55 protein-coding genes (2 of these 55 cut by a window edge) are annotated in these 55,185 nt (G+C 66.8%); 25 read left to right on the forward strand and 30 right to left on the reverse strand.

Annotated features, from left to right (window positions below; translation table 11 throughout):
* On the forward strand, window positions 1-1,837 hold the 3' portion of the coding sequence (gene ppc / locus GJV26_RS04665; RefSeq protein WP_155707810.1) for a phosphoenolpyruvate carboxylase. Its footprint begins 1,010 nt before the window's first position; 1,837 of the gene's 2,847 nt are visible here — the last part of the coding sequence; its start codon lies off the left edge, out of view; it ends in the stop codon at window positions 1,835-1,837.
* Between the two features lie 101 nt (window positions 1,838-1,938).
* Here ppc and GJV26_RS04670 read toward each other — a convergent pair whose 3' ends face one another.
* Window positions 1,939-2,484 (reverse strand): DUF4256 domain-containing protein, encoded by a 546-nt coding sequence (locus tag GJV26_RS04670; protein ID WP_155707811.1) that lies wholly within the window; start codon window positions 2,482-2,484, stop codon window positions 1,939-1,941.
* A gap of 276 nt (window positions 2,485-2,760) precedes the next feature.
* Here GJV26_RS04670 and GJV26_RS04675 point away from each other — a divergent pair, with 276 nt between their 5' ends.
* The 3 genes from GJV26_RS04675 (at window position 2,761) to GJV26_RS04685 (ending at window position 5,550) form a co-directional block, all read left to right on the forward strand.
* Complete coding sequence (locus tag GJV26_RS04675) at window positions 2,761-4,089, forward strand: alpha/beta fold hydrolase (RefSeq protein WP_155707812.1); 1,329 nt, start codon at window positions 2,761-2,763, stop codon at window positions 4,087-4,089.
* 111 nt (window positions 4,090-4,200) lie between these two features.
* Window positions 4,201-4,758 carry a sugar O-acetyltransferase gene (locus tag GJV26_RS04680; protein WP_155707813.1) on the forward strand — a complete coding sequence of 186 codons (558 nt, stop codon included), beginning with the start codon at window positions 4,201-4,203 and terminating at the stop codon, window positions 4,756-4,758.
* A 147-nt stretch (window positions 4,759-4,905) separates the two neighbouring features.
* The gene (locus GJV26_RS04685; protein WP_155707814.1) at window positions 4,906-5,550 is read left to right on the forward strand and encodes a GIN domain-containing protein; all 645 of its coding nucleotides are present in this window, start codon (window positions 4,906-4,908) and stop codon (window positions 5,548-5,550) included.
* 47 nt (window positions 5,551-5,597) lie between these two features.
* Here GJV26_RS04685 and GJV26_RS04690 read toward each other — a convergent pair whose 3' ends face one another.
* Complete coding sequence (locus GJV26_RS04690) at window positions 5,598-6,275, reverse strand: GNAT family N-acetyltransferase (RefSeq protein ID WP_155707815.1); 678 nt, start codon at window positions 6,273-6,275, stop codon at window positions 5,598-5,600.
* Window positions 6,276-6,338: 63 nt separating this feature from the next.
* On the opposite strand from GJV26_RS04690, the gene GJV26_RS04695 reads away from it, so the two are divergent.
* The 4 genes from GJV26_RS04695 to GJV26_RS04710 all read left to right on the forward strand — a co-directional run bounded on the left by GJV26_RS04695 (window position 6,339) and on the right by GJV26_RS04710 (window position 9,848).
* Window positions 6,339-6,677, forward strand: a complete 339-nt coding sequence (locus GJV26_RS04695; RefSeq protein ID WP_155707816.1) for a zinc ribbon domain-containing protein YjdM — start codon at window positions 6,339-6,341, stop codon at window positions 6,675-6,677.
* A gap of 82 nt (window positions 6,678-6,759) precedes the next feature.
* Window positions 6,760-7,770 carry an SMP-30/gluconolactonase/LRE family protein gene (locus GJV26_RS04700; RefSeq protein ID WP_155707817.1) on the forward strand — a complete coding sequence of 337 codons (1,011 nt, stop codon included), beginning with the start codon at window positions 6,760-6,762 and terminating at the stop codon, window positions 7,768-7,770.
* A gap of 61 nt (window positions 7,771-7,831) precedes the next feature.
* Window positions 7,832-8,923: an HAF repeat-containing protein gene (locus tag GJV26_RS04705; RefSeq protein WP_155707818.1), complete on the forward strand. Its 1,092-nt coding sequence runs from the start codon at window positions 7,832-7,834 to the stop codon at window positions 8,921-8,923.
* A 13-nt stretch (window positions 8,924-8,936) separates the two neighbouring features.
* Window positions 8,937-9,848: a prolipoprotein diacylglyceryl transferase gene (locus GJV26_RS04710; protein ID WP_155707819.1), complete on the forward strand. Its 912-nt coding sequence runs from the start codon at window positions 8,937-8,939 to the stop codon at window positions 9,846-9,848.
* A 60-nt stretch (window positions 9,849-9,908) separates the two neighbouring features.
* On the opposite strand, the gene GJV26_RS04715 is transcribed toward GJV26_RS04710, so the two are convergent.
* The 4 genes from GJV26_RS04715 to rpoD form a co-directional block, all read right to left on the reverse strand.
* The gene (locus GJV26_RS04715) at window positions 9,909-12,041 is read right to left on the reverse strand and encodes a TonB-dependent siderophore receptor (protein ID WP_155707820.1); all 2,133 of its coding nucleotides are present in this window, start codon (window positions 12,039-12,041) and stop codon (window positions 9,909-9,911) included.
* 94 nt (window positions 12,042-12,135) lie between these two features.
* Window positions 12,136-12,870, reverse strand: coding sequence for a YjjG family noncanonical pyrimidine nucleotidase (locus tag GJV26_RS04720; RefSeq protein ID WP_229419171.1), 735 nt, complete (start codon window positions 12,868-12,870; stop codon window positions 12,136-12,138).
* Window positions 12,871-12,929: 59 nt separating this feature from the next.
* Window positions 12,930-13,244: a hypothetical protein gene (locus GJV26_RS04725; protein WP_155707821.1), complete on the reverse strand. Its 315-nt coding sequence runs from the start codon at window positions 13,242-13,244 to the stop codon at window positions 12,930-12,932.
* Window positions 13,245-13,501: 257 nt separating this feature from the next.
* Complete coding sequence (gene rpoD, locus GJV26_RS04730; RefSeq protein ID WP_155707822.1) at window positions 13,502-15,958, reverse strand: RNA polymerase sigma factor RpoD; 2,457 nt, start codon at window positions 15,956-15,958, stop codon at window positions 13,502-13,504.
* Between the two features lie 718 nt (window positions 15,959-16,676).
* On the opposite strand from rpoD, the gene GJV26_RS04735 reads away from it, so the two are divergent.
* From GJV26_RS04735 to GJV26_RS04755, 5 genes are all read left to right on the forward strand, one after another.
* On the forward strand, window positions 16,677-17,072 hold the full coding sequence (locus GJV26_RS04735; protein WP_229419543.1) for a ProQ/FINO family protein: 396 nt from the start codon (window positions 16,677-16,679) through the stop codon (window positions 17,070-17,072).
* 10 nt (window positions 17,073-17,082) lie between these two features.
* Window positions 17,083-17,754 carry a 3'-5' exonuclease gene (locus tag GJV26_RS04740; RefSeq protein ID WP_155707824.1) on the forward strand — a complete coding sequence of 224 codons (672 nt, stop codon included), beginning with the start codon at window positions 17,083-17,085 and terminating at the stop codon, window positions 17,752-17,754.
* A 70-nt stretch (window positions 17,755-17,824) separates the two neighbouring features.
* Complete coding sequence (locus GJV26_RS04745) at window positions 17,825-18,595, forward strand: c-type cytochrome (protein WP_155707825.1); 771 nt, start codon at window positions 17,825-17,827, stop codon at window positions 18,593-18,595.
* Window positions 18,592-19,875, forward strand: a complete 1,284-nt coding sequence (locus GJV26_RS04750; RefSeq protein WP_155707826.1) for a cytochrome c — start codon at window positions 18,592-18,594, stop codon at window positions 19,873-19,875. The genes GJV26_RS04745 and GJV26_RS04750 overlap by 4 nt, the downstream gene beginning before the upstream one ends.
* Before the next feature lie 109 nt (window positions 19,876-19,984).
* The gene (locus tag GJV26_RS04755; protein ID WP_173346151.1) at window positions 19,985-20,764 is read left to right on the forward strand and encodes a head GIN domain-containing protein; all 780 of its coding nucleotides are present in this window, start codon (window positions 19,985-19,987) and stop codon (window positions 20,762-20,764) included.
* Window positions 20,765-20,840: 76 nt separating this feature from the next.
* Here the strand turns inward: GJV26_RS04755 and GJV26_RS04760 are convergent, their stop codons facing one another.
* From GJV26_RS04760 to GJV26_RS04770, 3 genes are read right to left on the reverse strand one after another with little or no spacing between them, the layout of a single operon-like run.
* Complete coding sequence (locus GJV26_RS04760; RefSeq protein WP_229419172.1) at window positions 20,841-23,135, reverse strand: TonB-dependent receptor; 2,295 nt, start codon at window positions 23,133-23,135, stop codon at window positions 20,841-20,843.
* A gap of 8 nt (window positions 23,136-23,143) precedes the next feature.
* Window positions 23,144-23,614 (reverse strand): copper chaperone PCu(A)C, encoded by a 471-nt coding sequence (locus GJV26_RS04765; RefSeq protein ID WP_155707828.1) that lies wholly within the window; start codon window positions 23,612-23,614, stop codon window positions 23,144-23,146.
* Window positions 23,615-23,654: 40 nt separating this feature from the next.
* Window positions 23,655-24,104: a DUF2946 domain-containing protein gene (locus tag GJV26_RS04770; protein ID WP_155707829.1), complete on the reverse strand. Its 450-nt coding sequence runs from the start codon at window positions 24,102-24,104 to the stop codon at window positions 23,655-23,657.
* 77 nt (window positions 24,105-24,181) lie between these two features.
* Between GJV26_RS04770 and GJV26_RS04775 the strand changes: the two genes are divergently transcribed.
* Window positions 24,182-25,315, forward strand: a complete 1,134-nt coding sequence (locus GJV26_RS04775; RefSeq protein ID WP_155707830.1) for a serine hydrolase domain-containing protein — start codon at window positions 24,182-24,184, stop codon at window positions 25,313-25,315.
* Between the two features lie 79 nt (window positions 25,316-25,394).
* On the opposite strand, the gene GJV26_RS04780 is transcribed toward GJV26_RS04775, so the two are convergent.
* Both GJV26_RS04780 and purU read right to left on the reverse strand, forming a co-directional pair.
* Complete coding sequence (locus GJV26_RS04780) at window positions 25,395-25,946, reverse strand: YaeQ family protein (protein ID WP_155707831.1); 552 nt, start codon at window positions 25,944-25,946, stop codon at window positions 25,395-25,397.
* A gap of 29 nt (window positions 25,947-25,975) precedes the next feature.
* Window positions 25,976-26,854, reverse strand: a complete 879-nt coding sequence (gene purU, locus GJV26_RS04785; protein ID WP_155707832.1) for a formyltetrahydrofolate deformylase — start codon at window positions 26,852-26,854, stop codon at window positions 25,976-25,978.
* Between the two features lie 308 nt (window positions 26,855-27,162).
* Here purU and GJV26_RS04790 point away from each other — a divergent pair, with 308 nt between their 5' ends.
* Window positions 27,163-27,780 (forward strand): hemerythrin domain-containing protein, encoded by a 618-nt coding sequence (locus GJV26_RS04790; RefSeq protein WP_229419173.1) that lies wholly within the window; start codon window positions 27,163-27,165, stop codon window positions 27,778-27,780.
* 158 nt (window positions 27,781-27,938) lie between these two features.
* Entirely contained in the window at window positions 27,939-28,313 is a 375-nt protein-coding gene (locus GJV26_RS29870; protein WP_216643108.1) for a KGG domain-containing protein, read from the forward strand.
* Between the two features lie 31 nt (window positions 28,314-28,344).
* Here the strand turns inward: GJV26_RS29870 and GJV26_RS04800 are convergent, their stop codons facing one another.
* The gene (locus GJV26_RS04800; protein WP_155707833.1) at window positions 28,345-28,650 is read right to left on the reverse strand and encodes a hypothetical protein; all 306 of its coding nucleotides are present in this window, start codon (window positions 28,648-28,650) and stop codon (window positions 28,345-28,347) included.
* A gap of 117 nt (window positions 28,651-28,767) precedes the next feature.
* Here GJV26_RS04800 and GJV26_RS04805 point away from each other — a divergent pair, with 117 nt between their 5' ends.
* A complete protein-coding gene (locus tag GJV26_RS04805; RefSeq protein WP_155707834.1) occupies window positions 28,768-29,271 on the forward strand; it encodes a Dps family protein in 504 nt (167 codons plus the stop codon).
* A 123-nt stretch (window positions 29,272-29,394) separates the two neighbouring features.
* Here the strand turns inward: GJV26_RS04805 and GJV26_RS04810 are convergent, their stop codons facing one another.
* The 5 genes from GJV26_RS04810 to GJV26_RS04830 all read right to left on the reverse strand — a co-directional run bounded on the left by GJV26_RS04810 (window position 29,395) and on the right by GJV26_RS04830 (window position 33,238).
* Window positions 29,395-30,216: a TOBE domain-containing protein gene (locus GJV26_RS04810; RefSeq protein ID WP_155707835.1), complete on the reverse strand. Its 822-nt coding sequence runs from the start codon at window positions 30,214-30,216 to the stop codon at window positions 29,395-29,397.
* Complete coding sequence (locus tag GJV26_RS04815) at window positions 30,213-30,884, reverse strand: ATP-binding cassette domain-containing protein (RefSeq protein ID WP_155707836.1); 672 nt, start codon at window positions 30,882-30,884, stop codon at window positions 30,213-30,215. Before GJV26_RS04815 ends, GJV26_RS04810 begins: the two co-directional genes overlap by 4 nt.
* Window positions 30,881-31,552 (reverse strand): molybdate ABC transporter permease subunit, encoded by a 672-nt coding sequence (gene modB, locus GJV26_RS04820; protein ID WP_155707837.1) that lies wholly within the window; start codon window positions 31,550-31,552, stop codon window positions 30,881-30,883. The genes GJV26_RS04815 and modB overlap by 4 nt, the downstream gene beginning before the upstream one ends.
* Window positions 31,552-32,298, reverse strand: a complete 747-nt coding sequence (gene modA, locus GJV26_RS04825) for a molybdate ABC transporter substrate-binding protein (protein ID WP_155707838.1) — start codon at window positions 32,296-32,298, stop codon at window positions 31,552-31,554. The genes modB and modA overlap by 1 nt, the downstream gene beginning before the upstream one ends.
* 88 nt (window positions 32,299-32,386) lie before the next feature.
* The gene (locus GJV26_RS04830) at window positions 32,387-33,238 is read right to left on the reverse strand and encodes an endonuclease (protein ID WP_155707839.1); all 852 of its coding nucleotides are present in this window, start codon (window positions 33,236-33,238) and stop codon (window positions 32,387-32,389) included.
* Between the two features lie 46 nt (window positions 33,239-33,284).
* On the opposite strand from GJV26_RS04830, the gene GJV26_RS04835 reads away from it, so the two are divergent.
* Complete coding sequence (locus GJV26_RS04835; RefSeq protein ID WP_155707840.1) at window positions 33,285-33,794, forward strand: YgjP-like metallopeptidase domain-containing protein; 510 nt, start codon at window positions 33,285-33,287, stop codon at window positions 33,792-33,794.
* A gap of 111 nt (window positions 33,795-33,905) precedes the next feature.
* On the forward strand, window positions 33,906-35,867 hold the full coding sequence (locus GJV26_RS04840; RefSeq protein ID WP_155707841.1) for a phosphatase PAP2 family protein: 1,962 nt from the start codon (window positions 33,906-33,908) through the stop codon (window positions 35,865-35,867).
* 87 nt (window positions 35,868-35,954) lie between these two features.
* Here the strand turns inward: GJV26_RS04840 and GJV26_RS04845 are convergent, their stop codons facing one another.
* On the reverse strand, window positions 35,955-36,845 hold the full coding sequence (locus tag GJV26_RS04845) for an alpha/beta fold hydrolase (protein ID WP_155707842.1): 891 nt from the start codon (window positions 36,843-36,845) through the stop codon (window positions 35,955-35,957).
* Window positions 36,846-37,044: 199 nt separating this feature from the next.
* On the opposite strand from GJV26_RS04845, the gene GJV26_RS04850 reads away from it, so the two are divergent.
* The 4 genes from GJV26_RS04850 to GJV26_RS04865 are packed head-to-tail and all read left to right on the forward strand — an operon-like array spanning window position 37,045 to window position 41,945.
* On the forward strand, window positions 37,045-37,812 hold the full coding sequence (locus GJV26_RS04850) for a gluconate 2-dehydrogenase subunit 3 family protein (protein WP_155707843.1): 768 nt from the start codon (window positions 37,045-37,047) through the stop codon (window positions 37,810-37,812).
* Window positions 37,809-39,593 carry a GMC family oxidoreductase gene (locus GJV26_RS04855; protein ID WP_155707844.1) on the forward strand — a complete coding sequence of 595 codons (1,785 nt, stop codon included), beginning with the start codon at window positions 37,809-37,811 and terminating at the stop codon, window positions 39,591-39,593. The genes GJV26_RS04850 and GJV26_RS04855 overlap by 4 nt, the downstream gene beginning before the upstream one ends.
* Window positions 39,590-40,915 (forward strand): cytochrome c, encoded by a 1,326-nt coding sequence (locus GJV26_RS04860; protein ID WP_155707845.1) that lies wholly within the window; start codon window positions 39,590-39,592, stop codon window positions 40,913-40,915. Before GJV26_RS04855 ends, GJV26_RS04860 begins: the two co-directional genes overlap by 4 nt.
* A gap of 46 nt (window positions 40,916-40,961) precedes the next feature.
* Window positions 40,962-41,945 (forward strand): alpha/beta fold hydrolase, encoded by a 984-nt coding sequence (locus GJV26_RS04865; protein WP_155707846.1) that lies wholly within the window; start codon window positions 40,962-40,964, stop codon window positions 41,943-41,945.
* 3 nt (window positions 41,946-41,948) lie between these two features.
* Here GJV26_RS04865 and GJV26_RS04870 read toward each other — a convergent pair whose 3' ends face one another.
* Window positions 41,949-43,754 carry a serine hydrolase domain-containing protein gene (locus GJV26_RS04870; RefSeq protein ID WP_173346152.1) on the reverse strand — a complete coding sequence of 602 codons (1,806 nt, stop codon included), beginning with the start codon at window positions 43,752-43,754 and terminating at the stop codon, window positions 41,949-41,951.
* Window positions 43,755-43,972: 218 nt separating this feature from the next.
* Between GJV26_RS04870 and zwf the strand changes: the two genes are divergently transcribed.
* Window positions 43,973-45,436: a glucose-6-phosphate dehydrogenase gene (gene zwf / locus GJV26_RS04875; protein ID WP_155707848.1), complete on the forward strand. Its 1,464-nt coding sequence runs from the start codon at window positions 43,973-43,975 to the stop codon at window positions 45,434-45,436.
* A gap of 106 nt (window positions 45,437-45,542) precedes the next feature.
* Here the strand turns inward: zwf and GJV26_RS04880 are convergent, their stop codons facing one another.
* From GJV26_RS04880 to GJV26_RS04895, 4 genes are all read right to left on the reverse strand, one after another.
* Window positions 45,543-46,202, reverse strand: coding sequence for a beta/gamma crystallin-related protein (locus GJV26_RS04880; RefSeq protein WP_229419174.1), 660 nt, complete (start codon window positions 46,200-46,202; stop codon window positions 45,543-45,545).
* A gap of 214 nt (window positions 46,203-46,416) precedes the next feature.
* Window positions 46,417-47,244: an amidohydrolase family protein gene (locus GJV26_RS04885; protein ID WP_216643109.1), complete on the reverse strand. Its 828-nt coding sequence runs from the start codon at window positions 47,242-47,244 to the stop codon at window positions 46,417-46,419.
* Window positions 47,245-47,272: 28 nt separating this feature from the next.
* The gene (locus tag GJV26_RS04890) at window positions 47,273-48,187 is read right to left on the reverse strand and encodes a GntR family transcriptional regulator (RefSeq protein WP_155707849.1); all 915 of its coding nucleotides are present in this window, start codon (window positions 48,185-48,187) and stop codon (window positions 47,273-47,275) included.
* A 326-nt stretch (window positions 48,188-48,513) separates the two neighbouring features.
* Window positions 48,514-49,875, reverse strand: coding sequence for a glycoside hydrolase family 27 protein (locus tag GJV26_RS04895; protein ID WP_155707850.1), 1,362 nt, complete (start codon window positions 49,873-49,875; stop codon window positions 48,514-48,516).
* Window positions 49,876-50,378: 503 nt separating this feature from the next.
* On the opposite strand from GJV26_RS04895, the gene GJV26_RS30530 reads away from it, so the two are divergent.
* Window positions 50,379-50,936, forward strand: coding sequence for a prepilin-type N-terminal cleavage/methylation domain-containing protein (locus GJV26_RS30530; RefSeq protein WP_155707851.1), 558 nt, complete (start codon window positions 50,379-50,381; stop codon window positions 50,934-50,936).
* A gap of 92 nt (window positions 50,937-51,028) precedes the next feature.
* Here GJV26_RS30530 and GJV26_RS04905 read toward each other — a convergent pair whose 3' ends face one another.
* From GJV26_RS04905 to GJV26_RS04935, 7 genes are all read right to left on the reverse strand, one after another.
* Complete coding sequence (locus GJV26_RS04905) at window positions 51,029-51,322, reverse strand: hypothetical protein (RefSeq protein WP_155707852.1); 294 nt, start codon at window positions 51,320-51,322, stop codon at window positions 51,029-51,031.
* Window positions 51,323-51,343: 21 nt separating this feature from the next.
* Window positions 51,344-51,766, reverse strand: a complete 423-nt coding sequence (locus GJV26_RS04910; RefSeq protein WP_155707853.1) for a hypothetical protein — start codon at window positions 51,764-51,766, stop codon at window positions 51,344-51,346.
* 83 nt (window positions 51,767-51,849) lie between these two features.
* Window positions 51,850-52,473, reverse strand: coding sequence for an exopolysaccharide biosynthesis protein (locus tag GJV26_RS04915; protein ID WP_155707854.1), 624 nt, complete (start codon window positions 52,471-52,473; stop codon window positions 51,850-51,852).
* A 270-nt stretch (window positions 52,474-52,743) separates the two neighbouring features.
* Window positions 52,744-53,292 carry an LOG family protein gene (locus GJV26_RS04920; protein WP_189442361.1) on the reverse strand — a complete coding sequence of 183 codons (549 nt, stop codon included), beginning with the start codon at window positions 53,290-53,292 and terminating at the stop codon, window positions 52,744-52,746.
* Window positions 53,289-53,957, reverse strand: coding sequence for a TetR/AcrR family transcriptional regulator (locus tag GJV26_RS04925; RefSeq protein ID WP_130185439.1), 669 nt, complete (start codon window positions 53,955-53,957; stop codon window positions 53,289-53,291). Before GJV26_RS04925 ends, GJV26_RS04920 begins: the two co-directional genes overlap by 4 nt.
* 145 nt (window positions 53,958-54,102) lie before the next feature.
* Window positions 54,103-54,369: a hypothetical protein gene (locus GJV26_RS04930; RefSeq protein ID WP_155707855.1), complete on the reverse strand. Its 267-nt coding sequence runs from the start codon at window positions 54,367-54,369 to the stop codon at window positions 54,103-54,105.
* A 28-nt stretch (window positions 54,370-54,397) separates the two neighbouring features.
* Window positions 54,398-55,185 carry the 3' portion of an EAL domain-containing protein gene (locus tag GJV26_RS04935; RefSeq protein WP_189442363.1) on the reverse strand. 2,842 nt of this gene lie beyond the right edge of the window, so 788 of the gene's 3,630 nt are visible here — the last part of the coding sequence; the start codon falls outside the window, past its right edge — the gene reads right to left on this strand; the stop codon is at window positions 54,398-54,400.

A 55,185-nucleotide genomic window follows, 5' to 3' on the forward strand; every position in this document is an offset into this window, starting at 1 on the left:
GCCGGACCAGTCCGACCACCGCGCCGACGAGCCATACCGCCGCGCGCTGATCGGCATCTATGCGCGCCTGGCCAGCACGGCGCGCACGCTCGGCGCCACCAACATCCTGCGCAAGGAAGTCGGCCACGGCGAGCCGTACGCCGAGGCGACCGAATTCTCGGCCGACCTGCAGGTGCTGATCGATTCGCTGGAAGCGAACCACGGCGGCATGCTGGCGCGCCCGCGCCTGACCACGCTGAAACGCGCGGCCGACATCTTCGGCTTCCACCTGGCATCGCTGGACATGCGCCAGAGCTCGGACGTGCACGAGCGCGTGCTGACCGAACTGTTCGCCCGCGCCGGTGCCCAGCCGGACTACTCCGCGCTGGACGAGGATGCGAAAGTGGCGCTGCTGCTGGCCGAGCTGGCCCAGCCGCGCCTGCTATATTCGCCCTACATCGACTACACGGACGAAACGCAGACCGAACTGTCGATCTTCCGCGCCGCCTGCGAGATCCGCCGCCGCTACGGCGAGCGGGCCATCAGCAACTACATCATCTCGCACACGGAAACCGTGTCCGACCTGCTGGAAGTGCTGGTGCTGCAACAGGAAACCGGTTTGCTGCGCACCAATGCCGCCGGCGAGACCACGGCGGACCTGATGGTGATCCCGCTGTTCGAAACGATTCCCGACCTGCAGCGCGCCGCCGGCATCATGGACGCGGTGATGGCCCTGCCGCTGGTGAAGCAGCTGATCGCCCAGCGCGGCCAGATCCAGGAAGTGATGCTGGGTTACTCGGATTCGAACAAGGATGGCGGCTTCCTCACGTCGAACTGGGAACTGTACAAGGCCGAGATCGCGCTGATCGACGTGTTCGGCAAGGCCGGCGTGAAGCTGCGCCTGTTCCATGGCCGCGGCGGCACCGTGGGCCGCGGCGGCGGCCCGAGCTACGAGGCGATCCTGGCGCAGCCGAAAGGCACCGTCAACGGCCAGATCCGCCTGACGGAACAGGGCGAGATCATCGCATCGAAATTCTCGAACGCCGAGATCGGCCGCCGCAACCTGGAGCGCCTGGTGGCCGCCACGCTGGAGGCCAGCCTGATGCCGCCGGCAGCGCACCCGGAGCACGGCGAACAGCTGGCCGGCTTCGAGGCAGTGATGTCGGACCTGTCCGAACGGGCCTACAAGGCCTACCGCAACCTCGTGTACGAAACGCCGGGCTTCACCGACTACTTCTTTGCCGCCACGCCGATCGCCGAGATCGCGGAGCTGAACATCGGTTCGCGCCCCGCCTCGCGCAAGTCGACCAAGCGCATCGAAGACCTGCGGGCCATTCCATGGGGCTTCTCGTGGGGCCAGTGCCGGCTGCTGCTGCCGGGCTGGTACGGCTTCGGCAGCGCCGTCGCCGGCTGGGTTGCCGACGGCGACCGCGACGAGCGCATCGGGCAACTGCGCGACATGGCCGCGCACTGGCCGTTCTTCGCCACGCTGCTGTCGAACATGGACATGGTGTTCGCCAAGACCGACCTGGCGATCGCTTCGCGCTATGCCGAGCTGGTGGCGGACAAGGAACTGCGCGAGCGCATCTTCAAGCGCATCGGCGACGAGTACCGGCAAACGCTCGAGGTGCTGGAAACCATCACCGGCGTGACCGAACGCCTGGCCGGCAATCCGCTGCTGGCGCGCTCGATCCAGAACCGCTTCCCCTACCTCGATCCGCTGAACCACCTGCAGGTGGAGCTGATCAAGCGGCGCCGCGCGCTGGCTGCCGATGCGGACAACACCGATCCCCGCGTGAACCGGGGGATTCACCTGTCGATCAACGGCGTGGCCGCGGGGCTGCGCAACACGGGCTGATTTTTACCCGGCCTGCAAGAGCGGACCTGCGGGTCCGCTTTTTTTTCGCGCCTGCGGGTTCAGCCGACATAGCAGCCGATATTGCAGCCGGTATCAGATACTCAGATTCTCACCGAACCGCGGAATCCCCGTGCGGCGTAATAGGACTCGGCGCCATTGTGGTAGACGAACACTCGGCCATAGCGCCTGTCGCAGAACAGGGCGCCGCCGAGTTCCCTGATGCCGGGCGGTGTCGCTATCCAGCTCGACGTCTTCGCATCGAACTCGCCGAACTGCTGCAATGCACGGTAATCCTCCTCCGTCAGCAACGCGATGCCCATCGCCGCGGCCATGTCGACGGCGCTGTCCTGCGGCTTGTTCAATTTGCGGGACGCCAGCGCCTGCGCGTCGTAGCACAGGCTCCTGCGCCCTGTCGGGCTTTCGGCGGCGCAATCGTAGAAACGGCAGGCGCCATCGTCGTCCGCGCTCCCGACGACATCGGGCTCGCCGCCGGTCCTTTCCATTTCATGCAGGGCTTTCAGACTGTCCGGTCTGGCGAGCAGGCGTCCGTGGACGTCCCTCCAGTCGACGCCCGGGTGCCTGCGCATGTTCTGCGTGAAGCGCTTTTCCAAGGTGGCGACGAGGGCTTGGCATTGTGCCGTGTTCATGTCGCATGCTCCTTTCGGCCGAATCGGATTCTTTCAGCCCATATTAGCCCGAATTGGAGCACGCTGGAACTGCGCGCCTGGACATGACCCGGACTGCGCGCGGCAGCGAAGCATCCCTGGCACGGCCGGCGCCCGGCCGCGCATGGTGCGGTTGCATCATTTCCTTTTTTCCCCGTCGTGCTATCGCGTCGTGCTGTCCGGTCGTGCTATCTTTATCCGGCGTTATCCTGCTACGGGAGCGGCACCCTGATAGCTACTAAACGAACGGGGAACAACATGTTGCTGACCAGGCGCGTCATTCCACTGTTTTTGCTGACTCTCACGATCGGTCTTGCAGGCTGCGGCGGCACCGGCGACCGGGGCCCACAGGGCGTGGCCGGCGCCCCCGGCGTCAACGCCGACGCCATCGCCACCATCGGCGAGGGCGCCATCATCATCGACGGCGCGGCCGCCGGCGATCCGAAGGAAAGCATTTATGTCCGCAAGGCCGGCCATGGCCCGAAGACCATCGTCCTCATACCCGGCAATAACACTTCGGGCGCCGCATTCGACGGCATGATGGGCTTTTTCCGTTCAGTCGATGCGCTCAATGACGCCTATACCGTCTATGCCTTCGACTACCGCGGCAGCGGCAAGTCGAGCTACAACAGGAAGATCACGTCGCTCAGGGATTTCGCCGTCGATTTCGAAAAGGTGATGAACAGGATCGACGGCTTCCCGACCTCCGGCGTCACGCTGGTCGGCTACTCGATGGGTTTCGGCGCCGCGCTGGAGATGGTCATTGCAAATCCCGGGCGGTACGCCAATGTCGTCAGCCTGGCGGGGATCGGCACGCGCGGCGTCCGTGTCGGCTTCAATGCGGGCCAGGCCGGCACCGATACGGCCGGCCATTCATGGGCCGATGGCGACTGGGTCACCGTCGCAAACGATGCCGCCGGCCTCGCGGGCACCGGGTTCCAGCAGCGTTCGTGGCAGGGCGACCAGCGCACCTACGCCAACGTGCAGGCCACGTGGGACGCGGTGGTCTACAACGATATCCTGAAATACGACATCGGCAAGGCCTTCACCCCCGCAGCCGTCACCGACCCCACGTTCCGCGCTTCGCCGAACTACAGCGGTTCGCTGCTCGACGGCTTCACTATCCAGTACATGCCGGAATCGCTGTACTACTCGCATAAATTCAATGTCTCTCCCGTCAACGTGGTCAAGCCCGCACCGAATGCCGACGGCAGCGTGGTCACCATCCCGGGCGACGGCCGCCTGGGCGCGCTGTTCAATGGCAAGCGTGCGATGCTGGTGAAGGCCACCACCGATTTTGCCGCATGGCGCGGCGACCAGGTCATCTACGACAACTACACGGCCACCTCGAAATACGACCTCAAGCGCGCAGGCGCCAACGTGACCGCCGTGATGATCAATCCGAACCAGGGATTCGACCACGGCTTTCCGGTTGCGCAGCCTTTGGCAACGGTACGGCTGATCGACACCTTCATCAAGGGCGATATTTCGGCGCCCGGCGCGGCCAGCGCGCTGGGCGGCGTCGGCATCGCCCTGTATCCCAATGCGGAAACGGCCTGGGAAAGCGACATCTTCACCGGCTTCTGACGCATATTCGCCGCGCAGCGCCGACGGGCGGCAACGACGCTACACTTCACGGTCACGCTGCCGGGGCAATCCCGGCAGTTTCCACAACCCCGGATACCGAAAGAAAACCCGATGCCCACCACCCAAAAACAGAAAATGCTCGCCGGCGAGCTGTACACCGCGGCCGATGCCGAACTGCAGGCCGACCTGGCCGCGGCGCGCGACTGGATGGATGAATACAACTTCACGCGCGGGCTCGGCCCGGCCGAACTGAACGCGTTGCTGAAAAAGCGCCTCGGCGCCGTCGGCGAAGAGTCGTTCATCCGCCCGCCGTTCCACGTCGATTACGGCTTCAACATCCGCCTGGGCCGCGGCGTATTCCTGAACTTCAACTGCGTGATCCTGGACGTCGTGCAGGTCGATATCGGCGACGGCACACAGATCGGCCCCGGCGTGCAGATCCTCACGGCGGACCATCCCCGCGACCCGGAAGTGCGCGCGCAAGGCCTCGAATTCGGCCGCCCGATCAGCATCGGCAAGAACGTGTGGATCGGTGCCGGCGCGCTGATCATGCCAGGAGTGACGATCGGCGACGGTGCGCTGGTCGGCGCCGGCAGCGTGGTCACCCGCGACGTGCCGGCCGGCATGACGGTAGTGGGCAATCCGGCGCGGCCGCGGCCCGCGAAGTAAGCGCAAGGAGCCGGCGCCAGCGCCGCTCATTGCCGGGTTTCGTGCAACCTGGAACCGTAAAACGACGTTTCGTCGCAATTGCCGGCGACGCCGCCGGTGGCGCATCTAGAATCGCATCACCACATAACACTAAAAAAGGTTCCTGCCATGTCACGCGCTCTTCCGCTCTGCACCCTGCTGTACTCGCTGCTCTGCTCCACGTTTGCCGTGACGTCGGCATACGGCGCCGAAGATGCGCGGCAACTGGCCGCTTTCCGCGCCATCAACGTGCATGGGCCGATCAACATCGAAGTGCGTGCCGGCCAGGCCCAGTCGGTGAAGGTGATCGGCCGGCCGGAGTTCATCGGCAAGGTGATCACCAGCGTGAAGGCCGACGAGCTGCGCATCGATTACGCGGAGAAAAACAATGTGTCGCTGAAGGATGGCGACAGGATCGTGGTCACCGTGCCGTCGCTGGTCAAGTGCATCGTCGAGGGCGCCGGGCAGGTGGTCATCGACAACGTGAAGGAAGAGCGGCTCGACCTGCAGTTCGAGGGCGCCGGCCGGCTCGAAGCCAAGGGCAGCGCGAAATGGCTGCGGCTGAAGGCGCGCGGTGTCGGCGAAGTCACCACGCAATACCTGAAGGCCGAGCGGGCCGACGTCAACTTCGAAGGCATCGGCGACGTGAAGGTGCATGCCAGCCAGACGCTGAACGCCGTGGTGCGCGGCATGGGCAGCCTGACCTACTTCGGGCGGCCGAAGACACTGAACAAATCGGTCTCCGGCATCGGCGACGTCGAGGCAGGTGACTAACACTCCGGCAGTGCCCGGCGTCGGAAGCGCCGGCGCAATAGCTGGCGTCAGGACACTTTGGCCGCCAGCTTCGCATGCCGAAGAACCCCGTTGCGCTCGAAGCCCAGCGCCTCGTACAGCGCGATGGCCCGCTCGTTTCGCGCCCCCACGTGCAGCATCGGCGTCACGCCCTGCCGCTGCATGCCGTGCACGATGCACCGCACCAGCAGCCTTGCATGGCCCCGGCCCGTGTACTCCGGGTGCGTGCAGACGGCGCTCACTTCGCGCAGCTCGCCGAAGTCCATCCGCTCGCCCGACAGCGCGACGAGTCTGCCCGCATCGCGAATGCCGGCATAACGGCCCATCGTGCCGGTACGCGGCCGGAAGTAGCCGGGAAACGCAATCGATGTCAGCTCCAGCATCCCCGGATCGAGCGCATCGAGTTCGACGACGCCTTCCGCGGCGGGCTGTGGCACGCTCCCGCCCGTGTGGACCATCTGCAGCACGCTGGACAGTTCTGTCATTTGCCAGCCGTCCGGCACGGCCGGGATCGCGCCGACGAAATACACGTCCTCGCCCAGTTGCTCCAGATCGTTCGCCGGTACCGGCATGCCGTGCTCCGGTACCGCGCAGAACGGCGCCAGATCGGGCCCGTAGCGCCGCATGCCGCCCAGCGTTTGCGCCAGGTGGCGATGGCCGCTGTCCAGTGCCGCCCAGACCGGATTGGCCAACCCTTCCCTCACCATTTCACTCTCCTTTCCGATGCATCCGATCCGCTATACTGCCCGTTTTTTCGCGAAGAATCCACGATGAGCGCCCTGCCACCCTGCCCGCAATGCAATTCCGAATTCACGTACCAGGACGGCGCCAACCTCGTCTGCCCCGAGTGCGCGCATGAATGGCCGGCCGCCGGCGAGGCGTCCGCCGAAACCGCACGGGTGTACCGCGACGCGTCCGGCAATATCCTGCAGGATGGCGATACCGTCACCGTCATCAAGGACCTGAAACCGAAGGGTTCCGGCGGCGTGATCAAGCAGGGCACGAAGGTGAAGAACATCCGCCTCGTCGACAGCGATCACGACATCGACTGCAAGATCGACGGCTTCGGCGCGATGAGCCTGAAAACGGAATTCGTGCGCAAGGTGTGACCCGGCGGCGGGCCCGGCGAAAACGATTGCAACAAAAATAATACGTGCCTACAATCGCCGAGGTCCCACTACCGAGGCATGTATGGCATTCACCGCACCGATCCGCCCGGCTACCCGCGCCGCTACCAACGCCGCTACCCACGCCGCTATCCGTCTCACTGCCCGCGTTACCGCCCGCATTGCGGCCCTGGCCGCCGCGCTGCTGGCACTGCATGGGGGCGCCGCCTTCGCCGCCACCTGCGGCAAGGCGCCGGCCGGTGAACTGACCGCGCAGCGGATCGCCGCCGCGGCGCCCACCCGCACCGGGCCGCAGCTGTACGAAGGCCCGGTCTGGATCGGCGATGCGCTGTATTTCTCGGACTTCGGCCACGCGGGCGATTTCCCGTCGCGCATCCGCAAGCTCGCCGCCGACGGCACCGTCAGTACCTTCCTCGATGATAGCGGCAGCAACGGCCTGGCCGTCGATGCGCAGGGCAACCTGGTCGCCGCCACGCACAAGTACAAGTCGCTGTCGCGCTATGCGATTGCCGGCGGTGCGCGCACCGCCGGCGCCGGAAGCTACAACGGCAACGTCTTCAACTCGCCCAACGATATCGCCATCGCCGCGGACGGCACGCTGTACTTCACCGACCCCGATTACCAGAAGGCGGCGGCGCCCGGCGGCCAGCCCGTGACCGGCATCTACCGCGTGGGTACCGACGGCAAGGTGACATTGGTGGACGGGACACGGCGCAACCCGAACGGCATCGCACTGTCGCCCGACGGCAGCCTGCTGTACGTGAATGCCAGCGATGGCGAGGTGCGTGCCTATCCCATCCGTGATGGCGTGCCCGGCGCCGGCAATACCTTCATCAAGGGCATCGACGGCGGCGACGGCATGACGCTCGACTGCCATGGCAACCTGTACGTGACCGAACACGGCGCGAAGCGCGTCCGGGTCTTCTCGCCGCAGGGCAAGGAGCTGGCCACGATCCGGGTCGATGCCAACGTGACCAACGCGGCGTTCGGCGGTGCCGATGGCCGCACCCTCTTCATCACCGGCGACCGCGCCCTGTGGCGCATCGCGCTCGACGTGAGCGGCCAGCCGTACTGAAGGCCCGCCGCGGCCGCGGCGGACAGAAGTGTGTAGTCATCCACTCCCGAAGGAGATCTGCATGCGTAAAACAAGCATCCTGTTCGCGGCACTGTTCATTCACGGCGCGGCCATGGCCGAGGCGGGCTTCGGCGAACGCCGCGTGGAACACAGCCTGGCTGCCGACATCACCCCCGCCGGCGTCATCGCCGGGGAAATCCGCAACGAAGACGGCCGGCGCCGCGCGGTGCTCTACCGCGCCGGCCAGGTCACCGAGCTCGGCACGCTGGGCGGCACCGACAGCTATGCGGCGGCCATCAACGCCGCAGGCACCGTGACCGGCGGCGCGCTCGATGGCAGCGGCCGCTGGCGTGCGTTCCGCTGGCAGCAGGATGGCATGCGCGATCTCGGCACGCTGGGCGGTTCCAGCAGCCTGGGCATCGCGATCAACGCGGCGGGCCACATTGCCGGCTATGCCGATATCGAGGATGGCAGCTACCATGCGTTCGCGCATGACGGCACGCGGATGACGGACCTGGGCACCTTCGGCGGCAGGAACAGCTATGCCGCCGGCATCAACAACAGCGGCACCGTCGTCGGCGCCGCGCAGCTCGAAAACGGCTACCGGCATGCGTTCGCATGGACATCCGGCGAGGGCATGCGCGACCTCGGCACGCTGGGCGGCCGGGTCAGCGCCGCCACCGCCATCAACGACAGCGGCATGATCGTGGGCGCATCGGAAACCGCGGACCGCCGCTGGCACGCCTTCCTGCACGATGGCCGCAGGATGATCGACCTGGGTGCCCTGATCGCCAACGGCAACAGCTACGCGACCGGCATCAATGCCGCCGGCGACGTGGTCGGCACGGTCCGCATGCGCGACCATGCCCCGCTCACCTTCGTCTACAAGGATGGGCAGATGCGTATCCATCCCAACCGGGGCAGCCTGTACGAGACTGGCAAGATCACCGACGACGGCAAGCTGGTCGGCGCCCACTACACCGGCCACCGCTACCAGGCATTCACGATGCCGTCGACGATCGACCTGTCGTACAAGGCCAGGCCGTCGGACCATGCGCTGCTCGTGCTGCTGGCGGCGCTAGTGTTCTGGTGCCTGCGGAAGGGTTACGTGCACTGGCGCTACGGTTTACTCGGCAAGCCGACGATTTACTGAAAAGGGAAACTGCATGGCATATCCGTATCTGGGCGACATCATCAAGGCATTGACCGGCATCGACCTGCCGTTGCCGATACCGGTCTTCGGCCTTTCCGTCGTGCTGGCCATGTTCGTGGCGGGCGCCGTTCTCCGGCGCGAGCTGGCCAGGCTGCATGCTTCGGGCGAACTCGGTTACGCGCAGCTGCGCTACAGGACCGCGCGCGGCGAGCGGGCACGCCGCCCGGTCGCCCCGGCCGACGTGGTCTCCGATCTCACGCTGGTTACCCTGGCGGCGGGCATCGTGGGGGCCCGGGTGTTCCATATCCTCGAGCACACCGACGGGTTCCTGGCCGATCCCGCGGCGATGATCTTCACCCGCTCGGGCCTGAGCATCTTCGGCGGCCTGATCTTCGGCACGCTGGCGGGTCTGGTCTGCGTACGGCGCTGGCAACTGCCGGCGCCGGCCGTGCTGGACGCCGCCGCGCCCGCCCTGATGCTCGGCTATGCGCTGGGCCGGATCGGCTGCCAGTTGTCCGGCGACGGCGACTGGGGCATCGCCGCCGACATGGCCCTCAAGCCGGACTGGCTGCCCGCCTGGCTGTGGGCGCAGACGTACGAGAACAATATCGTCGGCGAAGTGATCGCCCTGCCCGGCGTCTATCCCACGCCGCTGTACGAGGCGGCGATGTGCATCGCGCTGTTCGGGGTGCTGTGGGCGCTGCGCCGGCACGGCTTCCAGAAGGGCTGGCTGTTCGCGGTCTACCTGGTGTGCGCAGGCATCGAGCGGCTGCTGATCGAGCAGATCCGCCACAACCCGGTGCTCGACTTCGGCGTGTTCCGCTGCACGCAGGCCGAAGTCATCGCGGTGCTGCTGATCCTGTGCGGGCTGGCCGCCACGGCACTGCTGGCGCGGCGGCAGCCGGCCCGGCGGATGCGGGTCTAGTATCGGGTCTGGTATCGGGTCTGGTATCGGGTCTGGTATCGGGTCTGGTATCCTGACTTGCTAGAAATCGGCGACCATCTTCAGCATCACGGTGCGCGGATTGCCGACCGGGACCCAGGTGGCGTTCGCGGCGCCGGCGAAGTATTCCCTGTCGAACAGGTTCTTCACGTTCAGCTGCACGCGCCAGCCGCGCCGTTCCAGCGACACGCTGGCATCGGCCACCGTGTACGCCGGCACCACGTACGGCGAACTGGTGGACGTTTTTTCGCCCACGTACCGGAACCCGAAGCCCGCTCCCCAGCCCCGCAGCGCGCCGGTGAAGCGGTAGTTCGCCAGCAGGTTCGCCGTCCTGCGCGGCACGCCGGAAAGCTTCTGCCCCACGGTCGCGGCCTGCGATCCGGCCGCCTCGGTGATCACCGCGTCCAGGAACGACACGGCGCCGGACAACTGCCAGCCGTTCTTCAGGTCGGCCGCCACTTCCGCCTCGTAGCCACGGGTGCGCTGCTCGCCGATCGCCACCTGGAAGCCGGGATTGACGTCGTCCGTCTGCGCCAGGTTGCGGCGCTCCAGGTCGTAATACGCCACGCTGGCGCTGAGCCGCCGGTCGTCGGACAGAAACTTGGCGCCGATCTCGCCCTGCCTGCCCTCTTCCGGCTCGATCGGGCTGCCGTCCGCCGTGATGCCGGTCTGCGGCAGGAACGACGTGGCATAGCTGACGTACGGCGCGATGTTCGGCGTGACCTTGTACACCGCGCCGACGTGGCCGGTGTTGGCCGAGCTGTCCACGTCCGACCGGGCTGCCGTCGGCACGTTGACGGTCTTCAGCCTGGCGCGATCGTGGCGCAACGACAGGCTTACGCCGAGCCGGTCCGACACGTCGACATGGTCGCGCAGGTACAGCCCGTTCTGCGCCAGCGTGGTATCGACGATCGACGTGACCGCGCACGCCGTGACCTGCCGGCCCGTTACCGGGTTGTGGATGTTCTGGGCGGCGATCGCGCAGCGCCGCGAGTCGCGGTAGAGCTGGTCGTGCATCGCATCGAAGCCCGCCATCACGTGATGGGCCAGGCCGCCCCACCCGAACGTGCGCGCCAGGCTGGTGTCGAGCCCGTCCGAACGCCCGTTGAAATCCTGGCTCAGCACATTGCGGTTGAAATTGCCGGCGGCCGTCAGCGCGCCGCTGGTATTCGCCAGCTGGCCGGTCAGTTCCATGTCGGTATGGCGGTACGTCTGGTTCAGCGTCCAGCCGCTGTCGAAGCGGTGGGCCAGCGTGTAGCCGACCGTCTTCTGTTCGGCGTCGTACGGCGCAACCGTGGTGTCGCCGGTGAAGAAGCTGTGCGGCACCAGCGCGTCCGCGCCGGTCAGCGAGGTGGCCGCCACCGGCAGGCCCTGCTGCCGCACGTACTGCCGCCCGTTGATCGACGCCAGGATCGTGAAATCGGTGCGGATGCCCAGGTCCAGCGAAAGCGACGGCGCCAGGTAGCGGGTCTTGAACCACACATTGTCGGTCGGGTCGTCCGAATTCATCGCCATGCCGGCCACGCGCAGCGCGGCCTTGCCGTTCTCCGAGGCGATCGGGCGGCCGATGTCGAACGTGCCCTGGCGGTAGCCGTAGGTGCCCACGGTCAGCCCGAGCTGTGTAAAAGCTTCAGGGCGCGGGCGCTTGCTGACGATGTTGACGGTGCCGCCCGGCGTGACCTGGCCGAAGTACACCGAGGCGGGGCCCTTCACCACTTCGACGCGCTCGGCGCCGAACACTTCCTGGGCGATCCAGTTGGCCTGCCCGATGCGCAGGCCATCGAGGACCATCGTGTCCGAAGCGCTCTGGCCGCGGATGATGAAGTCGTCCCAGCCGCGGCGGCCCAGCGTACCGGAGGTCACGCCGGCCACGGTTTCGATGGCCTCGTCCAGCGTGGTGGCCTGGCGCGCATCGATCAGCGCGCGCGTCACGACGGAGATGGACTGCGGCGTTTCCTGCAGCGATTTATCGGACCTGGTGGTGGACACGGACTGCGTGGCGAAGCCTTCGCGGCTGGCGCCGACTTCGACGACGGGCAGCACGGCCTGCCCTTCCACGCCCGCCGGCGTATCGGGTACCGCCGCGGCGCATGCCGGCCCGACGACAGCGAGGGAAACAATGGCCAGGCGGACGGCGCCGGCGCAAGGACGGAGGTGACTGCTGAACTGAAACATGAAATCCCGCAACAAATGATAATGATTCTCATTATCGTTGATTGCGGGGTTTCAGGTCCAGTTATTTCCCTGGATCATTGCATGTGATACGCGGTCAACGTGGTTGCGCCAGGCCCGCCAGCGCCGGCACCACCTCGTGCAGGCTGGCCACTTCGAAGGTGGGAACGGCGGCCGAATCGTTGGCCAGCCGGCCGGGATTGAACCAGCCGCTTTCGATGCCGTAGCGGTTCGCACCGAGGATGTCGGCATCGAGCCGGTCGCCGATGATGATCGCCTCGTGCCGCGCGAAGGCGCGCGCCAGCTTGCCTGCGTGTTCGAAGAAGCGCACATCGGGCTTGGCGAACCCGCACGCCTCGGACGTGCACACGAACGAAATGTGGCCGGCCAGGCCCGAGCTGGCGATGCGCAGCTGCTGGATCTGCTCGGCGCCGTTGGTGACGATGCCCACTTCGCCCACGTCGGCCAATGCCTCGCACAGCTGTTCGGCGCCGTCGACCAGCACCACGGTATCGGCCAGCGACTCCACGAACAGGCGGCTGGCCGCCTCGGGATCGAGGTCGAGGCCGTTCGCCGCGAATGTCTGGCGGAACCGGTCCACCTTCAGGAACTCCTTCGAGACGGTGCCCGCCTCGAAGTTGCGCCATAGCGCGGTGTTGATGACCTGGTATTGGCCGAACAATCCGGCGAGCTCGCCGGAGAAGCCCAGCGCACCCAGCGTGCGGACGAACGACAGGTGTTCGGACGCCTTGAAGTCGAGCAGCGTATCGTCGAGGTCGAACAGGAACAGCCGGTGTTTCATGATGATCGTGAGCGTTGCAGGATGTTGCATCCTAGCACGCATCGGCCGCGACGGTCATCACGCCCGGCCATGTCCGTGGCCGGGCAGCATCAATGGATGGGGAAGCCCAGCTCGGTCGGCAAGGGCTGCGCGGCGATCGACGTCTCGCCTTCCGGGTCCTTTTCGGTGATCCACGCGATCCATACCAGCACTTCGCGAATGCTGGCCAGGCCGCTGTGCAGTGCCGTCCTGGCGGTGCGCAGCTCTTCCAGCTCGCCGCTGCCATAGGCGGGGGCGATCCAGATCCCTTCGGGAACCGCGCTGATCCGGCCTTCCAGGTCCGCGAGATCGGCCGTCATTTCTTCCTGCAGCGCTTCGAGCACCGTCACCACGAGCTCGGTGTCGCAAATATCTGTTTCGTTCATGGGGATTCTCCATTCGATTGCACAGGCAAAACCGCCCAGTTGCACAGGCGACCAGGAGATGCTGTCAAGGAGGAATCAAACAGGGCCGCCGAAAGGCGACGGAGAGTCCAACCGAAACAACAACGACTGGACGTAGTGTCAGTCAGAGCATACAGCGCACCGCAACATTCACCTAGTTATTTTGGAATTCATTTCATGCCCGCGGGCGAAAAAAAAGGACGCCGGCGGCGTCCTTTTCGGTGCGATCGGGAATCCGATCAGTTCTGCGTCAGGAACGTCTTGAGCTTGTCCGAACGCGATGGCTGGCGCAGCTTGCTCATGGCCTTCGCTTCGATCTGGCGGATACGTTCGCGCGTCACGTCGAACTGCTTGCCGACTTCTTCCAGCGTGTGGTCGTTCGACATTTCGACGCCGTAGCGCATGCGCAGCACCTTCGCTTCGCGCGGGGTCAGCGAATCGAGCACTTCCTTGATCACATTGCGCATCGAGGCGTGCAGTGCGGCGTCCAGCGGGGCCAGCGTGGTGTTGTCCTCGATGAAGTCGCCCAGCTGCGAATCGCCGTCCTCGCCCATCGGCGTTTCCATCGAAATCGGCTCCTTGGCGATCTTCATGATCTCGCGCACCTTCGATTCCGGCATCTCCATCTTCGCCGCCAGCGTCGCCATGTCCGGCTCGTTGCCGGTTTCCTGCATGATCTGGCGGCTGATGCGGTTCATCTTGTTGATCGTTTCGATCATGTGCACCGGCACGCGGATGGTGCGCGCCATGTCGGCGATCGAACGCGTGATCGCCTGGCGGATCCACCACGTGGCGTACGTCGAGAACTTGTAGCCGCGACGGTACTCGAACTTGTCGACCGCCTTGAGCAGGCCGATATTGCCTTCCTGGATCAGGTCCAGGAATTGCAAGCCGCGGTTGATGTATTTCTTGGCGATCGAGATCACGAGGCGCAGGTTGGCCACCGTCATTTCGCGCTTCGCATGGCGGGCGCGCTTCTCGCCGGCCGCCATCTGCTTGTTGATCTTGCGCAGGTCGGCCAGCGGCAGCGCCACGCGCTCCTGCAGGTCGATCATCTTGTTCTGCAGTTCCTTGATGGCCGGCACGTTACGGCCCAGCACCGCGCTGTATGGATGGCGCGCGCCCACTTCGCCGTCCACCCAGTCCAGGTTCGTTTCATTGCCCGGGAAGACCTTGATGAAGTGCGCCCGCGGCATGCCGCAGCGGTTCACGCACAGTTCCAGCACGGCGCGCTCGATGTTGCGCACCTGCTCCATCTGGCCGCGCAGCGTGTCGCACAGCTTTTCCACCACTTTCGCGGTGAAGCGGATGCCCAGCAGCTCGACGGAAATCGCCGACTGCGCCTTCTGGTACGCCGCGGAGCCGTAGGCGGCCTTGCGCATGCGGTCGAACTGCGACGAGATGACGGCGAAGCGCTCCAGCGCATCGACCTTCAGCTGCACCAGCTGTTCGCTGGAGAAGCCGGCCGCGCCGCCGTTGGCGTCGCCGTCGGCATCCTCTTCCTCGATCTCTTCTTCCTCGTCGTCGTCGCCGGCCGCCGCGGGCGCGGGTGCCGCCGCCGGTGCCGGCGCCGAATTCTCGTCCGGATCGACGAAGCCGTCGACCACGTCGTCCACCTTCAGCTCGTCGCTTTCGATCTTCGCGGCCAGCTCGACGATCTCGTTGATCGTGGTCGGGCAGGCGGAGATGGCCTGGATCATGTCGCGCAGGCCTTCCTCGATGCGCTTGGCGATGGCGATCTCGCCTTCGCGCGTGAGCAGCGCGACCGCGCCCATTTCACGCATGTACATGCGCACCGGGTCGGTGGTGCGGCCGAAGTCGGAATCCACGGTCGACAGCGCCGTGGCGGCAGCCGCTTCCACTTCGTCGTCGGAGGTGGCCGTGGCCACGTTGTCGGACAGCAGCAGCGCCTCGGCATCCGGGGCGCGCTCGTAGACGGCGATGCCCATGTCGTTGAACGTGGCGATGATGCCTTCGATCGCTTCCGGATCGACGATGTTCTCGGGCAACTGGTCGTTGATCTCGGCATAGGTGAGGAAACCGCGGTCCTTGCCCATGTTGATCAGGTTCTTGAACTGCTGGCGGCGCTTTTCCACGTCGTCGGTGGTCAGGCCGGCTTCGCCGCCGAACGGATCGAGGCCCTTCGCCTTGCGCTCGCGCGCCTTCGACGCTGCCTTCAGTTCGGCGCGTTCGACGGCGTTCAGCGCCGCCACCTCATCGTTCTCCGGCGTGAATTCGCTCGGCTTGCGGCCGCGGCGGCCCGGCACTTTGACGGACGGCAGCAGGTAGCCGGAGGTGTCGATCGAGGCCAGCGTGGCGGCATCCGTGACCTGGCTGACGGCGGCCGGGGCGGTCGACGACGGCGTGGCGGCCGATGCGTTCAGGTCGAGCTTGGCCTTGCGCACGCGCACCACCGGCGCTTTCGGCGCGGCGTCGTCCTGCTCCTTGCGCACCGCTTTTTTCGGTTCCTCGACCGCGTCCGCAACGGCTTCCACCGGCAGGTCGGCCGACGCCGTGTCACCGGCCAGCACAGCCAGGCGCGACGTTTTCTTCTTTACCACGGTCACTTTGCCGGCGGCCTCTTGCGCATTGTCGATCACATAGGATAAGGTGGTCTTCGGCACAGTCAGCGGCGCGGCTTCGGCGCGCGGCTTCTTGGCGGACAGCGTGAGGGTCTTCGGCATTTTCGTCGTCATTAAATATCTCTTCAGTGCCTGGCCGGGCACGACGCGGTGGAAAAAATTGAACAATCCAGCGCGGCCTTCATCGAGGCCCCGCCGGTACGTATATGGGGATCATCCGGAATGAAAAAAGCCCGCGCATCGTGAACCGCGCCTCCATGGCCCGATTAACGGGTCGATCAGGCACGAGTTCGTCGCGGACTCGGTTCCGGGTATTCAGTACAAACAGAAGAGAGGGCTCGGCCCTGTCGCGCCTGCCGGGTTTCATGAATCCGTTCATGCACCCCGGGCGCCGTCATGCGGAAAGCCCTGTTCAGGGGACCGCGTACAACTCCTTACCAGACTGAATCTGCACCGTGCTGCTTTTGGTGCGTCGGCCATTATACACGCTTTGCTATCTCCTGGCACGCCGATGGCATAAAGTCCAGCTGTCAAGGGGTGTGATCGGCCCGGCATGGTGACGAAAAATGCAAGGCGTGCGCTGGTTGCGCGTGGTATGCTGACGCCTCCTGATTAACCTATGATGTCGATGAATACCAGCCTTACCCCCGAGACTTCCGCTGCCGACGAATCCGCTTCCCAAGCCGCCGCTTCCCAAGACGCCACGCCAGACAATGCTGTGCAAGATGTTGCTGCACAGGACGCTGCTGCACAGGACGTCACCGCGGCCGATGGTGCCGCACCGGGCGTTGCTGCCCCGGGCACTGCGTCCACCACGGCGGCGGCTCCGGCGCTGAGCGCCCGCTCGCTGTTGAAGCAGCTTGGGCAGCAGTTCCCGCCATTCCGCGATTTTCTGCCCCTGGCGATCGGGATCGACAAGCAGATCATCGCGCAGGTGCCGGGCATCGACCGCAAGCTGATGCGTTCCGCGCTGGGCATTCATACGGGTTCGCAGCGCTACCTGCGCGCGATGGAAAAGGCCACCGTGCGCTACAACCTCGATGGCTCGGCCGGCGCCGAAGTCACCGACGTGCACCGCAAGCATGCCAAGGAAACGCTGGCCGAACGCTTCCGCAAGGAAGCGGAGCGCAAGAAGGCCGAACGCGAAGCGCAGGCGGCCGAGGAAGCGGCAAGCCGCCGCCAGGAAAAGCTCGAACAGCTGACCGCCAAGTTCTCCCGCAAGGGTTGATGGCGTCCTGATGGCGTTTCATACCGAAGCGGCACCGCGCGAGCCCGAACTGCCGCCTTACCCGGGCATCGCGCTGGCCGACATCCGCCTCGTGCGCACGGCCGAGGAAGCGCAGGCCGCCCAGGCCGCCCTGCTCGCGCAAGACGCGATCGGCTTCGACACCGAATCCAAACCCACCTTCGTCAAGGGCCAGAGCTCGGACGGACCGCACCTGGTGCAGTTCGCCGACGAGCACACGGCCTGGCTGTTCCCGGTGGGCCCCGACGTGGCGGCACTGCTGCCGGCGCTCAGGGCCATTCTCGAATCGACGCAGACGCTGAAGGTGGGCTTCGGCCTGTCGGACGATGTCAAGCGCCTGCGCGCCAAGCTCGCCATCGAGCCGGCACGGGTGGTCGACCTGTCGAGCGCACTGCGCGTGCCCGGCCAGAAGCACGACCTGGGCGCGAAGAGCGCGGTGGCCAAGTATTTCGGCCGCAAGCTGCAGAAATCGAAAAAGATCTCCACCACCAACTGGGCCGCGCCAAGGCTGACGGACAGGCAGCAGCAATATGCCGCCGACGATGCCCAGGTGGCGCTGCGCGTCTACCGCCACTGGATCGCGCTCGGCAATACGCTGCCGCCGCCGAAGGTGGCGCGTCCGCGCAGGCCAGCGGCGGAAAAAGCGGCGGCCGCGAAGGGCTGAAGCGCGCGGCGCTGTTCTTCCGGCGCGCGCGGGGGTATGCTTGCGCGGTCGACATCCGCCCAGGAACGGCATGCCCAGTCCAAGACACCCGACGCGCACGGTTTTCATCGCCGCCTTCGCCTTTTCGCTTGCCGCGCCTGCGGCCGCGTCGCCGCCTGCGTTGCCAGCTTCGCCTGCGCCGCCAGTTCCTCTTGTTCCACCCGATACGCTGGCGCAGCGCGTGGCGCCCTGCGTCGCGTGCCACCAGCCGCAGGGGCGCAACGACGCGTTCTTTCCCCGCATCGCCGGCAAGCCGGAAGGCTACCTGTACAACCAGCTGCTCAATTTCCGCGACGGGCGCCGGCAGTATCCGATGATGACCTACATGGTCGGCCACCTGCCCGAGCCTTACCTGCGCGAAATCGCGCAATTCTTCGCCAGCCAGCATCCGCCGCATCGATCCTCCGCCACCGGCCCGGCCCGCGTGGAGGCCACGGCGCAAATGCTGGAACGGGGCCGCGTGCTCGTCCGGCAGGGCGACGCGGCGCGCGGGATCCCCGCCTGCATCGCCTGCCACGGCCAGGCGCTGGCCGGCGTCGCGCCGGCGATTCCCGGGCTGGTGGGGTTGCCACGCGACTACATCAATGCCCAGTTCGGCGCCTGGAAGAACAAGGTGCGGCGCGCGCAGGCGCCCGACTGCATGGCCGACGTGGCATCCCGGCTCACCGGGGCGGATGTGGCGGCGGTTTCCGCATGGCTGGCCAGCCAGGGCGTGGATGACGCGGCCAGGCCGGCGGCGGCACCCGCCGCGCCGCTGCCTCTGCGGTGCGGCGGCGTGCCCGATCACGGCGGTGCCCGATGAGCCGCCGGGCGCGCTGGATCGCCGCCGGCACGGCGATGGTGCTCACGGTCGCCGTGGGCCTGCTGTGGCCGCGCCACGATGACGGACCGCCGCCCGGCGCCGCGTTTGCCGCGCTGCCGGCCGCCGACAGGATCGCCCGCGGCGCCTACCTGGCCCGCGCCGCCGACTGCATGGCGTGCCACACGGTGCGCGGCGGCGCGCAATACGCCGGCGGCCGCGAACTGCAAACGCCGTTCGGCGCCATCGTCTCGCCGAACATCACGCAGGACCCGGAGACCGGCATCGGCCGCTGGAGCGCGCAGGATTTCTGGAACGCGCTGCACAACGGCCGCTCGCGCGACGGGCGGCTGCTCTACCCCGCCTTCCCCTACACGAACTACACGGCGATCACGCGCGACGACGCCGATGCGCTGTATGCCTATTTCCGCACGATCCCCGCGGTACGGCACGCGAGCGCGCCGCACCGGCTGCGCTTCCCGTACGACACGCAGCTGGCGCTGGCGGCCTGGCGCGCGCTGTACTTCCGGCCCGGCGTCTACCGGGAGCGCCGCGACCGGCCGGTGGAATGGAATCGCGGCGCCTACCTGGTGGAAGGCCCCGGCCATTGCAGCGCGTGCCACAGCGCGCGCAATGTGCTGGGCGGCAGCGGCGGCGACCTGTCCGGCGGGCTGGTGCCCGTGCTGGGCTGGTATGCGCCGTCGCTCACCTCGGACTCGGAAGCGGGCCTGGGCAGCTGGCCGGTGCAGGAAATCGCCCAGTTGCTGCACACGGGCGTGTCGCCGCGCGCCACCGTGTTCGGCCCGATGGCCGAAGTGGTGGGCGAAAGCCTGCAGTACCTGTCCGAGGCGGATGTGCGGGCCATGGCGGTGTACCTGAAATCGCTGCCGGCTTCGGCCAACGGCGGCGCGAAACACGAGCGTTCGAAGGCGCCGGAGGCGGTGGCGTTCCTGCAGGCCGGCGCCAGGCTGTACGACAAGCACTGCGCCGAATGCCACGGCGCCACCGGCGCCGGCTTCCCGCCCCGCTACCCGCCGCTGGCGGGCAACCGCGCGCTGACGATGCCCGACTCCACCAATGCCATCCGCATCGTGCTCAACGGCGGCTTCCCGCCCGGCACGCGCGGCAACCCGCGCCCGTACGGCATGCCGCCGTTCGGCCACGCGCTCGACGACGGCGAGGTCGCCCAGGTGGTCTCCTACCTGCGCAGCGCCTGGGGCAACAACGCCCCGCCGGTGAGCGGCACGGACGTCAACCGGTATCGCGCCGTGCCGCTGGACTGAAAAATCTGCGGCCTGTTCCGCTCCCGCTGCAGTCTGTCGCATGCGCCGCGACCGGCGGGGCGGGTTTCCGTACGATGGGGTCATCGACACAGCATTGACGGAGACAGCCATGAAAACCCATATCCTCGCCCTGGTCGGCACTGCCCTGCTCGCCGCCGTGCTGGCCGCGGGCGGGGCCGCCAGTTCGGCGGCGGCGGCCGATTCGCTGGCGTGGCTGGGTGCCGGCGAGCGTGTGCAGGGCAGCGGCAGGATCGTGTCGCAGGCGCGCCAGCCGGGGCCGTTCCACGGCGTGGAGCTGTCGGTGGGCGCACAGGTCGAGGTCGTCATCGGCGGCGACGATACGCTGACGATCGAAGGCGACGACAACATCCTGCCCCTCGTCGAAACGGCGGTGCGCAACGGCATGCTGGTCATCCGCCCCGTGAAGAAGAACATGCAGATCGATGGCCGCCGGCTGAAGATCGTGGTGCGGGCCCGCAACGTGGACAACCTGGGCGTGGCCGGTTCCGGCACGCTGCAGGCGACCCGCATTCGCGCCGACAAGCTCACGCTCGAAGTGGCCGGCTCCGGCGCGCTCGATATCGACGGCATCGAAGCGAAATCGATCGACGTGGAAGTGGCCGGCAGCGGCAAGGTGGAAGCGGCCGGCGAGGCGGCACGCGCCGCGATCTCGATCGCCGGCTCGGGCAAGGCCGATACCACCCGCCTGAACGTGCAGCATGCCACCGTGAGCGTGAGCGGTTCCGGCCAGTCGCTGCTGACGGCGCGCAGCACGATTACCGCCAACATCACCGGCTCCGGCAACGTGGGCTATTACGGCGATGCGCAACTGACCAAGGCGGTAGCCGGTTCCGGCACCGTGCAGCGCCTGGGCGCTTCCGCAAGATAAGCGGCTGCCAGGCCTACCCCTTTGCCAGGCCCGGCAGGCGCAAATCCGCCGGGCCTGTCATCTCACCGGCTGGAGATCACAGATCGAACTTCAGCTCGGCCACCAGCGTGCGCTGGGTGTACGGGTGGAATGCCCAGTACTTCTCGTTGCCCAGGTTGTCGACACCCAGCGCGCCGGACCAGTGATCGTCGAAGCGGTAACGCACCCGCGCGTCGGCCACCAGGTAGCGCGACACCCCCATGTACGCAAAGCCGTTCGGGTCGCTGTTGTCCAGCGTGCCGTACTGCGTGCCGCTGTAGCGCAGGCCGGCGCTGGCGCTCAGCTTTTCGGTGGCGCGCCAGGTGGCCTGCGCGGTGGCCCGCCAGCGAGGCACCCGCGGCTGCCGCTTGCCCACCGATGCCGGCAACGCCGCGTTTTCGCGGATGCGCGAATCCGCGAACGTGAGGCTGGAATTGACCGACAGGCCGGCCACCAGCACGTCGTCGGCCTGCCGCGCCAGTTCCAGGCCGGTGGTGCGGATGCGCCCCACGTTCTGCACCGTCGACACGGTGGGTGTCAACGGCTGCGAATACAGCGCGTCGCGCGTGCTCTCGTGGAACAGCGTCGCGCGCAGGCTGCCCTGGGGCAGCAGGCGCTCGGCCGTCAGCTCCTCCGTCCACGAGCGTTCGGCGCGCAGATCCGGGTCGGTATTGACGATGCGGCCGTCGACGATCGAGCCCTGGAACAGTTCGGCCGCGGTGGGGTTGCGGATCGCGCGGCCCGCCGAGGCCTTCAGCGTCCATTCGTCGGTCATGCGCCATGCCAGCGCGGCCTTCGGCGACCAGCCATCCTCGCGCCGCTCGCCAAAACGCAGCGGGCCGCTGGTGGCGTTCGCCACCTCGCCGCCATGGGCCTGCCAGCGTTCCCAGCGCGCGCCCAGCGTGGCCTTCCACTGTTCGTCGATGCGCCACGTGTCCTGCGCATACACGCTGGTGAGCCGCGTGTTGCCGTTGAAGGTCGACACGTGCCGGCCATCGGCGGCGGCCAGCCAGTCCGGCGTCGAGAACACCCGCGTGCGCAGCTGCGCGCCGTCGCGCTGCACGCCCAGGTCGACCGTGTGCGCGGCGTCCGGCCGCCAGATGCCCTTCAGCGCCAGCGTCTGCCAGCCGCTGCCGGCCATGTCGGTCACGTTGCCCTGCCCCGTGGCATCCTGATCGGCCAGCACCACGGTGGGCACGCGCACCAGGTCCTTGCGGTAGTCGTACTTGCTGGCGGCTATCTCCCAGTCGAACGTGTCCTTCGCATGGCGCTTGATCGACAGGCCTTGCATCAGGTGTTCCAGGTCGCCCCGCTGCGGCGCGAAGTCGGAAGCGAGCAGCGTATAGCGGCGGCCGTCGACATCGATGTTGCCGCCCGTGACGCGATTGCCGGCCGCGTCGCGCAGGTACGAATCGCTGCGGCGGTCGGCATCGTTGCGCCACCAGCCCAGCGTGTAGCTGGCGCGCAGTACCGGCGAGAAGTCATACGCCAGCTTGACCTTGGCATGGTCCTGCACCGTGTGCACCTGGTTGTTCGCGCCGAGGATCAGCCACTCGCGGTTGGACGGATTGCGGCCGGCGACGGCGCCGGTAACCGGCACGCTGCCGGCACCCGCCACGCCGCTCGATACCAGCCTGTTGGCGAAGCCGATCGGCTGGCCGTCGCTGTCCTGCCGCGACAGGTGCAGCCACCACGACAGCGCGCCGTGCCGGTCGCCCAGCGCGGCGCTGCCCTGCTTGCCGTAGAAGCTGTCGCGGGTGCCGTATTCGGCGAAGCGCTGCGCAAAGCCCGCCAGCCGCATGTGGCCCTCCAGTTTCGCCGGCATGCGCGTCTGGAAATCGACGACGGCACCCACCGAGTTGCCGGGATACGCGGCCGAGAACGGGCCATACAGCACGTCGACGCGCTCGATTTCCTCCGGCGTGACGAGGCCCCAGCGCGGCGTGTACGTGGCGCCGTTGCCCAGCAGGTTCGACAGCAGGATGCCGTCCGCGTAAACCAGCGAGCGCGCGCTGTTGCCGGTGCCGGAGGCGCGGCTGGCCAGCACCGCGTGGTCATAGTCGCCGATGTAGCGCTTGCGCACGTTCAGGCTGGGAAAATATTTCAGCGCATCCTCGGCATCGAACGCGTTGATGCGCTCGGCGATCTGCGCGGCCGTGATGCCCTCGATCGTGGTCGGGATCTGCGTGGGCAGCGACGTGGGCCGGCCGCCGTGGATCGTTACCACATCGCTTACCTGCCCCGGCTCTTCGCTCTGCTTCTGCGTCTCGCTCTGCCCATGGCCTTGCGCCTGCGCGCACAGGCCCAGCGCCGCCAGCATCGCTGCCAGCGGTCGTTTCGCGGGTTGGATCATGGGGCCTCCTAGTGCCGGGCGGGAGCGTAGGTGAGGGGCCGGACCTGCAGCTGCACGTCGACGTTCTCGCGCTTGCCGTCCTTGTGCTCGACGACCAGGGTGAGCGGCACGGTCTCGCCTTCCTTCAGCTGGCGCTTGAGCCCCATCAGCATCACGTGGTAGCCGCCCGGGGCGAGCGGCACGGCCTTGCCGGCCGGCAGGTCGATCGTGTCGACATGGGCCATGGCCATGCGGTCGCCCTGCATCGACATCTGGTGCAGCTCGGCCGTGGCGACCGGGCTGCTGACGCCGACCAGGCGCGCGGCGGTTTTCGATTCGATTTGCATGAACGCGCCGGAAGCCTTGGCGGCGGGAACGGTGGCGCGGGCCCACGCATCGGTGACGGCGACCTGGGCCTGCCCCTGGGTCCGGGCCTGGGTTTGGGCCTGCGCTGCAACGGCGGTGGCTGCCAGGAAGGCGGCGAAAATGAGGTGTTTCATGGTGACTCCTGAAATGGTTGAAGGACTGCGCAACTGAAAATCAGGAGACGGCGGGAGGCCCCCGCGGTCGTGCGCCGGCCCAGGCCTGCAGCGGCCGCGGCGCGTGGTAGTACAGGTAAGGCCGTTCCGGCATGGCCGCGGCGGGCGGCACCGTGAGGCTGGCCGGCGGCGGCAGCCCCAGCGCGCCGGCATGCGGCAGGCAGTAGCCGCAGTCAGCCATCGACATCGTTTCGTCACCCTGCCCGCGCATTTGCTCCTGCATGGACTTGGCAGGCACGGGCCGCGCGCGGTCCGTCAGCACCAGGAACGTGGCCTCGTCGAGTTCGCCGAAGCCGGCCAGCCGGGTGCCGTCGTTCAGGCAGATTTCCCATGTGTGCTGCTGGCCGCGCTCCAGGCCGAGCGCATGCGACACGGCCGGCGCGAGCGCGTTCATCAGGATCGCGCAGCACGCGAGCCAGACCTGCAGCAGCCGTTTGCACGATGGGTTCATGCCGGGAATTATAGCTTGCCGCTGCAGGCGCGCGCGTTCGCCGTTAAGATGGCGGGCTGTACAAGCGAGGGTCCGTCATGCAGCCAGGTTCACATCTCGACAAGGTCATCGACAGCGCACTGGCCCGCCAGCGCATCGTCGGCGCGGTGGTGCTGGTCGCGCGCGACGGCGAGATCGTCTACCGCCGCGCGGCGGGCAGCGCGGACCGCGAGCACGGCGTGCCGATGCGGGGCGATGCGGTGTTCCGGCTGGCATCGTTCACCAAGCCGCTGGTGGCGACCGCCGCCCTGAAACTGGCCGACGATGAAACGATCGACCTCGCCGCGCCCGTCACGGACTGGCTGCCGGCGTTCCGCCCGCGCCTGCCCGACGGCATCGCGCCGGCAATCACGCTGCAGCACCTGCTGACGCACACGGCCGGCCTGTCGTACGGGTTCCTCGAAACGGCGGACGGCCCCTATCGCCGGGCACGCGTGTCGGACGGCCTGGACCAGCCGGGCCTGTCGCTCGACGAAAACCTGGCCCGCATCGCTTCCGCGCCGCTGGCCTACCCGCCCGGCACCGGCTGGCGCTATTCGGTGGCGACGGACGTGCTGGGCGCGGTGCTGGAAAAAGCGGCCGGCATGGCTCTGCCGCTGGTCGTGCAGCGCGAAGTGACGGGCCCCTTGCGGATGCGCGATACCGCCTTCCACGTCGTCGACGACAGCCGGCTGGCAGTGCCCTACCGCGATGCCAAGCCGGCCGCGCCGGTGCGCATGGGCAGCGAGGAAGCGGTGCCGTTCATCGAAGGTGCCGCGCACTTCGCGCCGGGGCGCATTCTCGACGCGGCATCCTACCCGTCCGGCGGTTCCGGCATGGCCGGCACGGCGGACGATTTCATGCGTTTCCTGTTGAGCCTGCGCACGTCGAACCGCGCGATCCTGCGCGCGGCCGAAGTGGACCGCACCGGCACCGGCGCAATGACGCAGGGCCCCGGCTGGGGCTTCGGCTATCTCGGCGCGGTGCTGGGGCACCCGAAGGAAGCGCACTCGCCGCAGTCGGCCGGCACGCTGCAGTGGGGCGGCGCGTATGGGCACAGCTGGTTCTTCGATCCGGTGGCGGACCTGGCCGTGGTGCAGCTCACCAACACCGCGTTCGAGGGAATGGCGGGCGCATTCCCGCGCGACGTGCGCAATGCCGCGTACCGGGATTTCCCACTGCGGGCATTCTGACTCCGGGAATGCCGGCTGCGGGAATTCTGACTGGGGCATTTCCGACGGCGCTTCCAGCCGTGGGCTTGCCGCAGCGCGATCACTTCATCTGGCGCTCGGCCTTCCACACCTCGCGCTCGACCAGCACCGTGTCGGTGCCGTCGGTCAGCCAGATCTGGCCATCCTGGATCGTGCATTGCAGCTGCATGTTCCGCTGCGCCATCTTTTCCAGCGCCGCCGTGGTTTCGGCCGGCAGGTTGACGACGGACACGTTCTTGGCGCGCTCGATCTTGTTGGCGATGTTCTTCCACCAGATCGGGCTGGCCGTGCTGTAGCAGTAGACGATCACGTGTTCGGCGCGGCCGGCGCCCTTCAGGATGCGGCGCTCTTCCGGCTGGCCCACTTCGATCCACAGCTCGATCGCATCGGTCAGGTCCTTCTGCCACAGGTCCGGCTCTTCCACGTCGAACATGCCCTTGGTGAAGCTGAGCCCTTCGTTGGCGTGGATCGCGAACGCCAGCAGGCGCACCATCATGCGTTCGTCCGTTTCGGACGGGTGGCGCGCCAGCGTGAGCGTGTGGTTGCCGTAGTAATTGCGGTCCATGTCGGCGATCGACAGTTCCGCCTTATAAATTGTTGCCTTGAGTGCCATTGAAACGATCTAGGGTGACGTGAGGTTGACTACTTGAAAATGACGGTACGGTCGCCGTTCTGCAGCACGCGGTGCTCGACGAACCACTTGACGGCGCGCGCCAGCACCACGCATTCCACGTCGCGGCCGATCGCGGACAGCGTTTCCGCTTCCATCGAATGGTCGACGCGTTCCACATCCTGCTCGATGATCGGGCCTTCGTCCAGGTCGCCCGTGACGAAGTGCGCGGTGGCGCCGATCAGCTTCACGCCGCGCTTGTGCGCCTGCGCATACGGCCGGGCGCCCTTGAAGCTCGGCAGGAAGGAATGGTGGATATTGATGGCCTTGCCGCGCAGCCTCGTGCACAGCGTGGGCGACAGGATCTGCATGTAGCGCGCCAGCACCACCAGGTCGATCTCGTGCGAGTCCACCAGGTCGAGGATGCGGGCTTCCTGCGCCAGCTTGGCCGACTCCGGCGCACCGGCCGCCAGCGGCAGGTGGTGGAACGGGATGTTGTAGCTGGCGGCCAGCTGGTAGAAATCCATGTGGTTCGACACGATGGCCGGGATCTCGACCGGCAGCAGCCCGCTCTTGTAGCGGAACAGCAGGTCGTTCAGGCAATGGCCGATCTTCGACACCATCAGCAGCACGCGCGGCTTGCGGTGCGCGTCGTAGAGGTTCCATTCCAGGCGCAATGCATCATCGGAATGCGCGGCCAGCTCGGCAAAGCCGGTGCGCAGCTCCGTGTCGCCCACCGCCGCATCCTCGGCGGCGAAATGCACGCGCATGAAGAAGCGGCGCGTTTCCTGGTCGCCGAACTGGGCGGAATCGATGATGTTGCAGCCGTGCTCGGCAAGGAAGCCGGATACGCGGTGCACGATGCCGCGCTGGTCCGGGCAGGAAAGCGTGAGGATGTATTCGGGATGCATGGTTGAAAATTGGACTGAAAGGTTTGGCTGCGAAGTTGTTGATGAAAATCTGGTGGCGAAGTCTGGTGGCAAAGTCTGGTGGATAGCCCGACCGCGAGGTTTTTGGCTGCGCAGCTGCTGAAAGGCCGGCCCGGATACGGCGGCGCAAGAGGCTATTGTCGCACGAACGGCAGAGCATACCAATATGGCAAGGGCGCGCCCGTATTGCGCCAGGCGGCCTATACTCGATTCCAGGTAACAGGCAGCCGCCGCGCGGCCCTGCGCGGTATCCTCAACCAGCGTTCGACCGAACATCAGGAGAGCCACCCATGACCACCGATACCCCCCGAGACGGCAAGGATCCCGTCCCCATGCCGAGCGCCGCCAACCACCCCGCCGTCGACATGCCGCGCACCCGGAATGCCCAGGCAAAGGACGCCGTTGCCCTGCTCATAGCCGACCACGACAAGGTCAAGCAACTGTTCCGCGAATACGAGCGCCTGCAGAACATCGGCGACATCAGCCTGAAGGCCGACCTGGCCTTGCAGCTCTGTATGGAACTGGAAATCCACACGGCCATCGAGGAAGAAATCTTCTACCCCGCCGTGCGCACCGAAACCGGCGATGCGAAGATGGTGCAGGAAGCCATCCAGGAACACGCCGAGGCGAAGGAGCTGATCGCCCATATCCAGGGCATGTCGGGCGACGATCCGGATCTCGACAGCACCGTGGCGATGCTGCGCAAGGCGATCGAGCACCATGTGCAGGAAGAGGAACAGGCCATGTTCCCGATGGCGCGCCAGGGCGATGCCGACCTGGCGGCGCTGTGCGAACAGCTGGCCGACCGCAAGGAGCAACTGGAACACGACATGGGCGCCCGCCCGTTGCGCAGCGGCACGCGTGAAGCGGTCGGCGAACGTTCCGCCATCGGCAAGGCCGATTCCTGATCGATCGCCGGAACTTACACGACGAACTCCTCCTCTAACCACACGAAGCGGCCGACCTTGCCGCTTCGTGGCCCGGGCCCCGGCCCGGAATCTGAATCCGATCGATCAATAAACCAAATTCGTCGATGCAAATTCGATCCCAGAGAGAGAGGTGAAACATGGCTACAAATCATGGCGATTCACGAAGCGATGTCAGAACCGAGGCAAGAACCGAACAGCGATCCGAAGCGGGCAAGGGAAACAGCCAGCGGGCGGACGCACCGGCTGCGGGGAAAAGCACGAGCAAACGAGGCTTCGCCGCAATGGACGAAGCCACCCAACGGATGATTGCCAGCAAGGGGGGCCAGGCAGCCCACCAGAAAGGCACCGCGCACGAATTCGATTCCGAGGAAGCGCGGCGCGCGGGCCAGAAAGGTGGCGAAGCGGTGAGCCGGGATCGCGAGCATATGGCTGAAATTGGCCGCAAGGGCGGTGAAAGCCGCCAGTCCGCGAGCCGTCTCGCGCGGCAGGGTGCCAAGGAAGAAAAACGCTGATCGGCCCCGGCATCGCGCCGATGCCTTCACTTCACGGCGGGCCGGGGTACCGGTCCCGGGTCCGCCGGTTTCCGGTTCCCCTGTTTTCCTGTTTTCCTGTTTTCCTGTTTTCCTGTTTTCCTGTTTTCCTGTTTTCCTGTCGCAAGCGTTCGCGTCGACTTGGCACCGATCCGGGAACGACCTGGAAGTGACCCGCTTTTTTTTCGCTTTCCTTCTGCGATTTTTCCTTCATTTCCTGCAACTGCGCCGCAACATCTCCGCATATCTTCTGCACCCGCCGCGGGTTGTCCGCACTTTTCAGGCATATTTCCGCTTTCCTGCTGCTTTTTGTCGCCATTCCCCCGATTCGCGCAGCATCTCTCCCTTTAGGCGGGAGCGTACCCCGCCCGCACGGTTCATCACGCGATTTCGTTGTCTGCGATACAATGAATTTCCAAATTCAGAAGAGGCAGACATGAACGACCAAGCACAACCGGACGCACTGAAAACCCCGACCGACCTCGGCAATAAAGCCCGCAAGGACGTGGCTGAAGGGTTGAACGCACTGCTGGCGGACACCTTTGCGCTGTACATCAAATGCAAGAATTTCCACTGGCACGTGAGCGGCCCGCATTTCCGCTCGTATCACCTGCTGCTCGACGAGCAGGCTACCGCGATCTACGCGATGCTGGACCCGATCGCCGAACGCGTGCGCAAGCTGGGCGGCACCACCATCCGTTCCATCAAGCACATCTCGGAACTGCAACGCATCAAGGACAACGACGAACCGTTCGTCGATGCGATCGCGATGCTCGACGAGCTGCGCAACGATAACCAGGCGCTCGTGAAGTCGATGCGCGAAGTCCACGAGGTATGCGACAAGGACAACGACATCGCTACCGCCAGCGTGCTGGAAAACTGGATCGACGAAGCCGAGCAGCGCATCTGGTTCCTGTTCGAATCCACCCGCACCGCCTGACCCCCCCCATGCAGTGCCGCCGCCCGCGGCGGCACTGTTCCGCGGGCGTGGAGCTGGCTCCACGCCCGGCATCATCTTCCCGCATTACCTTCCCGCATGAGCTTCCTGCGGTACCTTCCTGCATCACCCAGGCATACCCACGATCACGCTCGATGCCTTGAACAGCGCGGTCGCCGGCATGCCGGCGGCCAGTTCCAGCACTTCCGCGCTGTCCAGCGTGACGGTGGCCGCGATCGTGCCGCCGCCCGGCAGCGCGATCGTCACCTCCGCATTCACCGCCCCGGGCACGACCCGCGCGATGGTGCCGGCCAGCTGGTTGCGCGCCGACAGGCGCGCCCCTTCCACCGCCACCGCGACGATCACCGACGATGCCTTGACCAGCGCGAACGCCTGCGCGCCCGGCGCCAGCCCGAGGCTTTCGGCGCTCTCGTGCGTGACCACCGCCACGATGCGCTGCCCGCCGACAATGCGCAGCACGACTTCGTCGTTGACGGCGCCGCGCGTGACGGTTTCCACGGTGCCCAGGAACTGGTTGCGCGCACTGGTCTTCATGTTGAGCACCTGCAGCAGGTTGATATCGTCAATGTCCTCGCCGACCGGCTGCCGGCCCAGTTGTTCGATGAAGCGGCGGTGCAGTTCTTCCAGCCGGCGGAACTGCGCCACCAGCCGCGTGCCAGGTTCGGTGAGCCGCGTGCCGCCGCCGCCCCTGCCGCCGGCCAGCCGTTCGACCAGTGGCGCGCCGGCCAGGTTGTTCATCGTTTCCACCGCGTCCCACGCCCCCTTGTAGCTCATGCCCACGGCCTTGGCCGCCTGCGTGATCGAACCGTGCGCGGCGATCGCGGCCAGCAGCGCGATGCGGTCCGGCCCGCCCAGGTGCCGGCCGCCGCTGGTCAGCCACAGCTTGCCCTCCAGTTCCAGCGGCCCGCTTTTCTCCACCTCGCTCATGGTGCCTCCTCCACGATGGCGCCGTCGGCCATCGTCAATACATGACCGCCGAACGCGACGGCATCTTCGGGATCGTGCGTGATCATCAGCATCGGAATATCGAGGCGGCGCTGCAGCGCGTCCAGCTCGGCGCGCATGCGCACGCGCAATGCCGGATCGAGCGCGGCGAACGGCTCGTCCAGCAGCAGCGCGGCCGGCTCGGCGATCAGCGCGCGCGCCAGCGCCACCCGCTGCCGCTGGCCGCCGGAAAGCTGGTCCGGCACCTGCCGGGCCACCGCTTCCAGCCCGAACGCGTCGAGCCAGTAGGCGATCGCTTCGCCGTCCACCTTGCGCGGCGGATTGAACAGGCCCCGGCGCAGGCCGAAGGCGATGTTCTGCCGCACGTTCAGGTGCGGGAACAGCGCGTAATCCTGGAACAGGTAACCCACGTTGCGCCGCTGCGGCGACACGTCGATGCCGTTGACGCTGTCGAACAAGACCCTGCCGGCCAGTTCGATGTAGCCGGCATCGGGCCGCGCCAGCCCTGCCACCGCCTTCAGCATCTGGCTCTTGCCGGCGCCGGACGCGCCATAGATGACGATCCGCTGGCTGTTGGACGCAAAGCGGGCATTGAGCCGGAACGCGCGCGCGCCGGCGCGCAGCGTGGTGTCGATGTCCAGGCGGATCATGGCAATGCCTTGCGCGGCGGTGCCAGCCGGCTGGCCAGCACCAGCACGGCCACGCAGGTGACCGACGTGACGGCGACCAGCAGGTTGGCGGTGTCGTCCTGCCCCGCCTGCACGGCTTCGTAGACGGCGATCGACAGTGTCTGCGTCTTGCCGGGAATGCTGCCTGCCACCATCAGCGTGGCGCCGAATTCGCCCATCGAGCGGGCGAACGCCAGCAGGGTGCCGGCCAGCACGCCGCGCCACGCCAGCGGCAGCGTCACGCGCAGGAACACGCCCGGGCCGGATACGCCGAGCACGCGCGCGGCCTGTTCCAGCTGCGGGTCCACCGTCTCGAACGCGGAGCGGGCCCCCTTGAGCACCAGCGGAAAGGCCACCACGGCGGCGGCGATCACGGCCGCCTGCCACGTGAAGATGAGGTTGATGCCGAACGCGTCGTGCAGCCAGCCGCCCAGCGGGCCGTTGCGCCCGATGACGACCAGCAGGTAATAGCCGAGCACCGTGGGCGGCATCACCATCGGCAGCGTCAGCAGCGCATCGAGCAGCTCGCGGCCGGGAAAGCGCTTGCGCGCCAGCACCCAGCCCAGGGCGATGCCCAGCATTAGGTCGATCGCCGTGGCCCACAGCGCCACCTTCAGCGACAGGCCGAGGGCGATCCACGCATCGCCCATCAGGGCTTGCCGAAGCCGTACTTCGCCAGGATCGCCTGGCCGGCGGCCGATACCGCGTAATCGGTGAATTGCCGCGCCAGCCGGGGCTGCTGCGCATTGGCGATAACCGCGATCGGGTAATGCACCGGCGTGGCGGTCGGCAGCGTCAGCACGGCCTTTACCTTGTCCTTTTGCGCCATCACGTCGGTGGCGTAGAGAAAACCGGCATCGGCTTCGCCGCGCGCCACGTAGTCGAGGCTCTGGCGCACCGACGTGCCGAACACGAATTTCGGCTGCAGCGCCTGCCACAGGCCCGCCTTCGTCAGCGCCTCTTCCGTGTAGCGGCCGATCGGCACGCTGGCGGGGTTGCCGGTGGTGAGGCGCCCCGCCGTCTTCAGGTCGGCCAGCGACGCGATCCTGCCGCCGACCGGAACGACCAGTACCACGGTATTGCTGGCGAAATCGCGGCGCGTGCCGGGCGCGACCAGCTTCAGGGCCTGCGCCTTGTCCATCGCTTCCTGGTCGGCGGAGGCGAACACGTCCACCGGCGCGCCCTTGGCGATCTGCTGCACCAGCGCATCGGACGCGGCGAAGTTCAGCAGCACCTTGTCGCCGGGGTGCGCGGCCTCGAACGACTGCGCCAGTTCCCTGAACGCGTTGGTGAGGCTGGCGGCGGCGGAAACGGTGAGATCGGCCGCGCCGGCCAGCGGCGGCAGCACGGCCAGGGAGGTTGCCAGGGCAGTGGCGAACAGCACGTTCTTGCGCATGAAAACCCTCGATGAGCGAAAAGCGCAATATACACGATTATATAGCGGTGATTATATGCCCGGACAGCCAGCCGGGCTCACGCTGCGGCTATAGTGTCTCGACCTTCAGCTCGCCCGCCAGCAGCCGCCGCGCAAGTATCTGGTACACCACCAGGTCGAAGCGGGCCGCGGGGCGCTTCTTCTTCAGCTTGCCGGTGCCGAGGTAGCACCAGTTCTCGACCAGCTGCCTTTGCCGCAGCCCGTCCGACTCTTCGACGATCGCGACCGGGCCGTCGTAGGGCCAGCGCCTGACCAGCATGTGCCCGAGCGCCGCCTGCAACCGCCCCGCATGGTCGGCGGCGCTTTCCTCGCCGGTGCAGGCGCCATGGCAGCGGGCGATCTGGCGCGCGAAGCACGGCCGGCCCGGGCTACCCTTCTCCAGCCCCGTCATCACCGGGCACAGCTTCGAAGCCTGCACCAGGTTCTTCAGCGTCTCCTGCGCCGCCTTCCTCGTGCCGAACAGGCCGAACAGGCCATCGGTGCGGCCGAAGTCGACTTCTTTCGCGAACACGATGTCCGGCCGGTGTTCGCGGATCGCGATCGAGCAGATCTCGCGCTGGCGGCGCAGCTTGACGTTGAACACGGGCTGGTGCTCGCGGATCAGCATCGCCTCGCGCAGCAGCGCGCCCAGTTCGCCGCCGGTGCGCTCGAAGTCGATGCGGCGCGTGCGCGCCAGCATCTGCGCCTCGTCGGGCGTGCGCAGGTGCGACATCACGCGGTGCCGGATATTGACGCTCTTGCCGATATAGATCGGCGTGGCGGCTTCGTCGCGGAAGATATAGATGCCCGGGTGCTGCGGCAAGACGTCGATGCAGTCACGGGGGATATGGTCGGGATAGCTGAATAACAGTGCGGGGTCGGCGCGGACCAGCAATCCCACGGAGTTGACATGGGTGCCCATCGTGCCATCATACTGATTTGCAAGGCTGTGGTACAGTCTCGCCGCCATGACAGCCCCACTGAAATACCTCGGCGCGTACTCCGACGACACGCGCCACCAGGTGCAAGCCCTGCTGAACCAGAACCGCCTCGGCGAAGTGCTGAAGAAACGTTATCCGAACGCCCACGACGTGCGCAACGACCGGGCGCTGTACGGCTATGTGCAGGATCTGCGCGACGAGTTCCTGCGCAACGCCGCGCCGATCGACAAGGTGCTGTTCGACAGCAAGATCCACGTGATCAACCATGCGCTCGGGCTGCACACATCGATTTCCCGCATCCAGGGCGGCAAGCTCAAGGCCAAGCACGAGATCCGCGTCGCCACCATGTTCCGCGACTGCCCGATCGAATTCCTGCGCATGATCGCCGTGCACGAACTGGCGCACGTGAAGGAAAAGCAGCACGACAAGGCGTTCTACAAACTGTGCTCGTACATGGAACCGCAGTACCACCAGTACGAGTTCGACGTGCGGCTGTACCTGACGGAACTGGAGCATTCCGGGCAAAAGCTGTGGTAACCCATCGGCAGGCGCGCCGGTAACGGCCCGCCGCCACGTCATCAGGTTGTCATCGACAAGCCATATCATCCCTTCAATTTTTCTGCTCAACAATAAATTGAAGGGTTTCACATGCATCACGCCACCGGGCTGCGCCGTCTTCCTCTCGTCATCGCCATCGGCGCCGTTCTCGCGCTGGCCGGTTGCGGCGGCTCCGATCACGACAGCCGTGCCGACACCGTCGTCGCCATCCCGGCTCCGCCGGCCGACCAGGGCGCGGCCGATACCGCGCCCGTGCCAGCCGTACTGGCGTTCGTCGATACCGCCGCCACCAACCAGCGCGGCGATGCCCGCTATGCCACGCTGGCCACCAACGCCGGCGTGCGCGTGCTCGGCGGCATGCTCGACATCTGGAAACCGCTGACCGAGATCGTCGATGCCGGCGTCACGGCGCCCGCCGTGGACGGCTTCCCCGCCGTCGTCAACTCGGCCTGGACCGGCGTGCCGAACGATGGCACCAACGGCGGCACCATCGTCAACGCGGCCGTCCACAACGCCAATATCGACTACGTGGTCAAGGCCACCGCCAGCCGCACCGCCGAACAGACGCTGATGGCCTACCTGGACGACCGCCGTGGCAAGGGCTACAGCACCACCGAAGGCTTCGGCCCGCTGACCGCCGCGTGGCGCACGGCCACGCGCCAGACCACCAGCATCACCGGCATGCCGGCCGACGCCACCACCGTCAAGTATGAAGATAGCGGTAACAACAACGGCGTGGGCGGCGCCGCCAACGCCGATTTCGGCATGGTGGTGGACCTGGTCAACTCGATGGGCAACAACGGTTCGACCGAACCGGCCAAGCGCTTCTACAAGTATGCGCGGCCATATCGCTGGAGCAGCGCAGTGCAGGTGGTGCCTGCGCTGGAACCGGCCAAGAGCACGACCCCGCCTACCGATGGCGGCTTCACCAGCGGGCACTCGGCCGAAGCGACCCGCAACGCGATCGGCATGGCCTACGTGGTGCCGGAACGCTACCAGGAGCTGGTCGGCCGCGGCCTGGAACTGGGCGAAAGCCGCATCCTGGCCGGCATGCACTCGCCGCTCGACGTGATCAGCGGCCGTGTGCAGGCGCAGGCCGTGGCCGCGGCCAACCTGATCGCCGCCGGCGCCACCACGCGTGCCGCCGCTGTCGCGCAGGCCCACACCACGTTGATGAAGCTGACCAATACCACGGCGGCCACGTTCCCGAGCTACGCCGCGTCCGGCACGGTCGCCAACGACCGCTTCGCCGATTACGCCACGAGCAAGGCGAACTATCTGCGCCGCATGACCTACGGCCTGCCGCGCATCGGTTCCACCACCGCGCCGGCCGTGGTGCCGAAAGGCGCCGAAGTGCTGCTCGAAACGCGCCTGCCCTACCTGAGCGACGCGCAGCGCCGCGTCGTGCTGAAGACCACGGCCATCGCTTCCGGCTACCCGGTGCTGGACGATGCCGAAGGCTGGGGCCGCCTGAACCTGTTCGCCGCCGCCGAAGGCTACGCCGTCTTCACCGGCAACGTGGTGCTGTCGATGGATGCCGCCAGGGGCGGCTTCAACGCGGCGGACCGCTGGCGCAACGATATCTCGGGCAGCGGCAAGCTGGTCAAGGGGGGCACCGGCGCGCTGGCGCTGGGCGGCAACAACAGCTGGACCGGCGGCACGCAGGTCGACGGCGGCACGCTCGAAGCGCAGTCGGCCACGGCCTTCGGCACCGGCGACGTCTACGTTGCCGCCAGCGGCACGCTGGTCAGCAACGCGCCTGGCGCGCTGGCCGTGGCCGGCCAGTACACCCAGCTGACCGGCGCGGTGCTGGAACTGCGCCTGGGCGCGGCCCAGCAGGGCCGCATCAACGTCGGCGGCACCGCCACCATCGGCGGCGGCACGCTGCGCGTCAAGCTGCAGAACGGCTTCAGGCCGGCCGCCGGCGACACGCTGACGGTGCTCGGCGCGAAGAGCCTGAAAGGCAAGTTCGAATCGATCACCGTCGAGGGCTTTACCACCGTGACGCCGATCTATACCGAAACCGGGTTGCAGCTGCGCCTGGGCACGTAACGACGCAAGGGCTGCGGCGGCCCGGACCGCCGCAGTCAATTCGCCAATACCGTCACCGGCAGCACCGAGCGGAAATACGAGCGCCGGTCAGCCGGTCCAGCCGGCCAGGAACGCCAGCAGCTCGGCGTTCACGCGCCCGGGCTGCTCTTCCTGGGGCAGGTGCCCCGCCTGCGGGATCGACACCGTGCGCAGGTCGCCGGCCATCTCGCGCCACACGGCGGCCATGTCGAACATCTTGCCGACCGCGTGGAAATCCTCGCCCCACAGCGCGAGCGTGGGGCAGGCGATCTTCACGTCCGCATCCGCCTTGTCCTGCGCCACGTCCTCGCCGATGGCCCGATAGTCCGACATCGCCCCGCGCAGCGCGCCGGGGCGGCGGTAGGCCTCCACGTAGGTATCGAACGCGGCACCTGAAATCGCCAGCGGGTTGTAGCACCAGTCCGAGAACAGGTGGCGCAGCCACAGGTCCTCCCGCCCGCTGATCAGCGCCTCGGGCAGGTCGGGCACCTGGTTGAAGATGAAGAACCAGTAGGCATTCGCCACCTCGGGGCTGAAGTCGCGCGCCACGATGCGGGTCGGCACGTTATCCATCACCACCAGCCGGTCGAGCGCTTCCGGGTAATCCTTGGCGAAGCGGGTGGCCACGCGCGCACCGCGGTCGTGGCCGACCAGCGCGATCTTCGGAATCCTCAGTTCGCGCAACAGCTCGCGCAGGTCGCGCGCCATGTTGCGCTTGTCGTAGCCGCCGGCCGGCTTGTCGGTCTCGCCGTAGCCGCGCAGGTCCGGCGCAATCACCCGGAACCGCTTGGCCAGCTCGGGAATCTGGAAGCGCCAGGCGAAGCTGGTCTCCGGAAAACCATGCAGCAGCACCACCGGCGGTCCGTCGCCCGCCTCGACGTAGTGCTGGCGAATGCCGTTGGCGGTCACCGTGTGGTGCCTGGCGTGGTGCGAGATGAAGCGCTCCGGGTCGATGCTCATGGTGGTCCTTCGTGGTGTCGGCGGAGCGTCGATTACAACAAGGATCGGCCGCTGCGGCGTCCTCCATCGAGCCAGTATCCTCCTTCCCCCATTGCGCCCGCCTTGCCCTCCCTTTCGCAGGGCGAAAGCGGCAGCGGTCATCCCTAGAATCTGTCGGGTCATCGCACTATCTGCTCCCACCCACCTTTCGGAACATCGAATGAACGACTCACCCGATCCGTCGATCCGCCCTGCCGGACAGCCTTCCACGAGCGACGCGCCGGGCGGGCGCCGTGGTTTCCTGCGCGGTACCGCCACCGTGGCGCTGTCGTCGGTATTGCTGCCCTCGCGCAGCGCCGCGCCCGGCGGCGGGCACCGGCCGGGGCAAGCCGCGCACGAGACGTACAGCCCGGTGTACTTCACGCCGGCCGAATGGGCCTTCGTCCAGGCCGCGGTCGACCGGCTGATTCCCGACGACGGCAACGGCCCCGGCGGTGTCGATGCCGGCGTGCCCGTGTTCCTCGACAGGCAGATGGAACTGCCTTACGGGCATGGCGCCTACTGGTACATGCAGGGGCCCTTCCACCCCGACAGCCCGGCAACGCTGGGCTACCAGATGCGCCTGACGCCCCGCGAACTGTATCGTGCCGGCATCGCTGCAGCCGACCGTGCCTGCATGGCGAAGCACGGCAAGGCGTTCGCGCAGCTCGATGCCGCCACACGCGATGCGATGCTGGCGCTGCTGGAACAGGGGAAAACACCGGAGGACGGCGGCGTGGCCGCCGCGTTCTTCGCGCTGCTGTTGAAAAACACCCGCGAAGGCTATTTCGCCGACCCGATGTATGGCGGCAACCGCGGCATGGCGGCGTGGAAGATGATCGGCTTCCCGGGCGCGCGCGCCGACTTCACGGACTGGATAGACCAGCAGGGCAAGCCCTATCCGTACGGCCCGGTGGCCATCGAAGGTTCCGCCGGAGGCAAGGCATGAGCACCGATACGCGAATGAAACCGGTCGACGCGGTGATTATCGGCTTCGGCTGGACCGGATCGATCATGGCCAAGGAACTGACCGATGCCGGCCTGTCCGTGGTCGTGCTGGAACGGGGCCCGGCGCGCGACACGTCGCCCGATTTCGCCTACCCCCGCATCGCCGACGAACTGAAGCATGCGATCCGCGGCGACCTGTGGCATCCGCTGGCCACGGAAACGTTCACGGTGCGCCACAAGACGGGCGACACCGCCGTGCCGTACCGGCAGTACGGCTCGTTCGTGCTGGGTACCGGCACCGGCGGCGCGGGTGCGCACTGGAACGGCCAGCAATGGCGCGCGTCGCCCAACGACCTGCGCATCCGCAGCCTGTACGAAGAGCGCTATGGCAGGAAGTTCATCCCCGCCGAAATGACGATCCAGGATTACGGCATCAGCTTCGCGGAACTCGAACCGCACTTTGACCATTTCGAAAAGGTGGCCGGCGTGGCCGGCACCGCGGGCAACCTGCGCGGCCGGATCATGGCCGGCGGCAATCCGTTCGAGGGAGCGCGCAGCAGCGAGTACCCGAACCACCCGCTGCCGCCGATCCTGAGCTCGCAGCTGTTCGCCGACGCGGCGCGCGAACTCGGCTACCGGCCGTTCCCGGTGCCGGCGGCGAACAGCACCGCCGCCTACACCAATCCTTACGGAGTGCGCATGGGGCCGTGCAACCTGTGCGGCTATTGCGAAGGATTCGGCTGCTTCCTGTATTCGAAGGCTTCGCCGCAGACCACCATCCTGCCGGTGCTGAAGGGCCGGGCCAATCTGGACGTGCGGCACAACGCCCATGTGACGCGCATCCTGCTCGACGGCAGCCGCAAGCGCGCCACGGGCGTGCGCTATGTCGACGCGGCCGGGCGGCAGGTCGACCAGCCCGCCTCGATCGTGGTGGTGGCGGCGTTCCAGCTCAACAGCGTGCGGCTTCTCCTGCTGTCCGGCATCGGCACGCCGTACGATCCGCGGACCGGCAAGGGCACCGTCGGAAAGAACTATGCCTACCAGATGGTGAGCACCACGTCCGCGTTCTTCGGCGAGGACGTGGCGATGAACCCGTTCGTGGGCGCGGGCGCCGCGGGCCAGCAGGCGATCGACGAATTCAATGCCGATCATTTCGACCATGCGGGCGCGGGCTTCGTCGGCGGCGCGATAATCTTCGCCGGCGCCATGGGCGGGCGCCCGATCGCCCAGATGCCGCTGCCGCCGGACGCGCCGAAGTGGGGCAGCGGCTGGAAAAGCGCGGTACGCCGCCACTACGCGCATTCGAGCAGCGTGGCCACGATGGGCTCCGTGATGGCTTACCGCGACCGCTACCTCGATCTCGACCCCACCTATCGCGACGCGTACGGCCAGCCGCTGCTGCGCATCACGTTCGACTGGCATCCCAACGAATACAGGATGACGGCGTTCGCTTCCGCGCGTGCCGGCGCCATCGTGCGGGCGATGCGGCCCGAACGCGTGACGCAGCACATCCTCCAGCCGGGCGACAGCTACGACGTGCGCTACTACCAGTCTTCCCACACCACGGGCGGCGCGATCATCGGCACCAATCCCGCCAGCAGCGTGCTGAACCGTTACTCGCAATGCTGGGACGTGCCGAACGTGTTCGTGCTGGGCGCGTCGTCGTTCCCGCAGAATATCGGCTACAACCCGACCGGACTGGCGGCGGCGCTGGCCTACTTTGCCGCCGCGAAGATCCGTTCGGATTACCTGAAATCGCCCGGCCCGCTGGTGGCCGCATGAAGCGGCCCACCGTTCTTGCCTGCCTGGCCGGGGCCGCCATGGCGGGCCTCGCCGGCATCATCGGCGCCACGACCTGGTCCGACCGTCATGCCGGCGTGGTACTGCCTGAGCCGGCCCTTACGCAGGAGCGCATCGCCCGCGGTGCCTACCTCGCAAGACTGGGGGACTGCGCCGCATGCCACAGCGTGCCCGGGAAAGCACCCTTCTCCGGCGGCCTGTGGATGGAAACGCCGATCGGCGCCATTTTCACCAGCAACATCACGCCGGACAGGCGGCATGGCATCGGCAACTACTCGCTGGGCGACTTCGACCGGGCCTTGCGGTATGGCGTCGCCGCCGGGCACACGCTCTACCCGGCGATGCCGTACAGCGCCTACTCGATCACCCGCCCGGAAGACGTGGCCGCGTTGTATGCCTATTTCAGGCAGGGCGTGCAGCCGGACCCCACGCCGAACCGGGCCGGCGAGATCCCCTTTCCCCTGTCGATGCGCTGGCCGCTCACGGTCTGGCGCTGGCTGTATGCGCCCGTGCCGCAGCCGTTCGGCGCACCGCCCGGCATGGACGCGAAGCTGGCGCGTGGCGCCTATCTGGTGCAGGGCCTGGGCCATTGCGGCGACTGCCACACGGCGCGCGGCCCCGGCCTGCAGGTGCGCGCACTCGGCCCTGCCGGCGGAACCGCCTACCTGGCCGGCGCCATGATCGACGGCTGGCATGCCCCCAGCCTGCGCAACGGCGGCCGTGCCACGATCGGCACCTGGAGCGAAGCCGAGATCGCGCAGTTCCTGCGCAGCGGCGCCAACCGCCACGGCAGCGCATTCGCCTCGATGAGCGAAGTGATCGTCAACAGCACCCGGTACATGACGGAAGACGATGCCATGGCGGCGGCCCGCTTCCTGAAGTCCCTGAACGACAAGCCCGACGGCGCGGCTTATCGCTACGACCCGGCGACGGGCCTGGCGCTGCGCGGTGGCGATGCGCGCGCGCGCGGCGCCCGCCTGTACCTCGACAACTGCGCCGCGTGCCACCGGCCCGACGGCAAGGGTTACGAGCGTGTGTTTCCGCCGCTGGCGGGCAACCCCGTGGTCGCTGCTGCGCCGGCCGAATCGCTGATACGGATCGTCCTCGCCGGCACGCAATCGCCGCGCACGCCGGAAAACCCGGCGCAGTTCGCGATGCCGGCCTTTGCCTGGCGCCTGTCGGACAAGGAAGTGGCCGATGTGGTCACGTTCGTCCGCGCCAGCTGGGGCAACCAGGCGCCGCCGGTGGAAGCCCGCGCCGTCGGCAAGCTGCGGCGCACCAACGTGCCGGACGCGCCGCCCTGAATCGCCTTATCCCTTTTTTACCGTCCCACCAACCAGAGGAAATACCATGTCCCAGACCGGAAAAGAACAAACCAGCCTGCCACGCCGTAGCGCCATCGTCAACGGCGCCCTGACGGCCGCCACCGCGGTTGCCGCCGCCCTGCCCCTCGCCGCCGTCGGCACCGACGCCGCTGCCATCGGCGTGAAAGTACCCAGGACCGGCAGCACCATCACGACCCGCGACGGCGTCGAGATTTACTTCAAGGACTGGGGCCCGCGCAACGGCCAGCCGGTGATCCTGACGCACGGCTGGCCGCAGAATGCGGACAGCTGGGAATCGGCGGCCTTCCACCTGGCCAGCAACGGCTTCCGCGTCATCACGCCGGATCGCCGCGGCCATGGCCGTTCCAGCCAGCCGTGGGAAGGCAACGACATGGACCACTACGCGGACGACCTGGCCCAGCTGATCGAAGCGCTGAACCTGCAGAACATCATCCTTGGCGGCTTTTCCACCGGTGGCGGCGAGGTGGCCCGCTACGTGGGCCGGCACGGAACCCGGCGCATCGCCAAGCTGGCACTGATCTCGGCCGTGACCCCGTACATGGTGCAGACCGACGACAATCCGGGCGGCATGCCGATCGCCGTGTTCGACGGCATCCGCGCCGCGTCGCTGGCCAACCGCGGGCAGCTGTACCTGGACTTCGCCTCCGGCCCGTTCTTCAACTTCAACCAGCCCGGCGCCACGCCGTCGCAGGGCCTGATCGACGGCTTCTTCAACCAGGGCATGCAGGCCGGCCTGAAGAACACCTACGACTGCGTGGCCGCCTTTGCACAGACCGACTTCCGCCCCGATCTCGCCAAGTTCGACAAGCCCACGCTGATCGTGCACGGCGAAGGCGACCAGGTGGTGCCGATCGACGTGGGCGGGCGCGCGGCGGCGAAACACGTTCCGCAGGCGAAGCTGATCACCTATCCCGGCGCCCCGCATGCGCTGGTGGAAACGCACAAGGCGCAGTTCAACGCGGACCTGCTGGCCTGGGCCAAGTCCTGAACGTCAAACCCACAGGCGCAGCGGCAGCAGGCCCCAGGCCGCCAGCACGAGAGTGAGCTGCAGCACCGCCAGCATGGCCGCCGGCCCGGCGCCGATGCCGGTTTTCTTCCGCAGCGCCACCGCCAGGCCGGCCAGCATCGTGGCCGGCAGCACGGCGGTGACGGCGGCGAGCAGGCCGCTCGCCAGCGTCAGGTCGCCCAGCTGGAGGAACGATTGCCGGTAAAAGAACGGCACGGGAAGCAGCAATGCCAGCGTGCCGGCGAACGGCGCCAGCAGCGGGTCGTGCAACGCCATGCGCCGCAATGCCAGCCGGGCAAAGCCCTGCAGCAGTATCCAGGCCAGCCCCGGCACGCCGGCGGCAACGCTGAGCCAGAGCAGCAGCAGGCGCAGCGCCGGCACCTTCTCCCAGCTCTGCGTACCGCTGGTGATGACGCGGCCGCCATCGGCCGCGGTGAGCAGCGCGTGCGACGCGAGGATCTTGCCGGGTGCCCGGAACAGCGCGTTTTCCACGTGCTGCAGTTCGACCGTCGCCGATTGCAGGGATTGCAGACGCAGTCCTGCCCCGCCGGTGCTCGCATGCACGAAACCGAATGCCGTATCGAGGAAGCGCATGCTGTCGAAACGGTTGGGCGACGGAACATAAAACCCCTCCCACGCGCGGGTATCGAAGGCCGGCTTCCTGGTGCGCTCCGGGCCTGATGCCGGCGCCGGCCCGGCGCGCCCGAGCGCTTCGATCAGCAGCGCATCGAAACGGTGGTAGTCGGCCGTTTCGCTGTCGCTGTTGATGGCGATGAAAAATGCCTGTGCCGTTCCGGGAAACAGGCACAGCATCGCCCGATAGCCGATCGTGTTTCCGCCATGGCACTTGCCGACGGCGCCGTGCCGGTCGATCCGTCGCAAGCCCAGCGCATAGCCCACCTGCAATCCCGCGCCCGCCGCCTCGGTGCCGGCCGGCTCGCCCATCCGTCGCAGCAGCGACGTGTCGATGAAGGGCCGCCCGTCCACGGTGCCGTCGCCCATGAGGAAGCGCGCGAAGCGCCCCATGTCCGCGGCCGTCGTCGTGAACTGGCCGGCGGGGCGCACCCAGGATGGCATGGCCGGCTGCGCGATGCCGTTCTCGAAGTGGCCCATGGCCAGCCGCGGGTCGCCGGCCTGCGATACGAACGCGAAGGTGCTGTCGCGCATGCCCAGCGGGGCAAGCAGGTGGATGTCCAGGTAGCGCTCGTAGCGCGATTTCGTGACCGCTTCGATGACCATGCCCAGCAGCGTGTAACCCATGTTGGAATACGAACAGCGCATACCGGGCCGGTGGCGGATACGCAGCAGGCCGCCGTGTGGCGGGAACGCGGCGGCCAGCGGCGACGCTGCGCGGGGCTTCATGCTGAAGACCTGCCAGAAGCGTGCGTCGTCGAGGCCCGCGGTGTGATCGAGCAGGTGCCGGATGCGCACCGGGTCGCCGGACTCCCAGGGATTGTCGAACACCACGCCGGGCAGCAGCATGGCCACGGGCGTCTCCAGCGACAGGCGCCGTTCGCTGGCCAGGCGCAGTATTCCGGTCGCCAGCAGGGTCTTGGCGATGGAGCCGACATGCACGCGCCCGTCCGCCCGCATCGGCGTACCGCTGCGCGCATCGCCGACACCGGCGGCACCCGGCGCGCCGAGGGTGGTCCAGACCGCGCCCGCGAGGCCCTGCGCTTTCAGCAGCGCGGCAATGCGCGGGGTCAGGTCCGGCGCCGCATGCGCGGGTGCGGCGACGAGCAGCGCCGCCAGCAGGCCGATGCGCGACAGGAAGCCGGTGATGAGGTTCATTGCGTGGTCCCGGGGGAATTGATCAGGCACGCAGCATGACGGCCCGACGGTGAAATCGCGGTGAAATCCGGCTTTGTCACCTTCGGCGCCCCGGGAAATGCTCAATGTAGTATTCTTACGAAACATGCAGGACTGCCAAGATCGCTATCGGCAGACCCGGGTCCCTGTGCAAATGGGTATCCTTTTCTCACCATGAATCAATTTTCACATCGACCGATATGACTTCGTCCGCTCCAACAGATACCAGCCAGCCACTCGACATGATTATTTTCGGTGGCATGGGCGACCTCGCCATGCGCAAGCTGCTGCCGGCACTGTACATGGCCCACCTGCATGGCAATCTTCCGCCGGCGACCCGCATCATTTCGACGGGCCGCCAGGAGTTCGACCGCGATGCCTACCTGGCGTTCGTGGAAGAAAATTCGCGCTCCTTCATCAGCGACGGCAACTTCACCGACGATGCCTGGCGCAGTTTCCTGCAGCGGCTGGAGTTTGTCCGGGTCGACGTGCAACAGGACGACCTGACCGCGCTGGCGGGCGTGTCGCGCGAGGGCGCCGTGCGCGTGTTCTATCTCGCCACCGCGCCATCGCTGTTCACGACGATCTGCGAGAAGCTGGCCGCGGCCGGCCTGGTCGATGCCCATGCGCGCGTGGTGCTGGAAAAACCGCTCGGCCGCGACCTGGCATCGGCGGTGGAAATCAACGAGGCTGTCGGCAAGCACTTCGCGGAATCGCAGATCTATCGCATCGACCATTACCTGGGCAAGGAGACCGTGCAGAACCTGATGGTGCTGCGCTTCGGTAACTCGATCCTCGAACCGCTGTGGCGCGCGCCGAACATTTCCAGCGTGCAGATCACGGTGGCCGAGGAGGTGGGCGTCGGCAGCCGCGCCGGCTTCTACGACAGCACCGGCGCGATGCGCGACATGGTGCAGAACCACCTGCTGCAGCTGCTGTGCATCGTCGCCATGGAGCCGCCCGCGTCGCTGGCGCCCGATGCGGTGCGCGATGAAAAGCTCAAGGTATTGCGCTCGCTGCGCCGCTTCAGCCTGGCCAACATCGCGCGCGACACGGTGCGCGGGCAGTACGTGCGCGGCGCCAGCGGCAACCAGGCCGTGCCGGGTTACCTGGAAGAGCGCAATGTGCCGGAAGACAGCGGCACCGAGACCTTCGTGGCCCTGCGCACGTATGTCGACACGTGGCGCTGGTCCAAGGTGCCGTTCTACCTGCGCACGGGCAAGCGCATGGAACGCCGCTCGTCGAAGATCGTCATCGAGTTCGCCAATCCGCCGTTCCCGCTGTTCCCCGAAAGTTCCGACGGCGTCGCCAACCGGCTGGTGATCGAGCTCCAGCCGGAGGAAGCGATCAAGCTGCAGGTGATGGCCAAGCAGCCCGGCAGTGGCATGCACATGCAGCAGGTGGCGCTGAATCTCGACCTGCATTCCGCGTTCACCCAGCGCCGCGCCGAAGCCTACGAGCGGCTGCTGATCGACGTGGTGCGCGGCCGCCTCACCCACTTCATGCGACGCGACGAACTGGAAGCGGCCTGGGGATGGGCCGATCCGATCATCGACGGCTGGGGCGCGCTGACCGAGAAGCCGCGGCCATACGCGGCCGGCACCTGGGGGCCTTCCGAATCGTTCGCGCTGCTGGCGCGGGACGGGTTCAGCTGGTTCGAGTAACACGGGCCGCGACAGCGCGGAACGTTCCAACCGGCCCTGCCGGGCGATTGCCCGGCAGGGCCGGTTGGAAAACAGCAGGTGGAACCGCGGCGGGCCCGCGTTCCTGTCAGCGTACGCGGCGCAACGAAGATGCCATGTTATTCAGGCCCTGCAGCATCGGATAGCGGCCCGGGCCGAACACCGCGCAGCGGCCACGGTAATCGTCATGCTCGCACAGCTGCCACTCGCCTTCGCGCACGACCAGCGAGCCTGCGCGGTCGTTGAAATTCTTCGAACGCAGGGTGCGCACGTCGTCCCATATCGCCATGCGGTCGCCGTCGAAATTGCGGGTACCGAACAGCTCGACCGGCGCGCCGCGCCCTTCGTCACCCCTGCGGTCGCGCCGCTCACCACGGTCATCGTGGTCGCGGTATTCGCCGCGATTGTCGCCGCGATTGTCGTCGCGGCCGCGCCAGCGGTCCACCTCGCGAACCGACGAGATCGCGTCGCTGAAGCGGTTCAGCGTCGCATGCTCGCCCTTTTCCATGACGGCGCAATAACCGCCGAAGTCCTTGTGCTCGCACACTTCCCAGGCGCCCGAGTGGACGATGATCGACGACGCGCGATCGTTGAAACCGAGTTTTTCAAAGTTGGAGGCGGGGCCGCGCACGGTTACCTGCGAGCCGCGAAAATCGGGCCGGGAATACAGCGTCATTTCGCCGGCGGCAGCGTGGCCGATATGGGTCAGGGTTGCCAGCAAGGCTGCGGCGGCGAACAGGCGTTTCATGTTTTCTCCATCTGATGCGTTGGCCGCGCGCGAGATGCGCGCGGTATATTGTTCCATAACGCAACGGCTGTGCAGATGGTGGACATGCCGGCTGTAACAAATTACTACGGCCTCGATCATGGATGGCTACGGCGAGGGCGTCTGGGGCCGTTTTCGCCACGTGCGGATGATGGTGGCGCTGCCACGGTTCGGAAAGGGTTGACCAGGAGGCCGTTCATGCAATCCCGTAGAAGCGCCGGGCATTGAGCCCGAAGATCGCCTGCCGGTCCGGCTCGTCCAGGTGCGCGAGCAGCGCTTCGCTGGCGGCGATCCAGCGGCCGTAATCGGCCGCCAGGTCGAGCACCGGCCAGTCGCTGCCCCACAATACCCGTTCGGGGCCGAAGGCTTCCAGCACGTGGCCGGCATAGGGCCGCAGCCGGGTCACCGACCAGTCGCCGCCGGCCTCGGTAACGAGCCCGGAGAGCTTGCAGTGCACCTGCGGCAGCGCTGCCAGGCGCGCGATATCCTCGCGCCATGCGCCTGGTTCGCCGGCGGCAATTGCCGGCTTGGCGATGTGGTCGATGACGACCGGAAGGCGCGGATGGCGCGCGGCAAAGGCGAGCAAGGCAGGCAGGTGGCGCGGCAGCACCAGCGCATCGAACGCCAGGCCGTGGCGCACCATTGCTTCGATGGCTGGATCGAGCGCGGCATCGTCGATCCAGTCGTCGGCGAGGCCCTGCAGCATCGGGCGCAACCCGCGCAGCTTCGGGTGCGCCGCCAGCGCCGCGATGCGCGCCGGCGCATCGGCCGCCTTCAGGTCCGCCCAGCCGACCACGGCGCCGATGAACGGGTGGCGGTCCGCCAGGTCCAGCATGAAACGCGTATCGGACTCGTCCGGCAGTGACTGGACGAGGACGGTCGCATCGATGCCATGCGCCCGCAGCAGCGGCTGCAGGTCGTGCGGCGTGAAATCGCGGTGGATGGCGGCCAGCTCGGGCGGCGGCCATCCGCCGCCGCGCGCGGCCAGGTGCCAGAAGTGCTGGTGGGCGTCGATGCGCATCATGCCTCCTCCGGCCGGGCCGCCGGCCGCCTCAATCGTTGTGCGCCCTGCTTTCCCGCTCGCGCAGCGCGTCCAGCATGGTGGTGCGCGACGAACGCAGGTGCGTGCGCATGGCCGCCAGCGCCGCCGGCACGTCGCGTTGCGTCAGCGCGCGCAGGATCGCCATGTGTTCCTGCACCGCGTACTGGTTGCGCGGCAGCTCGTCGCGCTTGTCCCACTGGTAGTGGTAGTGGAAGACCAGCGACACCGCGTCGTTCAGGCTGTTGGCGAAGCGGTTGTCCAGCAGGCCGATCAGGAAGGTGTGGAACTCGCGGTCGAGTGCCGGAAAGTCGGCATGGCTGGCCGCCGATGCCGCCCCGAGCGCCTCGTGGCGGGCCAGCAGGTCGTGCAGCCGCCCGAAGGCCGCGTCGTCCGGCGGCAGCCCGGCCACCCGTTCGATGGCCTTCAGTTCGAACATCTCGCGCACTTCGCCCAGTTCCTGCGCGAACGACGGATCGAACGCGCACAGCCGCCAGCCGCCGCGCGGCTTCTTCTCGATCAGGCCATGCCGCGCGAAGCCGATCAGGAATTCGCGCACGGCGATCGTGCTGACACCGGATGCGCGCGACAGCTCGGCTTCCGAGAACTCGGCGCCCGGCGGCAGGTCGCGCTGGTAGATGCGTTCCATCAGCACCTGCTGCAGGCGCTCCGTGCCGCTGTGCAGTTCCGAGACATCGAACCAGTCGCCCGGCCGTGGCTTGCGCAGCAGGCAGCGCTCCTTCATGCCGGCGATCAGCCCGCACTCGATGAAGTAGGCGAGCGTGCTGCGGATGGCGGTTCGGCTGCCCTCTCCCAGTTCCGTCATCCGCACCTCGGTCGGCAGCGCTTCGCCCACCGCCACGTTGCCCGCGATGTACTCCAGCAGCAGGTTGGTACAGCGTCGCGTGGTGGTGGGCAGCTTGGACATGGTTCGTGACTGCGGCCGCGGCGGCGGCGAAAGATCCGTAATCTTCCATTTTACCTGCCGCCGGCGGGATGCAGCCGATGCCGGCCAGGGCCGGTTTCCGGCATCGGCTGCCCCGCTGTCCGCGGATACCGGGCACTGCGCTGGCAACAGCTTTCATGGCAACCTTTCGACGCAGGCAACGAATGGAAGTATATCTTCCCAAGGCATCGACGCTGCTGCCTCGAGTGCTCGACGCGGTGAGCAAAGCCGTCCGCCGGGAATACGCCATGTCACGCGGTGGCGCGGCATCGTCCCGGGTGTCTGCCCAGCGGCTGCTCAGTTTCCGGTCATGCGGTCAGCTGCAGCAGCACCGAGCCGTGCGGCGGCAGCTTCTGCCGCACGCTGCCGTCGATGGCGCCGAGGTCGCGCCGCGCCCACAGGTCGCGGCCCGCCACCTGCCGGCCGCCCAGGTTCAGGCGCGACAGGTCGAACACGATGTCCGCCGCCGTGTCGCCGGTATTGAACAGGGCCAGGTAATACACGTTGGCCTTGCCGGCAGGCTGCGCGCTCCAGATCCGGGTGCCGGCGTCCGCATGGTGCGGCCGGTTCGCGGTACTGCGCTGGTTCACGGCCAGTACCTCCGGATTGGTCAGCAGCGCCAGCGTGCGCTCGTCCAGGTGGCGCAGGTCGCCGCCCATGATCAGCGGCGAGCGGGCGATCGACCACAGCGTCATCAGCGTCTGCTGCTCGTCCGGCGTGAACTTCGTGTCGCGCTTGCCCAGCGCCAGGCGGCCCAGCGGCAGCATGTCGGCATCCGGCCAGGCGTTCGCCCCCATGTAGGGATTCCAGTTTTCCAGGCGCTGGAACTGCTCGCTCAGCAGCTTCCACTCATCCCAGAAGTCGTCGGAGATGCGCCACATCTGCGCATGGTGCGGCACGTGCAGGGCCCACTTCAGGTCGGTCTCGCCGGGCGACAGGCTCAGCGTGATTGGCCGGCCGGTCTTGCGGATGGCCTTCTGCGCCGCTTCGATTTCCGGCCAGTTGGCGGTGTAGGGGCGCGACATGTCGTCCATCTTGACGAAGTCCACGCCCCACGATGCATACAGCGCAAAGATCGAATCGTAATAGGCCTGCGCGCCCGGCTTGCCCATGTCCACGCCATACATGTCCGGGTTCCACGTACAGACCGATGCCGTGTTGGCGATGTCGCGCGCGCGGTATTGCGTGCCCAGCACGGGCGTGTTCAGGCGCACGGCCTGGCGGGGAATGCCGCGCATCACGTGGATGCCGAACTTCATGCCCAGCTTGTGCACCTGGTCGGCCAGCGCCTTGAATCCGCCGCCATTGGCCGCCGAGGGAAAGCGGTTCGGCGCCGGCAGCAGGCGGCCGTGTCCGTCCATTGTCAGTTCCGCATCCTTGCGGTACTCGTAGCTGTCGGCATTCGGCTCATACCACTGGATGTCGACGGTGAATACGTCGTAGCCGGATGGCAGCAGCTTGTCGGCCATGATGCGGGCGTTTTCCAGCGACTGCGCCTCGGTGATCGTGGTGGCGAACGAGTTCCAGCTGTTCCAGCCCATCGGCGGGGTCGGCGCGAGCTGCTTCGATTTGCTGGCGGGGGCCGAGGTGGCGGCGACGACGACAGGCGCCACGCCGGCGAGACCGGAAAGGATGGAAGCGGTGAGAAGGTTTCTGCGGTTTGGATTCATGCTCGGGGCAATTGGAAAATGGATCGAATGGGCTGCCGCATCGGCGCGGCAGGTTTCGCATGGTTATTTCTCAACCCGGCGTTGCCGAAGCCCTGCAGGCAAACAGCCGGCGGCCTCCGGCCGGTATCTCCTCCCCGGGTTGGAGCGATGACGATGATAACGCGACAACGCCGGGTGCCAGCGGCATCTGCGATCACGAAAAAATCGGATCCGATATCCGAAATGGCATCTGCGCAGCGGCCGCACGCCAAGCCGCGTTGCTGGTGGAGCGTGGTAACGGACAGTGCCAAGCGTTGTTGCCCGGCACTAGATACACTGATTCTAAGCAACAATAATTGCCGCATTGATCCAAGTGGATTACAGTGGAAGCGCTGATCCTGGGCGGCCGACGCCGCGCCTGCCGAGTCTCTCGGAGCACCGGGATCAGGAATCAGGCCTGGGGTTGTTCATGAACGCCCGTCGGCTGGCTTACCGTTCCACCGTGCTCTTCAAGCTCTCTATCTATGGCTACTTCTCCCGTCACTGGAAAGGCGCATGACTTTCCAGACTCCGCCACGCACCTGGCAGCACGCCAGGCCGGCTTCACGCTGATCGAACTGATCGTGGTGATCATTATCCTGGGCATCCTGGCTGCCACCGCGCTGCCCAGGTTCGCCGACCTGCGCAAGGATGCGCGCATCGCATCGCTCAACGGGGCCAGGGGTGCGCTTGAAGCGACCTTCGCCATGATCCACGGCCAGGCGCTGCTCGATACATCGGCCGCCACCATCACCAACGAAGATGTCGTCATTACCCTGGTCGCCGGCTACCCGTCGGCCGCGAGCGGCGGCAATACCGCAGCGGCGGCTGGCCTCAACATCGGCGACTACATCATCCGCTACGGCTCCGCCACCGCGACCGCCACCCAGCCCGCCCTGCCCATCAATTCGTTCGCGGCGATTCCGGTCAGCGTGGCGAACACGGCCTCCGCGCTGTCCTGCTACGCGCTGTACACCGGTGCCAGCGGTTCGGGCAACGCCGTCAAGCCCCCTTCGGTCACGGTCGTGACGGGCAGCTGCTGATTCCGGCATCGCATGGCACGACAGGCCATTTGCGTCTTGCTGGACACGTTTTCAAGACTAATCTCATCCACCAGCAATAAATCAGCGCTTCCCTAGCAGGACTGCAGGACAGCCTTTGTCTCGAAGCAGTCGAAACAGACAAACACAAATATCATCCCGCAATCCGCCAGGTCGAATTCGTCATTGATCGAGTCCAGCTGTGCGTAAAACGTCATGACTTTCTTGCAAGAACAGGTCGGGATGTCAGCCGCCTGGATGAAGTCGGGGCTGCCTCCCAAACGGTGCCGTTTGCCGATATTGTCGCCAGCCCATTTGTACGGCGGAAGATCCTTTGCCTCCCGATCGAGCGGTTCGGGAATCAGCTTGAATGGCGGTATGACACGCATGAGGAGTTCCAATATTCGGGGCTACAAAAAGCCCAGACAGCTTTGCCATGATTCTCCGCACGGCGGCAATTGCTGCCGAACAGCGCGCAGCTGGCTTACGAGCTTGGCCCGTTCCTTGGGGGCCTTCAAGTGCGCAGGCAGGCGACTCAGCCAGTGGCTATTGGGGCCGGCGGACGAATCGCGCTTCCCGGATAACCGGCGGGTGGTGGGGAGCGGTTTTGCTTCCATCACCTCGATGAAATGGTCCAGCTGCGCCAGGGAACTGAACTGCAGGTCGACTCCGGCCACGTCGACATGCAGGAACACGAATCCCTTGTGCGGCACCGGCGCCGGCGCTGCCGGAATGAATTGCGTCGTGGACCCGGCGACCGGCACATGAACCCAAAATGCCAACGGTGCGCTTCGCCAGTCAGGCTCGATCGTGAGATGGAAATGCAATTTCATGGGGCAGGCAATTGTGCCGCTGCGATGAATCGTTTCGCCGGAACTTTACAGCATCTCACATCAGATCCGCCGCCATTCCGTCCTCAGGCAGTCAACCGGACGAACGCCTCGCGCGCGGCAAGCCCGCCGCCGCCGATCAGCACACCGAAATAAGCGATGGTCGCCACGTTGCTGACGTAGCCCAGCAGCACGCACACGCCGTCGCGCTGCAGCAGCCCGATGGCGAAGAACAGCAGTGCGACGGCCGGGAAGGTATTGCTGAACGGGATCATTCCGAACGGCATCATCAACAGCACGGCGCCGAGGATGATCGATGCGTTGTTGATGCGCTCGACGGGACCGTCCGCGACCAGCCAGCCGATCCGGTTGGGGCGGCTCACGCGTTCGATCTTCTGCAGCCATGGCAGCGCCTTGCGCAGCACCGGGCGCAGCTTCCTCGTGCCGATGATCTTGTGCTTCATGCGCGACGGAATCCACAGTTCGCGCCGGAACAGGCGGGACAGGCCGATCAGCAGGATGGCGGCGCCGAACACGGTGCTCACGCCGGGAATCGACACGGGAATCAGGAAAACCAGCGTCAGCAGCGCAGTGAGGAGCAGGAGGCCGTCGTTGCCGACGCGGTGGATCAGCTCGCTCAGCGTGATGCCGGTACGCGGCAGGGAGCGGACCAGGGTGCGCAGCCGTTGGGAAATGGGTTCACCGTGCATGGGGTTCTCTCGTCGGATGGGTCGTGGTTGCTTGGATCGTGGCCGTTGCCACGATCTCGTGGCTGTGAAGCGTGCTCATGCATGCCGCGGCCGACCGACAGTATAACGAGTGCGCCGCATGCGGCACACCGGTTATCGCGGAATTAGCACGACTCTTGATCCAGGAGGACGACTTCCCGGCCCGTACCGGACGGTGGCGGGGAAATGGCGGTGGACAGATGGAGGTGCAGCGCCGCGTCGACGGCGCCGCCCGCCGGCGCGCGCAGCCCGTCAGCCGCCCCGCTGCCCCTTCAGCAACGCCACCAGCGCCGCCGGCCCTTCCTCGACGAGCATCCGCTCCGCGTTGCGCGGATGGATGAAGCCCTCTTCGCGGGCGTGCGCGATGAAATCGATCAGCCGGTCGTAGAAGCCGTCGACGTTGTACAGCGCCACCGGCTTGTCGTGGATGCCCAGCTGCGCCCACGTCAGCATCTCGAACAGTTCCTCGAGCGTGCCGAGGCCGCCGGGCATCGCGATGAAGGCATCGGACAGCTGCGCCATCATGGCCTTGCGTTCATGCATGTCCTTGACGATGAATTGCCGCGTCAGGCCCATGTGCCCCACTTCGCGCTCGACCAGCGCGGTGGGAATCACGCCCGTGACCTCGCCGCCCAGGCGCAGCACTTCGTCGGCGATGATGCCCATCAGCCCCACGTTGCCGCCGCCGTAGACGAGCGCCAGGTTGGCATCGACCAGCGCGGCCGCCAGGGCACGCGCGCGTTCCGCATACAGCGGGCTGGCGCCGGCATTGGCGCCACAGTACACACAAACGGATTTCACTTGTTCAGTTTCTTGAGATAGTCGTCGGACAGTTTCTGGAAGCGCGCCAGCGTTTCGCCGCGCAGGTAGGGTTCGACCTGGATCAGCACCTGGTAGCAGCCGCGCGCCAATGCATCGGCCATCGACTGCTGCTCGGTGTACTTGCGCGGGTTGCGCACGTATTCGTAGGACAGCCAGTAGGTTGCCACCACCACCATGTTGGTCGCCATCGCGTCGATCTTCAGGTCGTTCGCCTCCAGCGAGCCCTCGGTGCGCAGGTCCTCGCACAGTTGCTTGGCCACCTTGATCTTGTGCGCCAGGATCTGCTTGAAGTGCAGTTCGAGCTTGCGGTTGCGCGACAGCAGGTCGTTCAGGTCGCGGTAGAAGAAGCGGTAGCGCCAGATCAGCTCGAACATCAGGTGCAGGTACTGCCACACGTCCTCGATATTGGAACGCCGGCCGGCCGGCACGTGCAGGATGCGCTCGATCTCCTGTTCGAACTCGATGAAGATCGAGTTGACGATGTCGTCCTTGTTGCGGAAGTGGTAATACAGGTTCCCCGGCGAGATGTTCAGCTCTTCCGCGATCACCGTGGTGGTGATGTTCGGTTCGCCGAATTCATTGAACAGGCGCAGCGACAGTTCCTGGATGCGTTCGCGTGTTCTTCTGGGAGCTTTCTGTAACATGGCCGGAGGTGCTGTTGTTTTGGCCGCCAGCATAACACCGATGGTCCGGCCATGCGAAAAGGTGACTTGATGGTGCCGGTCGCGTTTTCACGCGGCGAAAGGAAGCCCGATACCGTTTTCGCTCCCGGCACCGGTGCAGGCCCGCCTATTTGACCTTCTTCAGCCTGCCCATCTGCGCCCGCAGCCCGTCCAGTTCCTGCTTCAGCGACGCCACCTCCTGCCGCAGCGGCGCGGTGGCGGCGATCACGGCGCGCTGCACCTGCGCTTCCATGTCCCGGTCGAGCAGGTGCCGTTCCGGCGCGATGCCCGATTCGTGCACGACGGCGGCGCGCAGCGCTTCGGCCCGTTCGCGCCGCACCGTGAAATCCTCGAGGCCGGCCTGCCAGATCGCCTGGATGCGTTTTTTCACCATCTTGTCCTCCTTGCCGTGTCAAGCGACACTAGGCCGCCTGGGCCCGCCGGGCCTGGCTGTACAGCCGGAAGCCTTCGCGGATATTCTCGCGCAGTACCGCCCCCTTCCACGGTTTCGTGTAGAAGCGGTCGATCGCGCCCTGGTTGATGGCGGCCATGATCGGCGTGAGATCCGCATAGGCCGACAGCATGATGCGGAACGTGTCCGGCGCCAGGTTCTTGACCCGTTCCATGAATTCGGTGCCGTTCATCGACGGCATGCATTGGTCGCACAGGATCACCTGCACATTGTGGCGCGCCAGGATATCGAAGCCCTCGAGCGCCGTCTGCGCCGTGAGGATGCGGTAGCCGTCCTGCGCCAGGAAGTCGGACAGCACGTCGAGCATGAACGCATCGTCGTCGACGATCAGCAGCGTGGGCCTGCCGTCGTCGCGCGTTTCGTCCGCCGGCGCGGCGAGGTGGCGCTTCTCGCGCAGCATCAGCTCGAACTCGTCGGCCGCCACCGGCCGGGAAAAGAAGTAGCCCTGCATTTCATCGCAGTCGTGCCGCCGCAGGTAGGCCAGCTGGGCATCCTTCTCGACGCCCTCGGCGATCACCTTCAGCTTCATGCTGTGCGCCATGTTGATGATGGCCAGGACGATCGCCGCGTCGTCCGGATTGGACGTCACTTCGCGCACGAAGGCGATGTCGATCTTCAGCTTGTCGATCGGGAAGCGCTTCAGGTAGGCCAGCGACGAATACCCGGTGCCGAAGTCGTCGATCGAGATCTTGATGCCCAGTTCCTTCAGGTTCTGCAGCATCGTGATGGTTTCCTCGG

This window comes from Pseudoduganella dura, assembly GCF_009727155.1.
Classification (GTDB): domain Bacteria; phylum Pseudomonadota; class Gammaproteobacteria; order Burkholderiales; family Burkholderiaceae_D; genus Rugamonas; species Rugamonas dura.

Coding starts and splice junctions, on each gene's coding strand:
- GJV26_RS04670 (WP_155707811.1), bottom strand. CDS start 2,484: ATGAACACGGCACAATGCCAAGCCCTCGTCGCCACCTTGGAAAAGCGC.
- GJV26_RS04675 (WP_155707812.1), top strand. CDS start 2,761: ATGTTGCTGACCAGGCGCGTCATTCCACTGTTTTTGCTGACTCTCACG.
- GJV26_RS04680 (WP_155707813.1), top strand. CDS start 4,201: ATGCCCACCACCCAAAAACAGAAAATGCTCGCCGGCGAGCTGTACACC.
- GJV26_RS04685 (WP_155707814.1), top strand. CDS start 4,906: ATGTCACGCGCTCTTCCGCTCTGCACCCTGCTGTACTCGCTGCTCTGC.
- GJV26_RS04690 (WP_155707815.1), bottom strand. CDS start 6,275: ATGGTGAGGGAAGGGTTGGCCAATCCGGTCTGGGCGGCACTGGACAGC.
- GJV26_RS04695 (WP_155707816.1), top strand. CDS start 6,339: ATGAGCGCCCTGCCACCCTGCCCGCAATGCAATTCCGAATTCACGTAC.
- GJV26_RS04700 (WP_155707817.1), top strand. CDS start 6,760: ATGGCATTCACCGCACCGATCCGCCCGGCTACCCGCGCCGCTACCAAC.
- GJV26_RS04705 (WP_155707818.1), top strand. CDS start 7,832: ATGCGTAAAACAAGCATCCTGTTCGCGGCACTGTTCATTCACGGCGCG.
- GJV26_RS04710 (WP_155707819.1), top strand. CDS start 8,937: ATGGCATATCCGTATCTGGGCGACATCATCAAGGCATTGACCGGCATC.
- GJV26_RS04715 (WP_155707820.1), bottom strand. CDS start 12,041: ATGTTTCAGTTCAGCAGTCACCTCCGTCCTTGCGCCGGCGCCGTCCGC.
- GJV26_RS04720 (WP_229419171.1), bottom strand. CDS start 12,870: ATGCAACATCCTGCAACGCTCACGATCATCATGAAACACCGGCTGTTC.
- GJV26_RS04725 (WP_155707821.1), bottom strand. CDS start 13,244: ATGAACGAAACAGATATTTGCGACACCGAGCTCGTGGTGACGGTGCTC.
- rpoD (WP_155707822.1), bottom strand. CDS start 15,958: ATGACGACGAAAATGCCGAAGACCCTCACGCTGTCCGCCAAGAAGCCG.
- GJV26_RS04740 (WP_155707824.1), top strand. CDS start 17,083: ATGGCGTTTCATACCGAAGCGGCACCGCGCGAGCCCGAACTGCCGCCT.
- GJV26_RS04745 (WP_155707825.1), top strand. CDS start 17,825: ATGCCCAGTCCAAGACACCCGACGCGCACGGTTTTCATCGCCGCCTTC.
- GJV26_RS04750 (WP_155707826.1), top strand. CDS start 18,592: ATGAGCCGCCGGGCGCGCTGGATCGCCGCCGGCACGGCGATGGTGCTC.
- GJV26_RS04755 (WP_173346151.1), top strand. CDS start 19,985: ATGAAAACCCATATCCTCGCCCTGGTCGGCACTGCCCTGCTCGCCGCC.
- GJV26_RS04760 (WP_229419172.1), bottom strand. CDS start 23,135: ATGATCCAACCCGCGAAACGACCGCTGGCAGCGATGCTGGCGGCGCTG.
- GJV26_RS04765 (WP_155707828.1), bottom strand. CDS start 23,614: ATGAAACACCTCATTTTCGCCGCCTTCCTGGCAGCCACCGCCGTTGCA.
- GJV26_RS04770 (WP_155707829.1), bottom strand. CDS start 24,104: ATGAACCCATCGTGCAAACGGCTGCTGCAGGTCTGGCTCGCGTGCTGC.
- GJV26_RS04775 (WP_155707830.1), top strand. CDS start 24,182: ATGCAGCCAGGTTCACATCTCGACAAGGTCATCGACAGCGCACTGGCC.
- GJV26_RS04780 (WP_155707831.1), bottom strand. CDS start 25,946: ATGGCACTCAAGGCAACAATTTATAAGGCGGAACTGTCGATCGCCGAC.
- purU (WP_155707832.1), bottom strand. CDS start 26,854: ATGCATCCCGAATACATCCTCACGCTTTCCTGCCCGGACCAGCGCGGC.
- GJV26_RS04790 (WP_229419173.1), top strand. CDS start 27,163: ATGACCACCGATACCCCCCGAGACGGCAAGGATCCCGTCCCCATGCCG.
- GJV26_RS29870 (WP_216643108.1), top strand. CDS start 27,939: ATGGCTACAAATCATGGCGATTCACGAAGCGATGTCAGAACCGAGGCA.
- GJV26_RS04800 (WP_155707833.1), bottom strand. CDS start 28,650: ATGGCGACAAAAAGCAGCAGGAAAGCGGAAATATGCCTGAAAAGTGCG.
- GJV26_RS04805 (WP_155707834.1), top strand. CDS start 28,768: ATGAACGACCAAGCACAACCGGACGCACTGAAAACCCCGACCGACCTC.
- GJV26_RS04810 (WP_155707835.1), bottom strand. CDS start 30,216: ATGAGCGAGGTGGAGAAAAGCGGGCCGCTGGAACTGGAGGGCAAGCTG.
- GJV26_RS04815 (WP_155707836.1), bottom strand. CDS start 30,884: ATGATCCGCCTGGACATCGACACCACGCTGCGCGCCGGCGCGCGCGCG.
- modB (WP_155707837.1), bottom strand. CDS start 31,552: ATGGGCGATGCGTGGATCGCCCTCGGCCTGTCGCTGAAGGTGGCGCTG.
- modA (WP_155707838.1), bottom strand. CDS start 32,298: ATGCGCAAGAACGTGCTGTTCGCCACTGCCCTGGCAACCTCCCTGGCC.
- GJV26_RS04830 (WP_155707839.1), bottom strand. CDS start 33,238: ATGGGCACCCATGTCAACTCCGTGGGATTGCTGGTCCGCGCCGACCCC.
- GJV26_RS04835 (WP_155707840.1), top strand. CDS start 33,285: ATGACAGCCCCACTGAAATACCTCGGCGCGTACTCCGACGACACGCGC.
- GJV26_RS04840 (WP_155707841.1), top strand. CDS start 33,906: ATGCATCACGCCACCGGGCTGCGCCGTCTTCCTCTCGTCATCGCCATC.
- GJV26_RS04845 (WP_155707842.1), bottom strand. CDS start 36,845: ATGAGCATCGACCCGGAGCGCTTCATCTCGCACCACGCCAGGCACCAC.
- GJV26_RS04850 (WP_155707843.1), top strand. CDS start 37,045: ATGAACGACTCACCCGATCCGTCGATCCGCCCTGCCGGACAGCCTTCC.
- GJV26_RS04855 (WP_155707844.1), top strand. CDS start 37,809: ATGAGCACCGATACGCGAATGAAACCGGTCGACGCGGTGATTATCGGC.
- GJV26_RS04860 (WP_155707845.1), top strand. CDS start 39,590: ATGAAGCGGCCCACCGTTCTTGCCTGCCTGGCCGGGGCCGCCATGGCG.
- GJV26_RS04865 (WP_155707846.1), top strand. CDS start 40,962: ATGTCCCAGACCGGAAAAGAACAAACCAGCCTGCCACGCCGTAGCGCC.
- GJV26_RS04870 (WP_173346152.1), bottom strand. CDS start 43,754: ATGAACCTCATCACCGGCTTCCTGTCGCGCATCGGCCTGCTGGCGGCG.
- zwf (WP_155707848.1), top strand. CDS start 43,973: ATGACTTCGTCCGCTCCAACAGATACCAGCCAGCCACTCGACATGATT.
- GJV26_RS04880 (WP_229419174.1), bottom strand. CDS start 46,202: ATGAAACGCCTGTTCGCCGCCGCAGCCTTGCTGGCAACCCTGACCCAT.
- GJV26_RS04885 (WP_216643109.1), bottom strand. CDS start 47,244: ATGATGCGCATCGACGCCCACCAGCACTTCTGGCACCTGGCCGCGCGC.
- GJV26_RS04890 (WP_155707849.1), bottom strand. CDS start 48,187: ATGTCCAAGCTGCCCACCACCACGCGACGCTGTACCAACCTGCTGCTG.
- GJV26_RS04895 (WP_155707850.1), bottom strand. CDS start 49,875: ATGAATCCAAACCGCAGAAACCTTCTCACCGCTTCCATCCTTTCCGGT.
- GJV26_RS30530 (WP_155707851.1), top strand. CDS start 50,379: ATGGCTACTTCTCCCGTCACTGGAAAGGCGCATGACTTTCCAGACTCC.
- GJV26_RS04905 (WP_155707852.1), bottom strand. CDS start 51,322: ATGCGTGTCATACCGCCATTCAAGCTGATTCCCGAACCGCTCGATCGG.
- GJV26_RS04910 (WP_155707853.1), bottom strand. CDS start 51,766: ATGAAATTGCATTTCCATCTCACGATCGAGCCTGACTGGCGAAGCGCA.
- GJV26_RS04915 (WP_155707854.1), bottom strand. CDS start 52,473: ATGCACGGTGAACCCATTTCCCAACGGCTGCGCACCCTGGTCCGCTCC.
- GJV26_RS04925 (WP_130185439.1), bottom strand. CDS start 53,957: ATGTTACAGAAAGCTCCCAGAAGAACACGCGAACGCATCCAGGAACTG.
- GJV26_RS04930 (WP_155707855.1), bottom strand. CDS start 54,369: ATGGTGAAAAAACGCATCCAGGCGATCTGGCAGGCCGGCCTCGAGGAT.